This window comes from Litoribacter populi (assembly GCF_007483685.1).
In the GTDB taxonomy this organism is placed as follows: Bacteria; Bacteroidota; Bacteroidia; order Cytophagales; family Cyclobacteriaceae; genus Litoribacter; species Litoribacter populi.
Genome location: NZ_VMKN01000001.1, coordinates 939,825 through 997,495, shown reverse-complemented (window position 1 = coordinate 997,495; position 57,671 = coordinate 939,825). Strand labels below are relative to the sequence as shown.

Here is a 57,671-nt window from a genome sequence, read left to right as displayed (position 1 = left end):
TTTCCCTATCCCCCTTCATAGCTTTAGCCGTAAGTGCTATAATAGGTATATGATCAAATTGCTCCATACCCCTTATGGCATTGGTAGCCTCATAGCCATCCATTTCAGGCATCATAACATCCATTAGGATTAAGTCAATTTTTGGATCTTTTTGAATCATTTCCACAGCTACTTTACCATTTTCGGCAGTAATGCAGGTGATACCTTCAGCTTCCAAGGCATGAGTTAAAGAGAAAATATTGCGGCTATCATCATCTACCACCAAAATCTTTTTACCCTGAAGCACTTCGTCTGTTCTGTGAAGTTTTCTGATAATCTGTTGCTTTTCAGCGGGCAGCTTAGATTCCACCCTATGAAGGAACAAGCTGGTCTCATCGAGTAGTCGCTCATGACTATTCACAGTTTTCAATACTACCGTGTCAGCCAAAACGTTCAACTTCAAAGCTTCCTCTTTGCTGAGATCTTTAGCGGTATAAACAATGATAGGTGTTTTTCGGATTTTCTCGTTGGCTTTGATTCTTTCCATCAATTCTATCCCTGTCATGTCTGGCAAGCCAAGGTCAAGAATAATACAATCAAAATTGTCCGAATTCAACATGTTTTCGGCTTCCTGTCCACTGAAGGCAGAATAAGAATGCACATCACCATTACCGATCAACTCCTGGATAGCATTGTTATGCTGTACATTGTCCTCGATGATCAGGAGTTTTTTAAGTTTTTTCTTGATAAATTCCTCCACTCTACCAAAGGAAGTCGTAAGATCCTTTTGAGAAAGAGGTTTTTGCAAGAAATCAAACGCTCCAAGTTCATAACCTTCCTTTCGCTTGTCATAACCGGAAATTACCTGTACCGGAATATGCCGCAAATGAGGATCAGTCTTTATTTTTCTCAAAACTTCCGTCCCATCCATCACTGGAAGCTTAACATCTAGCAACATTGCATCTGGTTGATAATGTCTTGCCAAACTTAGTCCTACATCCCCTTGATGGGCTATTATTCCCTTATAACCTTTCTCTCGAACAAATTTCAAGAGAACATTTGCAAAGGAAAGGTCATCCTCCACTATGAGGACAATCTTATCTGTCGCTTTTATCTTATGGCGGTCATCTTCAATATCTATTTGCACTCCAGGAGTTGGATCCTCGAGAGGCCTGTCAATATTGGCTTCATCCAATAAATCGTCCAAATGCTCCACGGGAGAAGCATAATCCTCCACTATAAACCCACTGTCCAATGGCAAATAAAGCGTAAAGATACTACCCTTGCCTTCCTCACTTTCAAGGTGAATTTCTCCACCTAGCTTGGTGGCAATTTCACGGCTGATTGATAGCCCTAGTCCAGTACCACCAAACTCACGCTTGGTCGAACCGTCCACTTGCTGGAAGGCCTCAAAAATCACCCCTTGTTTATTCTTCGGAATACCTATACCCGTATCAGTCACTTTAAACACCAAAACTTTAGGGTCTTGGTTCAGCTGTTTACTGGTAAAATTACCATGAGACCTGATGATATCTACATCAAAGGTCACACTTCCTTGGGCGTGTGTAAATTTAAAGGCATTGGATAAGAGATTTCGTAAAATCTGCTCCAATCGTAATTTATCCGTAACTATCGGCTGTTTAATATCATCATCATCGTAGTTCACTTGGAACTCGATGGATTTTTTCACAGACAATTCTTTAAACTGCTTATAGATTTTCTTGATCAAACCATCCAATTCCACCTGTTCGGCTTCCAATTCAATCTTACCCGATTCCACTTTGGAAAGGTCAAGGATCTCATTGATCAAGCTTAAGAGGTCATTTCCAGAGCTGTGGATATTCTTGGCAAACTCTACATCCTTCTCGGACAAGGTTTGTGCTCTGTTATCAGCCAATAATTCAGCAAGAATCAGTATACTGTTAAGCGGGGTACGAAGTTCATGAGACATGTTTGCCAAGAACTCAGACTTATACTTACTGTTCATCTCAAGCTCTTTGGCTTTGGTCTCCAGTTCTTTTTTAGCTCTTTCCAGTCTTTCTTTTTGGTCAGAAAGAAGGGTGGCTTTTTCCTCAAGCTCCTCATTAGTCTGCTGAAGTTCAACCTGCTGGGCCCTCAGCTCAATCTCTGACTCCTCTAACATGGTTGTCTTCGTATGAAGCTCCTCATTGGTCTGACGAAGCTCCTCCTGTTGGGCCTCAAGTTCCTCAGCCTGTCGTTGGGTTTCTTCAAGCAACTCCTTCGTTTGTGTCCTAGACTGGTTGGAATGGAAGGCAATGGCAATGTTTTCACCCATCAATTCCAACAACTTTCTCTCCAGTTCGGTAAACTCATCCGCTGTACCAAGTTCCACCACACCTTTGAGCTCTCCATTATATACAAACGGGAACACAATAATATGATTTGGGTCTTTGCTGCCCAGCCCTGAGGTGATCGGAAGGTAATCTTTCGGCACATTGGAGAATACGATGGTTTTCTCCTCTAATGCGGCTTGACCCACTAATCCTTCGCCAAATTCAATGACATTTGTATTGCCTTTTCTATTATTGAAGGCATAGCTTCCATAAAGATGCAGAGCACCATTTTCGACAAGATAAATGGCTCCGATCTGAGCTTCCAAATAGTCGGAAAGGAAGCTGATAATGCTTTGGGAAAGTTCTCTCAGATCTCTGTCACCTCTGATATTGTTATTCAGCTCACTATTACCAGTAAGCAACCAAGTCCTATTTTCATTTTCTTCAGATAAATTCTTGAGGTTATCCTTCATGGTATTGAGGGAAATGCCCAACTTATCTTGCTCCCCCCTTACCGGAATGTGGATGGTGTAATTTCCTTTTCCAATATTTTCTGCTGAGTCCACATAATCTCTAGTCACATTGACCATTTGATTAAAGGAAACTGCAAGGCTACCAATCTCATCCCTAGAGTCAATATCAAGATTGAGGTCCAAGTCCCCTTTTGCAATCCTATTGGCCGCACTTTGGATTTGATGGAAAGCCCCTGTAAGACTGTTGATGATAAAGTTTACAAAAAAGGCTATAAGTGTCAAAAAGATCAATACTATAGCAAATGAAGTATAAATTGTTGTGTTTACAGCCTCCAGTTGAGTCTGCGCTAGATTTCTTATGGCAACATTGGACCTATCCTCCACGCCTTTCAACATATTTAAATAACCTGTGGCATTCTGCATCCATTCCTGTGAAGATTGGTCAAAATTTTCCAAAGTATAATCCGCAGTTGCACCCTGAAGCATGGATAAGGTGTTTCCTATTTGGGGATTACTTTCCGCCTGGAGGTTATAATAATTTGAAAGCTCTGGAGTGGTGGCCCGCATAAAGTTTGCAAGGCTAACTTGATACTTCCCTACCGCTGCAGAGTAATTACTGTAATCCGGTCCATTGAAACCTCCCGCACGGATGTTTTGATTAAGCTCATTTCTGGCCTGACCAAAATACTCCTTTGCGTACATAAGGTTAATATGACCAATCAAAAGCCTTCTTACCTCGCTATTCTGAGTATTCAAAACTGTTTCATGAGCCACATCTACCAATGCTGTATTAATAAATGCAAACTGTGCCTGCACAGAATCGATACTAACATCTGGAGATTGCACATAAGCACGAAGTCCGGCCATGATTTTATGGAATTCTGCCTCACCTTCACGTTCCTCTTCTGTCAAGGAGACTTCTTGCATAAACTCCTCAAGTGTGGCATCAGTTTTTCGTTGTTCTCTGGCAAGTTGCGGACCTTGGATATTCTTTTCACCTAAAATATATTCCAGAGAATAAAGTCTTTCATTCTGCAACTCATGGATTAGGTTGGACATCTTCTGAGTCCTCAACACATCTTCCTGCACCTGATAGATATTAGCTCTAGATTCAAACTGAGTTTGCAGGTGTATAACAAGAAAATAAAAAAGCGCCAAGATTGGGATCAAGGCAATCAACATCAACTTGGTTTTAATTGACAGATTCTTTATGAAATTCATACTGTGCAAGGTTTTGAGTGCTCAAATATAAATTAATTTTCTCAAAGCACTCAGATAATTATAAAAAAGAGCCAAGATAGCCCCATTATTTTAAGGATTTTGACCCCCTGACCTGTTAAAAAATCATTTTTTATTAAAAAAGTTCAATATAGCAGCAAAATACCCTAACCAGTATTATTTAACCTTAACGACTTAACAATCAACACTTTAATAATCTATTAAATAGAAAAGTTTGGTAATATCTAACCGAAAAATCAAGCAATTTTCATGCCTTAACCCCATGACATTGACTTCGTACCTCGTACCTCGTACTTCCAACTTCGTACTTTATCCTCCTACCGCGCCTTCCTCTCTGCGCCGTTGCGTGAACTCCGTACTTCCAACTTCGTACCTCGTACTTACTTATACTTATCATTCAACCCCTCTCCCCTATTCACCATCGGTTTCATCTTCTCAATTCGGCTCAGCTGAGTCTCCTCCCGCTTGGCTGAGGACACATGCTCACAATATTCCTTTTGCTTGCCATAAGTAAGCGCAAAAAAGCTTTCTTTAAAACCCTCATCTTCATCCAGCGCGGCCTGCAGTATCTCGGGAATTTCAACCTCCGTTGACCTTTCGGCCTTCCAGGTTTTACCCGCCTTGGCATTCGCAATAGCCTCCTCCACATATTCCCTTACCAGCACCGGATCAATCTCTTCCATGGAGGTAAACTTCCAGTGTCTCATGGCCTTGGTTTTCCCCTCCTGTGAGTTGCCCAGCACCCCCAAAGGATCCTCGAGAAACACCCCATCATAAAACCACACCGAAACATAATCTTTGAATCCCCCCACCATGACCACATTTGTTTTTCCAATCACATACACATCCGCCCCCCACTTCTTGGTCTTCTCAAGTTCAGTCTCCTCAATTATGGATTTTAAAAATTCTACTTCATGGATCCACTTTTCGTTGTTCATACTATTGGGGGGTTAAAGGGTGTAGAGACAAATATAATGATTTTGGGTACTAAGATACCATGTACCAAGTACTTCCAGGACTACTGCTTTTTTACATGGTTCTGCGAATGTCTCCGACTTCGTACTATTCCGCACTTGACTTAGTACGGTCTCGGTTGTGCGAATGTCTCTGACTTCGCTCGAGTCACATTTCCGATTTCTTGAATGATGAATAAATGAAGATTTTCAACCCCACCGTCCATCAAAAACCCTTAGCCTCAACGCACTCTAGGCCTTAACTTTACCCCCGAAATGCGAAGATGGATTTGCATAAGGTTGTTTATAGTTTAGCAATGGCAGCGGGATTCCTGCTGCTTTTCTTTTCAAATTGGGCACAAAGGGCTCAAAGGAAAAGAAGGGCACGAAGAGAATAAATAAAATTGGTCACTCAAAGTAAAAAAGAAGTCGCACAAAGTAAATTGAGAATGAGGAATTAGGAATGAAGAATTAACGGCGTCCCTCATTCCTAATTCTTCATTCCTAATTAAATTTACTGGTACAATAATACTTGCAATAAATACATTTTTTTAGCTTATTAGCGGCAGATTATTGTAAATGTTGGTATATGGCAGGTAAGGAAAAAGCAAGATTGGAAGCTCTTTATAAGTTCGGGATTCTTCATACGCCCCCAGAAAAAGAGTTGGACGAAATCACCCAATTAGCTTCCCTGATATGTGAAACGCCCGTTTCGCTTATTTCCTTGTTTGAACAGGAACAGCAATGGTTCAAAAGTAAAGTTGGTACCGATCTCGATTCCACTCCTATAGATAGTTCCTTTTGCCGGCACGCCATTGACAGTGGGGAGGAGGTATTTATCGTAAACAGTCCATTAGACCATATAAATTTTAGAGAAAATCCGCTAGTAACAGGGGATCCCCATATCCGATTTTACGCTGGAGTACCGCTACGGACAGAAGAAGGGCACGGGATAGGCGCACTGTGTGTAATTATAAGACGGAAAGAACGCTTAGTGAACGACAAATTGAGGGTCTAAAAATATTGGCAAAAAAGGCCATGAGATTTATAGAATACAGGCGCACTATTCAACAACAATATCAAGAGCTCAAAGCTAAAAATGAGCAAATCCTTAAGCTGACCGATACTTTTCCAGGCATCATCTTTCAACTTGAGATGAACCCTGATGGCAGCATGAGGTTCCCCTTTATCAGCAAGGGCATTATTATAATTCATCCCGTCAGGAGGAATTGCAAGTTGATGGTAAAATAGCATTTAAGGTAGTTTACCCAGAGGATGTGCCCAAACTTTATGAGGCCCTTACAGGCTCCTTTAAAAACCTTAGCATGCTGAATGTTGAATATAGGATAAAAACATCCCAATTCAGCGACAGAGATACTTGGCACTGGGTTTACGCCAAACCTGAGCGGCTCGATAACGGCACAGTGGTATGGTATGGAACATTTCAGGATATTTCCGAAAGAAAGGCATATATAGAAACCCTTGAAAAGATCATATTCGACATATCCCATGGACTCAGAAAACCGGTAGCAAATCTTATGGGTCTCACCGCAATGATGGATAAAGACAGCATACAGGACGACTCCATCAAAACCATCTGCAATCACGTCACCGCCTCAGCAAAAGAGCTCGATGAATACCTGAGAATCCTTAACAAGACTTACTCTGATAAAAGAGAAGGGTATTCTTCGTTGAAGCTGGAGGATTGAATTAGGAATGGGATCATAAGTACGAAGTACGAAATACGAAGTACGAAGTGCGATACAACATTTCGTACCTTGTACTTTGTTCTTTGTACCCTTTCTAAGTATTTTAAAAAAAACTCTTTCTGCCACATTCAGCACTTTTTTTACCACAAACCACATCTTTTATCAACTAAAAAACGCGTACATATCATTTTATCCAAAAATCCGCATATTTCTGATTATCAGAGGAATTAGATGTTTTGGGAAACTTATTTATTTTTGGGGATAGTGTAATTTTCCCAGCCTATGAATATCTTGAACAACCTATCTATCAGGTATAAACTTTTACTCCTTTCCCTGACCCCAGTGGCGGCTTTACTGTATTTTATCGCTACTGCTTTACAGCAGGATTTTCATGACAGAAACCAGCTGAAGGAAGTCCAGCTCGATGTGGAGAGGACCGCCTCCCTCTCTAAGGTAGTGCATGCACTGCAACAGGAAAGGGCTATCTCCGAAGACTTTGTGCTAGGAGGTAATATTGGATCAGAAACCAAACTTCTGGACTACAAAGAAAAAGCAGATGCGGCACTTCAGGAGTTTTACCGGATCTCAGCCACAGACTCCGCTGTCAAAAAACGCCTGAATGCGCTGCTCCCTGGAATGCGGGAAAAGGTTCAGAGCCGCACAGGCAACCCTGACTCTCTGCAGGCCGATTATGGCAACTTGCTCCTCTACCTTATTGATGATGTAAACAGGGTGTTTAACAATTCCCAAAACCCAGAAGTGAAAAGATTGCTGTCGGCCCATGTAAACCTCATGTATGGAAAGGAGTTTTTTGGCCAACTGAGAAGCGAACTTAACCAGAACATTTTAAGAGGTGGTTTTAACAGAAGTGAATATGCCCAGTTTGCAGCTCTGAAAGGAAAGGCAGAAAACAACCTGGAACAATTTGCCAAAAGCACTACGGAACCACTTGCTGCAGCCTATATGGCAGAAAATAACACTCCTAATACACGGCATACGCGAGCGGTGATCCGACAAGCTTTGGACAATCCTGGACTAGACGAGTTTACCTTCTCCCAAGAGGATTGGTGGGTGACGGCTGGAAGTCTTCTTAATACCCTGAAAACTCTGGAAGACCAATCCGTACAAGTCATTCAGGAAACCTCTGCGGCTAATATTGCCAAAATTAACGCTACCATTACTCAAACCATCCTTATTGGTGGGTCGATACTACTACTGTTGGCCTTGCTACTTTACCACATCATCCGTGGAATGGTGAATACGGTTGGAAAGATCAAGCAGGTGGCCGATAAGGTAGCCCTCGGCGATCTTGACGAGCATGTCACCCAATACAGCAAGGATGAATTCGGTAGCCTCGCACAATCCTTCAATCGCCTGATCCGCATTTCCAGACAATATGCCTCCAATGCTGAAGCCATAGGGATGGGTGATTATTCCAAAGAAATAGAGGTCCGCAGCGAGGAGGACACCCTTGGCCAAGCTCTGAGCCAAATGCGAGACAACTTGCAAAGACTTTCCGATGAAAACAGAGACCGCACCTGGCTACTGACTGGCAATTCAGATCTTAATGACACCATCCGTGGAGAAAAGGAGCTTCAAGAGCTAGCCCAAGAAATTATCCGTTTTATATCCAACTACCTTAATGCTCAAATCGGGGCAGTTTACTTGGCAGAAAATGGTGGCCTAAAACTGTATGGAAATTATGCTTTTCAGAAAAGAGGGGGAAACAAGAATTTCATTGAATTTGGAGAGGGACTAGTGGGACAGGCAGCCCTGGAGCAAAATCCAATCATTTATAATGACATCCCTGCCAACTATATAAAGGTGAGTTCTGCCCTTGGGGATGCCCGTCCTAACAACATTATCGTGTATCCCTTCTTCTACGAGGGCGAACTCAAAGGGGTGTTGGAAATTGCTTCCACCCGCCCTTTCTCCGATCTAGAATTCAAGCTTCTTGACCTTGTAGGCGAAAATATAGGCATTGCCTTTCATAGCAACCAATCTCGGTCCCAGATGAAAGAATTGCTGGAAGAATCTCAGCGACAGGCAGAAGAGCTGGAGGCGCGACAAGAGGAATTGAGGCAGACAAATGAAGAACTGCATGCCAAGACGGGGCTCTTAGAAGAATCTGAACTCGAACTCAAGGCTCAACAAGAAGAGCTTCAGCAGACTAATGAAGAACTAGAAGAAAAAGCCAACCTGCTAGAGGAGCAAAAAGCCCAATTGGAAACAGCAAAAGTGGATGTGGAGAAAAAAGCCCGTCAACTGGAGATCACCAGCAAGTACAAGTCTGAGTTTCTGGCCAACATGTCCCACGAGCTCAGAACTCCGCTCAACAGTGTTTTGATTTTAGCTGAACTTCTGGGGGAAAACAAAAGCAAGAAACTGGGGGAAAAAGAAGTGGAGTTTGCTAAAAACATTCACGCTTCAGGCAATGACTTACTTTCCCTCATCAATGAAATATTAGATCTTTCCAAGGTAGAATCCGGGAAAATTGAGCTAGACTATGAAGAAATCCTAGTAAAGGATATTTTGGGTAGAATCCAATCTGCTTTCAAGGAAGTAGCCCTTAAAAAAGGCCAAGATTTCCATATCCGCTACGAAGACAAAGATATTGAGCTCCCCATCCTTACCGACAAACTCCGGCTTGAGCAGGTGTTGAGAAACCTGCTGTCCAATGCGTTCAAGTTTACTCCGGAAAAAGGAAAGGTGGATCTTCATATTTCCCTTATGCCTTCACGTGGGCAGTTTAAGAGCGAAAGACTAAACCGTACTGAGATGGTGTTGGCCTTTGTAGTAAAAGATACCGGTATTGGAATTCCTGTCAATAAGCAAGGCGTGGTCTTCGAAGCCTTTCAACAGGCTGATGGGTCCACGAAGAGAAAATATGGAGGTACGGGCCTGGGCCTATCCATCAGTAGGGAAATTGCCTCTGCTCTAGGTGGGGAGATCATGCTGGAAAGTGAAGAAGGACATGGGAGTACATTTACGCTATATTTGCCGATAGAGGTTTCTTTGGAAGAAACCATTCCTTACGAACATACAGAGGAGATTGGCAAAGTATTGACCGAAACCCTTGAAGACAACTACGAAACGGCCCCGGTATTGGACAATCTTCCTTTTGCCGATGATCGAGAAAGCATCAAAAGTCATCACAAGGTGATTCTAATTATTGAAGATGACGAAAAGTTTGCCAACATCCTCTTAAGGTTTGTCAGGGAAAAGGGCTACACGGGACATGATGCTGCCTGGACTCGATGGGATAGAAGTTCTCAAGAAACTAAAAAACGACACAACCCTTCGCCATATTCCTGTGCAGATTATCTCAGGACATGACAAGCGACGAGAAGGGTATGACTTAGGGGCATTTGATTACCTCAAAAAGCCCTTGTCAAAAGAGGAACTGGCCAGCAGCTTTGCTAGGATAGAGGACTTTGTCAACAAGAAGCTTAAAAAGCTATTGGTGGTGGAAGACAACAAGCAGCAAAACAAGGCTATTATCGAACTTATCGGAAATGGTGATGTCAAATCCTACCCTGCTTTCAGCGGTCAGGAAGCTCATGATATCCTTCAAAAAGAGGAATTTGACTGTATCATTATCGACCTTGGACTTCCGGATATGAGTGGTATTGAGTTGATGGAACGCATTAAAAACTCCGAGCACCTCAAGAGAATTCCGATGATCGTATACACCGGAAAAGACATCAACCGGGAGGAGTCCACTAAACTCAACAAGCTGGCCCATACGGTGGTGCTCAAAACGGTGGATTCGCCTGAAAGACTATTTGATGAAACCAATCTTTTCCTCCATAGGGTGGAATCTAAACTCCCTGCCGAAAAGCAGGAAATCATCCGGAAACTCCACAGATCCGATGAGGTGCTCATCAACAAAAAAATCCTTGTGGTAGATGATGATATGAGGAACATTTTCTCCATAACCAATGCTCTAGAGGAAGAAGGCATACAATGCGTAATAGCAGAAAATGGAAAGGAAGCGATCAAGGTGCTAAAGGATCATCAAGACATTGAAATCATCCTTATGGACATTATGATGCCGGAAATGGACGGGTTTGAGGCGACCAGAGAAATTAGAAAAATTCCAAAATTCTGTGATATCCCAATCATCGCCCTTACGGCCAAAGCTATGAAGGGAGACCGTGAAAAATGCCTGATTGCGGGAATGTCCGACTATGTAAGCAAACCGGTGAATATCCAAAAGCTAATATCTTTATTAAAAGTCTGGAGTTATCAATAAATTGCCGATGATGGTAGAAACTTTAGAAAACGAAAAAGAAAGCTTAGCCCAGATGATGGCTATCCTCTATAGACACTATGGCTTTGATTTTCGCAATTATGCACCTTCTTCAGCAGGAAGACGGGTAAAGTATTTCATGAAAACCCACCAATTGGAAGATGGGGTTTCCGGACTTACCAAGTTGCTGCTTTCAGATGAAGAGGTCTTTGCTCAGTTTGTGCAGGAGTTCACTGTAAATGTCACAGAAATGTTTCGTGACCCCAAGTTTTTCCTTAGCCTAAGGGAAAACGTACTGCCCAGATTGGCCAGCTATCCTTTACTTAAGTTTTGGGTAGCAGGTTGCTCAACTGGGGAGGAAGTGTACTCTCTAGCGATAATGTTGAAAGAAGAAGGGCTGTTGGACCGGTCGCTCATCTATGCCACTGATCTTAATCCTAAAGTTATCCATAACGCCAAAAAAGGTATTTTCAGTTTGGAACTAATGAGAGATTACACAGCTAATTACATGGCTGCTGGAGGAAAAAATGCCTTTTCGGACTATTACATAGCCAAATATGGCTCCGCGCTGTTTGACAAAAGCTTACAAAAACATATGGTGTTTTCCACGCACAACCTGGCCACTGATGGCTCATTTAATGAGTTTCAGATGATCATGTGCCGAAATGTATTGATTTATTTTAACCAAACACTGCAAAACAAGGTAATAAAGCTTTTCTATGAAAGCCTGGGCAACTTCGGCTACTTGGCATTAGGAAGCAGGGAGTCATTGCTGTTCTCCGATCACAGGTTGGACTTCAGGGAAACAGACAGAAAACAGAAGATTTTTAAACGCATAAAATAAGCATCATGCCCAAAGACAAGGTCAATATCCTAATTGTCGATGACAAGTCCAGCAACATTTTTGCGATGGAAGCCCTCCTTTCCCGCCCGGAAAGACGGTTTTTTCATGCCACTGATGGGAAGGAAGCCCTAAAGTTGGTCATCAACGAGGAAATATGCCTGATCATATTGGATGTAAAAATGCCCGGCATGGATGGCTTTGAGGTGGCCAAAATCATCAAGTCCAGCAAGCGTACTAAAGATATCCCCATCATTTTTGCTTCAGCCGAGAAGACGGAGCGGGAATTTATGGTCAAAGGTTTTGAGGAAGGGGCGATCGACTACCTACAGAAACCGCCGGACAAGGAACTCACTGAAGCCAAGGTCTCGGTGTTACTCAGGCTATACCTTCAAAAAAAGGAATTGCAGCAAAAGAACCTCATTCTGGAAAAATACGCCTTACTGATCAACAACTCCGCTGACATGATCGGCATTATCAACGCCGCTACGCTAAAGTTTGAGGAAATCAACAAGGCGGTGCTGCCTGCATTGGGGTACCATCCGGATGAGATCAAAAACACTTCCCTGCTGCACTATCTGCTCGAGGATGAGCATTATTTGATTAAGAAACAGATCCGCGAGGGGATGGACAACTTTACCTTTGAAGCCCAGATGTATTGCAAGAACCGCAGCATCAAATGGTTTCACTGGAACATAGTTCAGAAAAGGGGGCTATGGTTTGCCAATGCGCGGGATATCACGGCAAAAAAAGAGGTAGAGGAAATCAAAAACTACCTAGCAGCTGTAGTGAAGCAATCCAAGGACGCCATCTACCTCCATAATCCAGATGGGCATATTATCTCTTGGAATAAAGGAGCCGAGGTCAATTACGGATTTACCGAGAGCGAGGCACTCAACATGAAAATTTGGAATATCGTCCCTAAATTCCTCATGGCCGAGACCCAGGAAATGATTACCAGCATACTAAAAGGTGACCAAATTCGCTCTGTGGAAACGAAACGTATCAACAAATATGGCAAGATCATCGATGTAGTATTATCCGCCTCGGTGATTACCGATGCCAACAATGTCCTCAAATCTATCGCTATCACGGAAAGGGATATCACCCAACAGAAAAAGGCAGAAGAGGAAATCCAACAGTTGAACGAAGACCTGCAGCGTAACGTAAATCAACTGGAGGCCACCAATCAGGAGTTGGAATCTTTCTCTCATTCTGTATCGCATGACCTTCGGGCGCCCCTGCGGGCCATCCACGGCTACACCAATATCATTAGGGAGGAATTTGACGGACAGATGAATGAGGAACTGAACAGGCTTTTCCAAATCATCCAGCACAATTCCAAACGCATGGGCATCCTGATCGACGGGTTGTTGGATTTCTCCAAACTCGGCAGGAAAGAGGTTAAAAAATGCAAATTGCACACCCGGGATATGGTGGTTCAAATCTTCAAGGAAATGGCTCCTCAACTAAAGCCCTCCGTCAAGTTTACCATCCACGAACTACCCGATGTGCAAGGTGACTACACCCTAATCTATCAATGTTTGGTCAACCTGATTTCAAATGCCATAAAATACAGTTCCAAGAAAGATGCTCCAAAGATCGAGGTAGGATTTGAAGAAAACGATATAGAATATATTTACTATATTAGTGACAACGGGGCAGGATTTGACATGAAATATGCTCACAAGCTGTTTGGTGTTTTTCAGCGACTCCACAGGGATGATGAGTTTGAAGGTACCGGGGTTGGACTCGGTATTGTACAAAGAATAATCGCCAAGCATGGCGGCAGGGTTTTGGCCAAAGGCCAGTTTGACAAAGGCGCTACTTTTTACTTTACTTTACCAAAACAGCAATCTGAATGGATGATGAAGCAATAGATATATTACTGATTGAAGACAATAAAGATGATGCTGATCTGATTAAAAGGGCTTTAAAAAAAAGCCAGCCGGGGATCCAAATTCTACATTTCGATGATGGGGAACAGGCTTTGGATATACTGTTTAAGAAAAACGGTTTTTCTAAATCTCATGATAAGCTCCACCTCAAGCTTATCATTGTAGATCTCAAGATGCCCAAAATTGACGGTTTTGAAGTGCTCAAGGCTGTCAAAAACAATACAACCACCCAGACCATACCGGTGGCCGTACTTACCTCCTCCAACCAAATGCAGGACATCCAAGCTTGCTATGAAATGGGAGTCAACAGTTATATTGTCAAACCAGTGGATTTTGAGGAATTTACCAAAACCATACAGGAGATGGCCAGTTACTGGCTTGACCTGAATAAATACATTACCAATTATTAATTAGATATATGAAAATACTTTTGCTAGAACATGACATTCACGATGTTGGCCTGCTCGAATATGAACTCAAAAAGGAGGGGCCGAAGTTTGAGATGAAGGTAGTAGAAAACAAACATGATTACGTAGAAGCCCTAAAAGGGTACCAACCTGATGTTATACTTGCCGACTATGCGCTTCCTACCTTTGATGGGTTATCTGCATTTAAGGAGAAGAAAAACCACGCACCGGACATTCCATTCATAGTGGTTTCAGGCGTGATTGGTGAAGAAAAAGCAGTTGACCTTATTAAAAATGGTGTCACAGACTATGTGTTAAAGGAAAGCATGTATCAGCTAATGCCTAAGATAATGAGGGCACTACAGGAAGCTGAGGATAAAAAGGAAAAGAAAATTGCACTTGCTAAGTTAAAAACCAACGAAGCGAATTACAGACAAGTGTTTCATCTGAGTCCCTTGCCCATGATGATTTTCGAACCCGATACCACGAAGTTTTTGGATGTCAACGAAGCAGCCCTAAGGCAGTACGGTTACACTAAAGAGGAAATTCTGAATCTAACGGCTAAAGATATACGACCAATCGAAGATATTCCAGCATTTGTGGAACTGATCAAATACCTAGGAGACAAACCCCTATTAGGCAGAAATGCCTTCAGAAATAAGCGAAAAAACGGGGAGGTCTTTAAGGTCCACGTTCAAAGCAGTATGATCGATTTTAATGGTAATCCGGCCCGCCTAAGCATTGTAAATGACATAACTGATCGACTGAACTATATTGACGCTATAGAGCAGCAAAATCAAAAGCTTCATGAAATTTCACATGTACAGTCTACCATCGTGAAACAAACCCTTGCTAGGTTAAAAGATTTGGAAGATTGCGCTATAAAAGCAAACAAGGACCCCAAACTGAATAAGACCTTGGAGTATATACAGATTACCACTTTAGACTTGGAGGAAACACTCTCTGAAGTATCTTTGGATACTAGATATTTTGGACTCAATCAATAAAGAAGAAAACCTACTGTATACACACAGTAGGTTTTTCATTCACTACACACAACCACTACTTTTAATTTTACGACCCTAATTCTCTTAGGGTTTTTCTTAATGTCCTCGTATTAAAAGGCTTGGTCAAGAAGTGGGTAAAACCGGACTTCAATGCCAACTCCTTAGTTTTGTCATCTCTATGGGAGGAAAACATCACGATAGGCACCTTATCACCTAGGCTCAGTTTTAAATTTTTGCAGGTCTCAAATCCGTTCATTTCTCCCAATTCCACATCTAGGAAAACGGCATCAATTTGATGCTTTTTCACCAACTCAATAGCCTCCGCCCCGGAATTGGCAAGAAAGGTCTCCACCCCTTCTTTAGAAAGCATGTGGGTAGACAAGGTTTGAATAAGCTCATCATCATCCACCAGTAGAATATTTTTATTTTCGAAATTATGATGAATTTCATCTTTCTCAGCTATATCAGCATTTTGAGAAACCTCAGCATCAATAGTAAACCAAATAATGGTACCGGACTGTCCTTCCATGGAGGGTTTAATCACAGGGCTTTTTACATAGATATCACCGCCATGGTTGTTGACCAAAGTCTTACAAATCGCCAAGCCCAGCCCCGTTCCAAATTCAGAATCGCCCTCGGCTTGGGTATATTCCTCAAACATCTTTTTCTGAAACTCTTCAGGAATACCCTTTCCGGAATCTTCGACTTCAAACTGATATGTATTGTGACTTACACGATTGGCCCGTAAAGTCACTTTACCTTTTTCCGTGAATTTTATAGCATTGTTGAGCAGGTTACTCAACACCTGGCTTAACCTCATCCCATCAGCCATAACCGGCAACTCGACATCAGAGGCTTCAATTTCTATTTTAAGTCCTTTTTCCTTAGCCAATGGCGTAAAGAGAGACTTAGCATCTTCCAAAAGCTCAGAAAGGTAAGTCGGCTTATATACTAAGTTGAATTCTTCAGACTTAAATTCTGAAAAATCCAGCACCTCATTGACAAGGTTCATCAAGAGACGTTCTGATTTTAATATATTTTGGATTATTTCTTCCTGCTCACTATTTAATTGTGTGTCTAATAAAACCCTAGTATTTCCAAAAATCGCATGTAGGGGCGTTCTTATCTCATGACTTACCTTTGAAATTAATTTAAGGGATTTGCCCCTTTCATTTCTATAGATAAGCTGATGATTATTAATTATAAGATTAACAGTCTCTATAAGCTGAGTTTTAATACCATTTACGGTTGCACTATAGTCTTCTCCAAACTCGATTGAAGGGTTGATGATAAATAGGTGCCCAAGCATATCTCCAGATTCTGAAAAGAGCCCTTCCTGTATGCATTTCTCAAAATCATCTTCCAAAAGATAATCCGAAAAGCTTGCCACTTTATACCCTGCTGATGTCTGAAGGGCAGCTGTATGCTGAGGAACCACAATCTGTTCCTTAACCAAACTTTTACAATGTACAGATAGTATAATACACTCTGCTTCCAACTGCACTCCGGCCATTTGGAGTAAATTATCTATAAGTAGAAAATAAGGACTTTGAGAAAGTTTAATATACATTCGTGTATTTGCGATTAGATATAATAACCAACATGATTCGATGCAAATTTTGCAATAAATTTTATAATTAGCTAAATCCATTAAAAGAAGCATTTTACAGAATCCCAAATACTTATTTGTATGTTTAATATTTTTTAAATGTGAGATTTACTCCATTTTTTCATGTTTTACCATGTCACATTGTCTATCTCAATTACATCTATTAACTTTAAAAGCCATCAATTGCACTATAATACATCATCATCAATAAATTGGAGTAAATAATCACTAATTCCTATTTTCTAAAAAAGCTCATCTTAAGAGATTTTATTAATAAAACAAATATTACATACAGTTTTTCGCAATTTAAACAACTTAAAATGTTTGTTTTACCGAAATTTTATCAAAACCAAAAGTCCACTTAAATTGCTTTCAATGTTAGCTGTAAACCAGTTTCTGATCAATCACTTTCCTACAGAATAAAAATGCTAAAAAAATCAGATATATGGGCTATTTATGAAAATACGCTCACCCCATCCATAATTATCGACGGGGAAAAGGTAAACATGAGAGTAACCCGATGCAACCCGAGTTTTTGTCAATTGGCGGGCAAACCTCTGCCATTTTTTGAGGGGCTGAAAATAAAGGAAGCATTTAGGCTCTTTATTTCCACCAATAATATGGAATTGCTCGACAACCTGATGAATTCCCTTATTTTGGTAAAAACCAAAAAGAAACCCCATGACATGAAGGTGCAGCGGGTCTACATCCCTACACAAAAGACGGGCAGTCTTAGGGAGAGAAAGTGGAGAATTATCAACACCCCTATAATCGGTCAAGATAAAAAACTAAAATCAATACTCCTTTCGATCACAGACGTGACAGAGCAGATCCATCTTCAGGAAAAGGATAAAGCCATCTATTTCAATCTCAGCTATCAGCAGCAGATATACAAGGGCATTTTTGACAACCACCCTAATATGCTCTTTAAGTTGGACAATGAAGGTTTTATCACTTCGACGAATGGCAACTTCCAATTTTCCATAGAGCATAAAGAGGAAGAGCTAACAAAGATGCTATTTACGGATATCATTCAGCCGGAGGATGAACTTATGGTAAAGGGCATGCTACAGAAATGCCTTCACCGGGAGATTGTCACTTTTAAGGTGAGCCTTAAAACCCGGAGAGGTAGAAGTATCAACTGCGAAGCGACCCTGATGCCATTGGCTGTACAGGAAAAGGTGGTGGGTATATATGGAGTCTTGGTAGATAAAACACAGGAGAAACTTCAACAACAGCAAAGCCTGCAGAAAACCATCTATACTGAGACTATAGACAATGTAACTAAGGTACTGTTGGAAGGCAACCATGGGCAGGAAACCATACAAAATGCTTTTCGCCTAACGGGCAATGCTATTTTAGTCGACCTTATATCCTTTTACAAAATCAACCAGGAGGACAAGCAGCTTTCAAGCCGCGTACTCTATAAATGGAAAAAATCGGAAACCGTATCAGAAACTTTCCAATCGTTTGCCCCGGAGGATTTCCAGTACTGCCTAGGAAGCTTACAGAAAAACCGGATTTTTAAAACTAAAGTAAGCGAACTAAAAAAGAGCACTCTCCGAACCAAACTAGAGCTACGGGGAACCAAATCCATCATATTCTTTCCTGTATTCTGCAACAAAAGTTTTTGGGGGGTCATCACTTTTGAAGATCTTCATGATGAAAGGTCCTGGCAGTTGGAGGATGTCACTTTTCTGAAGACCATAGTAATAAACTTAAGTATATCCATTGAAAGGCTTGTAAACATAAAAGCCCTCACTGATTCCAGGCAACAACTAGACTCTATTATCAAAAACATCCCAGGGATCGCCTATAGATGTTTGCATGACGCCGATTGGACTATGCTGTACATCAATGAAGATGTAGAAAAGCACACAGGCTATAAAGCCGAAGAGTTTACCTCCGGAGACCGGACCTTTGCCTCCATTATCCACCCGGATGACCTCCCAACGACATATGAAGCAAGCCAACAAGCCGACTTGGTTTTTTGCCAGCTGGAATATCGTGTCATCTGCGCTGACGGAAGTATCAAATGGTTTGAGGACAGGAACACCAAGATCTATGATGATCAAGGCCAATTAAAGTATTATGATGGCGTGATGTGGGACATAACCCAAATGAAAGAGGTATCCCAACAGGTTGCCTTTGCGCATAGAAAATTTGAGTCGCTAATTCAAAAAGGGGGAGAATTATATGCCATTACAACCGATAACGCATACTTTACCTTTACCAGTAGCACTTATAAGAGTATACTTGGCTACGAAAACAAAGAGCTCATTGGCAAATGCGCCCTTAACTTTATCCACCCCGATGACTTGCCCGAGATAATATTGGAATTTGCCAAAATCGAGCATCTGAAGCAGATCAAACTACCTCCCTATCGCTTCAGAAACGCGACTGGTAATTACCGCTATATCGAGAGTCACGCCACAGACCTTAGACAAGACCCAGCAGTTAAGGGCATATTGGTAACCTCCAGAGACATCACCGAGCGCATCGAGGAGATGGAAAGACTTCAGCTAATGGATCAAATCATCCGCAACACCCAAGATGCTGTGATAATTGTGGAAACTCTAGGGCGGAGTATTTTTGAGGGGGAAATAATTTACGCAAATGAATCCAGCCATTCTATATCGGGTATTGAGAATGGAGATCTTGTAGGTAAAAGAATTGCAGAACTCATTTACACCATCAAAGACCAGGAAGACTATAAAAGGAAAGCAGCAGAGTTTGACCCCGAGGCACATACCCGTGTAGAACTGGAAAAGGTCAACCAAAAAGGAGAATCCTACTGGGTAAATATGGAAACCTTCCCGATGAGAAACCTTCAGAACAAGATCTCCCATTATATCATTATCCAACGGGAGATAACGGTCGAAAAAAACCTCGCGATCCGGAAGAACCTACTCAATAGCCTAAAGAATACTTTCTCCTTGTCCATGGAAATCAAGGATGGGCTCATAGAGGTATTAGACACTTTAAATAACCATATTAAAGCCGCATTAAGTGAAGCCTGGGTGATTTCCAAAGACAACAGTAAAATAACGCGTGTGGCTACTGTAGGTGGCAATGAAGCCGGAAGGAAATTCGTCGAGGCAAGCGAGCAGGTCAATGAGTTTGACTTTGGGGTAGGTATACCTGGGATCACCTGGCAGACAGCCCAGCCCCAAAACAAAAGTTCTCTTCAAAAGACCGAAAGTTTTGTAAGAAAAGAACCAGCCAAACAGCATGGTATGGATCAGATTTACAGTTTCCCGATGGTAAGCCAAAACAAAGTGTATGGGGTGTTGACATTTTTATCCTCAAACCCATATGAAAGCAATGTCCACCACTTCATGGATACCCTAACCGAACTTGGCCAGAAGCTAGGAATGGAACTGGAAAAGAAGCGGATGATGGAGGAGCTAAATAGCTTTTTTGATCTTAGTAGCGACCTTATGTGTATTTTGCACAAGGATAGGCTGTACAAAGTCAACGAATCATTCGCTGGAATCTTAGGCTATCAAGTTCAAGATATCCAAGGCCGTTCATTATTTGATTTTATATACCCAGAGGACATTGATCGAACGAAAAGTGTTTTACACTTGAAAATTGAGGGGGAGAATTTTCCTAATTTTGAAAACCGTTATCTCACCAAATCAGGAGATATTAAATGGATAAGCTGGAGTACTGCCTGCGACCCCGAGGAACCGGTGCTGTATGCTGTAGGGAAAGACATCACAGAAAAAAAGGCTTGGCAAGACAATCTTTTGACCATAAACAAAAGGTTGAATCAAGCCCAAGCCATTGGAAAGGTGGGCTATTGGTATTATGATTTTACTCACAATAAGTTGGAGTGGACCGACGAAGTTTATACCATTTATGGTAAGTCCAAAGAGTATTACCAGCCTGATTTTCAAAAATCTATAGATTGCGTCCATCCAGAGGACCGATACATGCTGTTGATCCATGACGAGCATGCTTTGGAAAAGGATTACTATGCGTACCACCACCGCCTGGTCATGGAGGATGGAACCACAAAATATGTAGATCAAAAAATCAACATTATAAAGAATGAACTTGGGGAAATAACCGCTTGGGAAGGTGTGATCCAAGATGTGACCGAGATCAAGCGCTGGCAGATGGCCTTGAACCTGAGTAATGAAAAATACAAGCTTGCTATGCAGGCCACCAATGAGATGCTTTGGGACTGGCAGATTGACGATAATGTCGTTACTAGGGGCAACAGTTATCTGTCCCTATTAGGAAACAGGTTCCGAAAATCCAGGCTTCAGGACTGGTTAGATGTCATCCACCCAGATGACCGGGATAATGTTCAAGATTCAATCGAGTCAGCACTCCGGGACAGGTTCCAAGTGCAGTGGAAAGCCGAATACCGCATACATAAAAAGGATGGTGAAACAGCCTACATTGTGGACCGGGGAAGTATCATGAGAAACCAAGATGGCGTAGCCGAACGGATAATCGGCGCGGCTCTGGATGTAAGTGAATCCAGACGCATGATCCACCGAATCAAGAAGCAAAATCATGCCCTGCGGGAAATCGCTTGGACCCAATCTCACGTGGTAAGAGCACCTTTGGCTAGACTTAAAGGATTGATCAACATGCTGGAAAGCGAAAGCCCCGAAGAAGCTTTTGAGGTTTTTAAGGAAATGCTCCCCCACATCAAAAACTCTACAGATGAACTTGATCAGGTGATATCTCAAGTAGTAAGAAGGACAGAGGAATTGGATTAATAGCTGGAAGACCGAAGACCGAAGTCGGGAAGATCTACTTCCCTATTGTGGCAATTAAACAATGCCAGGCCTAAAAAACCACATTAAAGTAAAATTCACTACAAACAGTTGGTAGTCAGCAGGAAAAATTAATCTCAGCAAACTGACATTCAAAATAATATTATTCAAAAACCCATAATTGCATTACACAAAAACTGGCAAATAATGCTGATTCGGAAGTTTACCGCTATTCATTATATTTACACTTAGCGATCAACTAACATGCGTATTATGCTAGACATTAAGCTACAGGAAACCGACAAAGAGGTAATGGATGAGGCTTCAAACACCTTGACCTACTTCTTTGAAAACGGCGGAATCAAAGCCCAAGGCACCTTTCTAATGGGAAAGCCAGAGGGAGAGTGGAAGTACTACCGGGAAACCGGCCAACTCTGGAAAATCGGCCACTACAAGGCCGGTCTCAAACACGGCCCCTGGGTCCGTTTTGACAAAAATGGTGACGAGGAGTTTAAACTAAAATACAAAAACGGTAAAATCGCGGTCAGGTAGACCGCTATTTTTTTTTACCGATAAGACGCAAAGGTTTTTTAAGTAAAAGGTAAGAGGTAAGAAGTTAAAAGTCTTGCGCTTCTTTGCCTCTTACTTTTCACTTCTTACTTAACCCCTACTCCAATCTCCTCCTTTTATAAAACGAAACTATAAAAGCATCCTTAAACCCTGCTCTCCAAAGCATAAACTTCTCCTCCTTGGCTTTATCATAGGAAAAAGTCGATCCATAGGTGTATTTGAATACACCATTGTGCACATAATAATCCACATCCAAGCCTTGGAAGATAGGGTCGTCCAATTCAATCTTCTTCCTGGATGTTAAAATCTGAACCTTAAAATGGGTATCCGGATCCTGGGCATCTATAACCTTGTCGGTTTTCATAACCTGGTCAATCCCAAACGAGATCCGTTGACCATCATGGTACTCGGCAACAAATGTCCCGGTGTAACCTTTTTGAAGTAACCCCTTCCTGAGACTCAATGCCTCCTCAAACGACTTGGCTTCCAAATAGTATTTATGCAACCCGTCTTGATACTCCTCTTGAACCTCTGATAAGCCATCAAAATAACCGTGTGTTTTTGATAACCTGGCTTTGCTTGCCAAAACTTGTACCTTAAAGGTGACCCCTGCTTCACTTACGTTGCTCATTTGCTCGTATTTATTTTCTCCTACCTGATACACCAATTCCGCCTCAGCAAAACCTTGTTTTCTTAAATTTTCCAACATCAAACTGGCTGTCATTACCGAATGGAACGACCCCTTTAAATAGGAATAAACCCCATTGTCATTAATGACTTCCAGACCTTCTGGATAGCCTAACGAATCTAAATTTAGCAATTCTGTACTTGTAAATAACCTGATTTTGAACCCTGACTCAACCCCTCTTTCCTTCACCGAAAAGTCTTCAACTTCATCCACTTGTCCTACTCTAATTACCTCAGGCTCCCTAACCAAACTCATAAGAATTTCGTTCTGCTCATCCACATCCTTCATTTTGATAGCCTCCAAAAATTCCGGATTAGTCACCCCAAGTGAAAAACCAGAAGCATCCCGCCTTGACCTCACCGCACTTACCTCAGTCCCCACTTTTTTATCGATTCCCTCAAAAGGTGTCGCCAAAAGTTCTGCTTGACTATTATCTATTTCATTATTTCCTTCTATTTCCTTATTTCCACCTATTTCCCTATTTCGATCATTTCCTATTTCCCTATTTCGATCATTTCCTATTTCCCTATTTCCTTCTATTTCATTATTTCCCTCTATTTCCCTATTTCCTCCAATTTGAAACAACATAAAATCCAGATCATCCAGATAATCCCCTTCCTCCCCTTCTGAAATGGTAAAATGAGTCGTCTCTGCCTCGAAATAATATCCCAGCTTCTCCAACTGAACCGAATCCGGCATCACTTGGTAGTCCCCAGCCGGAAGCTCCATGTTAGTAAAATACCCGTCCCGCTCAGTCAGCGTAGTGTGCATGAGTTTTCCCTTGGCATCATAATAATTCATCTTGATCCTGCCTATGCCCTTGCCCTCTGTCTCCATATACACCATCCCGGCAGCCTCACCCATTACCTGAATAGGCACCTCTACTTTCTTGAATTGATTGGGATCTACTCTTACCTGTAGTATTGCATGTTTCAATCGCCAAGCAATGTTGTCAAAGCTGCTTTTATCAAGCTCGATCACATAATCCTCATAGGCGATCAGGTTGGTAATGCGGATAGCCTCCCCATCCTTGTCATACTGCACCTGTCCGCCTCTTACTTTCAATTTAAGTCCCGATACCAAAGGCTCTCCTTTGTCCCTCTTACCGTTGTTGTTCAAGTCCAGGAATGGAAGCACTGTTACAGCGCCTTTGCCTACATTCACTTTGTTGTTAAAGTCCAAATGGGAGGTGTGGTTGTCATACATCATGCTACCCCTAGCGGTAGTGGTGAGTAAGGTTTGACGGTTGGCCTGTCTTACCTGGGTACTGACATTGGCAAAGGAGAAATCATAGCGGAAGCCCAAGCCAACAGAGGAGTTATGGAAAAGGAAATTGTTCTGGTAGAACATGTTCAGGAAGGCCTTTCTCCCCACCCTTTTTTCCAGCCTTAAGTTGATATTGGAAATGCTTTTTGCGGTATAGTTGTACTGGACCTGGGGCTGGAATGAGACTGCATATGGCAGGCGATAGGACTGGGACACCATAGAGTGCATATTATACCCATGTGTTCTGAAGATCCCAAAGGTGGTCAGGTTGGTAGGAACACCAAAAACTCTGCTGGAGAGCAAGAGTTGTGCATTGGTAAACCCACCGTTGGGGAAGACCATCTGGGTGAGCGTCATCCGTGAAAAGAGCGAGAAATTGTTTTTCCGAATTGGCATGGTCAGAGCCAGCTTCCTTTCTTCCAAGTAATTGAAAATAATGGCCTGCTGACCTTCTTCAAGCTTGGTATAAGAAGCATCAAGGGTCATGCTACGGGGCAACCTATAATTCAGGAGTGCCCTTGCCCTCACCCCGGGCATGTAGTCACCGTTTAGAAGTATATTGTTGCTAACCTTAATGGAGGACTGCACAAAAGGCATATAGGGTTGCTGCGTGATGGATGACAAATGCTCTATTCCTCCGCCTACGGTTACCCGGTTGGTTAATCCATAATTAGCCGTCCACCTGGTAAAAATACTGCCCAGGCCGTTATCCACGATTCCGGCACTGATCATGTATTCCATTTCATTTTTGGGGAGAAAATTAAACGGAACATTGACCACCTCCTCGGAGAAATTCTCTTCACCGAATGGCCCGTAGTGCCTAAGCTGAATAGTGGTATTGCCATAGATCAACGGCACTTCAAAGGTGAAAAAACCTGCTGCATCAGCCTGCACAAAGTCTATCAGGGTATTGTTGACATACAATTCCACTGTCCATTCCGGCCCGGTATGATCCGCGATCCGGTAAGTACTAAAAGCCTTCCTTCTTAAGGTCGACGAATTGGTCAGCTGAAACCCCACCACCGGAGCCAAAATGGTGGAAGTAGAGGCTGCATTTATCCTTCCCATGGTAAATTGCCTGATAACATCGTGATCGTTGTTGACAAACCTCCATTGGTAAAACTGGTTGCGGTGGGCAATCGGCCTACCGTCGAAGGCATTCAGGTTTGCAAAAACTTCCCCACCAAGAAGTTCTCCCCCCAGGGCCACATTATATCGGGTCTGGGTCATGGCGCTTGACGCCGGCCGCTCCGGGTTGATGGGGCTGATCAAGTTGGTGCTCATCACTGCCCAATCGGCCATATGGAGCTTGGCCATGGATTTTTTGCGGCCCATGATGGTGTCCGCATCCACTTTTCCTTGCAGCTTGTTGAGGTTTTTGCGCACCATCTCCTGCCGCATCTGACGAAAGACCGGCAAGTCCAACTGGGTGGTCAAGGTCACCGATAGGCTCCTGAAATTGAAGGCGCAATGCAGCCCGAAAACTTCCCCGAAGAAATCATTCCTCAGGTATAAAAAATCATCTTCATATATAAAGGCCGAAGGGGGCAGGTCTATTTCCCTGTCCCTATAGCGGATTTTATGTTCATATGGATCAATGGTGTAGGTGTCGTTTTGATTGAGGAGAAAACCCTCCAATCTCTCCTCCCCTTCAAACTTGATATGCAAAAAGTCAAACATATCGGTAACGGAGAGGTAGGCTGTTTCCCCACGGATAGCGGCCGGGATTTCCATGCCTCCAAACTTGGCCAGCTTGACCATGAGGAGCACCTCGTCAAAATCATCATCTGCGGGATCTTTGGGGGTAGAAAAAGCAGGATGGCCAAAAAATATAACGATGAACACACATATAAATATCGTCTCCTTTCTCAAGGAGCCAGCCATCCCACCTATGCTATATTTCAATAAATTTACCATGATCCCCTTTCCCAACTTCCATGGCTATTCTTCTAATACGGTGATAGATAATGAACCTGAATAATTCCCAGGGATGCTTTCCAATCGCCCGTTCAAAGTCAGGCTCACAGGAATGGCAATGTAGTTTCTATCAGGCGGGGCAACCTGAGAAATATAAGTCGAGCCGGCATAGGGATAGTGCATCCTTAAGATGGCTTCACCTCCATTGCTACCTTTAAGGATCACTTCCGGACCCAGTTGTATATGGATTACCGCACCCAAAGGAGCCTCAACCGCAAAAACCGGAGGCATAGCTTCCGATCCTTGATTCAACAATATGACCTCACCTTCAGCTACTCTTTCCTCCTCTTCAGAGATATGGATGCTGCCACCACCATAACCCACCACGAAGGATCCGAAACTGGCAGGTTGCTCAGCAAACACCTGCACCTGTGCATGAGACTCTGTCGCCAGCCCTATCAGCAACAACCCCAATACCCACCAAAAACCCCGAAAAGGAGCTTGAGGAGTAAAACTATAGGCTATTCTTGAAGATAAAGTCATGGGAAAGAGTTAAATGGCAATAGTTATTGGTTTGTAAATGGTGCTCCGGTCTTCCGGTCTCCGGTCATCCCGTCTCCCGTCTTTCGGTCTTCCGTCTCCGGTCTTCCGTCTCCGGTCTTAAAGCTGCAGACTAGCCTGCGCAAATGTTTCTTTTTTGCCTTCCTGGGCATGGTACACTACCTTCAGTTCACCTGAAGAATAATCTACCTCATCCTTTAATTTGATAGAGAAATGTCTGTGAGGGATAGGAGCATAAACGGCTACACCTTTGACGGTGCCGACCTGGGTTTCCTTTCCTGATTGATCGGTGTGAAGGACCTTGAAGTCTCCGTAGGAGGATTTGTTGCCTTCGCGGAGGATGGTGAAGTTGAATTGTGTTGAGCGCTGTTGCCTGTCCAAGGCTAGGTGGGAAAGGGCTGATTTTACGTCAGGGTTTCCGACTTCAATGATGACAGGAATGCTGATGCCAAACACCATGTCCAGTTTGGTGGAAATGCCTGTCACCTCTTCATTTGATTTTTGTTTTTCTAATGGCTTTTCTTTGGGAACAGCCCGAAAATATAGGTGACTCCTGTATTCTCCAGTTTCCAGCTGGTTGGCTCGGAAGACTTGGACTTTTACTTTTTGCGATTCCCTTGGAGCCAAGGTTACTGTTCTAGGAAAAACCCGAAGGTTATTTTCTGCAAAAAATTGGCCTTCCTCCGGCTCATAAATTTTTTCAAATTTACCGTTTTCAGCCATTCTGTAGTTAATGAAACTGATTTGGTATTGCGCAGAATCATTTCCAGTATTAGCCAATGTAAGATCTATTGATTCGCTAATTGTTTCAAAAACCACCCTTTTGGGATAAATCATTAAATCTCCTTGTGCTTTAACACCAAATATTAAAGATATATATACAATTAATGAAGCTATCTTGACTTTCATTCTTTACGGTTAAATAATTCTTTGTAAAAAAATGATCAGCGGGATTAACCTGCTGATCATTTTGGAATTAATTATAGCTTACCTCAACGGTGAAGGTTCCAGTATAAACACCTGCCGCTTGACCAGCCGCTACATTTAACTTTGCACCCACACCGAAAGTTTCTGTAGTTAAACCTGCACCAATAACTCCTGCGGAATTGTGTTCAAACTCTGTCAAATCCATGGTATCGGTTCCTCCATCGAGGGTTAAAGAAACCTCTTCATTCCCAGGAAGGACAACTGTATACGCAAGACCATCTGTACCTGTAATGGTAAAAGTGGCCGATTGTATTGTAGCACTTTCGTGAGATTGCACACCTGTTACTTCAACAATATCATCATTTGTACCGACACTGATTGAACCAGCTGCATTTGCAATTATCTCTCCGAACCAAAGTTCGGTAACATTAGCTATTTCTATTGGAGAAATAATGGTAGCTGTAGCATTAGCGTTATCTGAAGCAGTCTGTGCATTAGCCGTTGCAGAGAAGCCTACCATTACCAGGGCAACTGCTGCGATTTTGTAAAACATTTTCATGATTTTCTTATTTAAGTTTATAATCAATTAGTAGTATTTCTATGGTAGGTTCTCTGGACGTCTCCATATTCCTTTCTTTTCATACTTCTGCAAGTATAATCACAGAATTACCTACAAAACAAAACAATTGCAATAAATTATTTATCGTATAATTATACCAATAAACACTATCTTAAATATGATTTTAAATATTTAAAATAAAACTTTATGAAAAACACCTGCTCCTTAAAAAGTCATGATTTTGCTTTTCGACAAAACAAAAAAGCATAAAAGCCAACTATTCGAGGTTTTTACAAGATTTCCAGATCACAGCCCCTCCGATTCCTGAAAAACCCCAAAAACCCCTGATATTTGCAGGTAAAACTTCCATAACACCATTTCAACAGCCAAAAAAACTTAAATTATTTTAACAACTTCGAATTATACAATCACCTCTTTTTCAATACTATAAAAACAGCCGTTTTTTGAATATATTTATTATTTATAGTAATAAATTACATTATCAAATAAACAAATAAGCTGTTTGACCCTAGTATTTAATAAACCTCACTAAAAAACATCCACCTTAACTATTGGACATAAAAAAACCTCAGCCGCAGCCGAGGTTTAAATTTATTATTTATCGGTCTTGTTTTTCACCGCTAAGAGCGTTAAGTGACGCAAAGGGATTTTAAGTATAAATAAAAAATCACCATTTCATTGCGCCTCTTTGCCTCTCCCGTTCGCAAAAGCTTCACGGGACAAGTTTGCGGTTATATTTTCCTTTCCACTTCTTACTAACTCTGTAACCTCAGTGCCTCAGTGGTTATTTTCTTTATTACTTTCCATTTCGCTCAAGCTTTACTCCGCCTCAGCCTCGATCTTCTCTTGTTTGAAGGTAGTGACAATCGTGGACGAATTACCAATATCGAGTCCAACTGCTCTGTCCTTAGCTCCACCGCTGATAACGGCACTGTGATGGCAGTAACCTAAAGAAGCCAGCTTTTCTGGATTAGGGGGAACGTGGACATTCAGAATTCCATCAAACTCTTCTTTAAATAAATTCACCAAAACTTCATAGTTAGCTCCGCCGCCACCCAGATAAGCTTCCTGGGATTTAGCAAAGTCCTGATCAGAGAAAGCTTTTCTCAATGCAGGGGAAATGATGGATTGATAATATTGCTTAAGTACTTTTCTCCGGATCTCTGTAAGGTCAATCCGCTTTCTGTTAAGGAATATAAACCCTTGGCTAAAGGCTAGGTCAATTTGATGCTCATTTTTAAGGTCTAAGTAATGCTCTTTGATAAGCTCTTGAGTCATTAAATTAACAGCGTACCGCACTCCATATGTAGAGACACTTGATCGCTGCACAACCCCGCCCACAGTACTGAGAATTGCTTCAAACGTACCGTACCCTAAACTCAACATGAAAAAGTTTCCTGTAGCCTGAGGTTCTGAATTTCTAACCCCAATAGCACATCCCACCACTTCAGGCATCACCTCAAGTCGCTCTACTTCTAAAGCAACTTTCTTTCTTCCTCCACCTCTGTAGGTATTGGTATCAAACTCAATAACATGTTCCTTGAGAATAAGCGATTCAGCTTTGTCTTTGTATACCTGATAGGTGGAAAATGGAAACCCAACGGTTAAAGAAATAGGGCTACCCAATTTCTGTCCAGCAATTAGGAGTGCCGATTTCAAAATTACTCTGTAATCATCCTCATCCGGAGCACTGTTAATATTCCGCTGTGGAGAGAAACCTTCTGAAAGGGCCAGGTCGCCGACAAGATAGCTTTGGTCTTCATGGATAATATTCATTCCAGAAACCAAATCCCTAGCTACATTTTTTAATTCTACGTTATTAGCCTCTAAAACGCTGGGGTATTTAATTACATCCATAGCAAACTTTATTTTAAATATACATAAATAATTTTCATACCATAAACATTATTATAACATAAAAATTACTTACAATTTTTATAACAATATAATGCAAATTTATTTAAAAAAATATTATACCATTATTATTATTTTTCCAAAAACAGAATAAACACCCTCATTTTAAATTTCAAACTAATTGATAAATTTAAAAAACAGAAGTAAGAAGTCTTTGCGCTCCTTTGCCTCTTGGTGGTTGTTTTTTTACTTACCTTTTCTCACTTCCTCTGATTTCCGAATAACCCCCTGAATCACTTTATCCAATTCCTTAGCTGAATCGGATATAAACTCGAGGACATTCCTAATTTCCTCTTTATTGTCTAGGCCGTCTTCCAGGTCATAGTCCAGCATATCTACCAACCCAAGTATTCTTGCTAAAGGCGCCCTAACATGATGGGATTGCACTTGGGCAATTTCCTTGAGTTTGGCGTTTTGCTTATTCACTTCTTCCATCAATTGAGTAGCTTGGGTGACGTCAGCTGTGACGCCCACCATTCTCAAAGCTTTACCTTCCTCATCCCGCAACACATAGCCCCGATCCTCAACATGTGCCACCTGACCATCGGCTCTTATTAATCGATAATTAAGCTTCCAATGAAGACAGTTTTTGTCTCCCAATATTGTGGTTAGCTTGTTTTTCACCACTTGGATATCATCCTTATGGATAAATTTAAGCCAAAGCCACCCTTTGATCTCAGGAAGCACCTCTTTTCCAAGAAGACTTTGAAAACCCTTACTCCTAGTTACTTTGTCTTTCGTCAAATCCCAGTCCCAGATCATCTCAATGGTAGCCATCATGGCAAACCTAAAGCGCTCATTACTGATCTTGAGCTTTTGATTATTGATTACCAGATCAGTCACATCCCGCATATGCAGAATAGTGCCTTGAACCATACTTTCACGGGAAAGGTTGATGGCTGTGCCTTCCACCCACTTCCAAAAACCCAAATTGTCCTTTACCCGGAAAGGTGGAAACTTTACCTGTTTGGAGGGATTGATGAATAGCAATTTTTTCATCACCCGAAAACGGTCCTCAGGATGTACGAGCAACAAAGCTTCCTTACCCAAAACTCTTTCCACTTTCCAACCAAGTAACCTTTTCAATGAACCACTCATGAAGGAGATCAAACCTGCGTCATCTATGATAGAAATCAATTCCGCCCCATGTTCTACAATCGTTTTGTAGAATTGATGTGAATTGACCTCTTCCATTTGAGACAAACCTGAAGGTTGATCAATAAAAGTCGCCAAATCTTCCTTCACGGTCAGTCCAAAGCGTTCCATTTCTAGTTTCAGGTTGTTCTCAATCTCATTGCTTACCAAAGTCGCAAAGCACCTCAAAAACTCCTTCTCTTCTAGTGTCCACATCCGCTCTCTCAAGCAATCATCAAACCCTATGAAACCATGGAAGTTGTTATCCACGTAGATGGGAAGTATGAAAATTGACTTTATCTTTTGGCTTTCCAGAATCACTTTTAGATGTCCTTCATCCAATTGTGAAATATTTTTGCAAAATAGATCCTTGTCAACCAATGGGGTAATAAGTTCTTCAATCTCCTCAAACAGCAGGTTTTGGGTTACCATGTTCTCTGATTCATCCCAATAGCTATCTTTGGACCACTCGTATTGCTGGCTGGTTGCTGGCTTTCCCGTCTCGGGATGAAGACCGTTGACAAAATAGTACGCGCGTTCCACATCCAACTCCTCTCCCACCAGTTTGAGTGCCTTACCCAATGATTGCTCAAATTCAGGATAATGCCTGAAAACCCCTATCAAGGCATGCATTAACTTAAAATCCAACTGACTCTCAACTGGTACAATAATATTTTCCTCTATTGCTGGAAGCTCCTTGGACACTTGTAGAATAAACTTCAACTCGCCGTTTTTATCCAAAATAGGAATGTTTTCAATTTCCCAGGCATAGTCCTCCAAAAGTCCATCAGTCGTCTCCAGCTGAAAATGGAACTTCTCGATTTTTTTAGGAATTCTGTAGGTCTTCACATATTCTAGCGAAGTTTTAAGAATACTCGCAGATATGTTGAGTTGATCTTCATGCTGGCAATAAAATGATTCTATGTAGTCCTTTCGAACTAGATCATCTCTGTTCGCTCCTACAACCTGTAGGAGCGAATCATTCACATCTTCAATTAGATACTTGCCCCTAGAGGTGGGGCGCAAAAGAAGGGAAGGATAAGGACTAACCTTAAAATACTTGAGGTATACGTTCTTCATAAAATCAGCGGTTAATCACTTTTAATCTTTCCTGGGACTGGGAGGTTTGAATATGGAAAATCAATAGTCCTTTGGGTAAAATGGCCAGCATTTTGTTAAGTTCAAAATTTAATTGTTGTAAGCAATCCGTCTGAATTTCCCAGTTTCTATCAAACTGATCAAAAATCCTAACGTTGACCTGCTCGCCTCTCTGGAATTCATTCATATAGGCCAACCTTGCCGTGTTATCTACTATTGGATTAGGGTACACCCTCCAGCTATTACTAGAAAACCCTTGAGTTCCAGGGGTTGAAACCATCACTAATTCACTGTAACTGACATCCTCCCTTGGGGAAGAAGCTTTAATTCTATAATAAAGTCTGGCAGGCACAAGGGGAAGAATTCTATCTTGGAATACAAACTCTCCATTTATCTCATCAGCATATGTAAGCGTTCCGATGCCCTCAAAATTTTCAATCCCATTGATTGACCTTTCGATAACAAAGTGGGGATCTTCCTCCTTCAGCATACTCCATGTAAGCTGGACTTGATTAGTATCTTCAATAAGGGAACCTTGAAAATGGAGCCAAGACATGTTGTCAGCGCTGGCTAAAACGGTTGGATTGGCACTCCAAATGAACCAAACCATTATGAAGGTAATTAATCGCGGTGCTTTCATAAGCAATAATATTTGTGCTAAAATTAAAGTTCTATTCCATAGAAAAATCACTTTTCACAACCTACCCCTCAAAAAAAATATCAATTTTTTTACCCTGTATAATAAATGCTTTTGGTAGAAAAAATAATGTCATTCTACCCAAAAACCATATTTTCTATTTTTATCCAAAAAATGAGGCAATGGGATTTTATAATTGAATTTTTCTAAGAATCCAGTATGGTTTCGAATTAACCAAAATGGAATTATCACCTAAAATCACGCTTATGAGCCTTTCGTAATGCCAGTTTGCTATAATCAAACTTTCCGTCTAAATTTAGAATCTAGCTTTAAAAAAGCATTAACCTTTATATTCTATTTCAACCAAAACAAAGGAGGTAAATTGAAAAGAAGAGATTTTATCCATCTATCCGGTCTAGGATTAGGTGCGATGATGCTTCCGGGACTGGCTTTCGGCAAGGAAGTCAGCCCAGAGGAATTGATGAACCCGGGATTGCATGCCGCCGCCAAAAAGGAGCTCGCGGATGTGGCCCTACAGGCAGCCCGCGCTAAAGGGGCTACCTATACCGATGTAAGAATCGGCAGATATTTGAGACAATTTCTATTCACCCGAGAAAAGAACGTCCAAAACATTACTAACGCTGAATCCTTTGGTGTTGGCATCCGTGTAATCGCTGATGGCACCTGGGGCTTTGCAGCTACCGATGACGTCACCAAGGAAGGTATTGCCAAGGCAGCTGAAACTGCCGTAGCCATCGCCAAAGCCAATGCCCGTCTGCAGAAAGAACCAGTTGAACTTGCTCCGGTGCAAGGAGTAGGTGAGGTCAATTGGAAAACTGAAATAGAGAAAAACGCATTCGAAATACCTGTAAAGGACAAAATCGACCTTTTGCTCAAAGCCAACAATGCAGCTATGGACAACGGGGCGGCATTTGTGACCTCCAACCTTTTCATGGTCAACGAACAGAAGTATTTCGCCTCCACTGACGGTTCCTATATCGATCAGGACATTCACCGTATCTGGCCAACCTTCTCCGTGACGGCAGTTGACCGTGAAGCTGGAGTATTCAAAACCAGAGATTCCCTAAGTGCTCCAATGGGCATGGGATACGAGTACCTGGATGGACTTGCTTCCGAAAAAACCGAAGGCCCAGCTGGTTCAAACTTGGTAAGTTACCGCAATTCCTACGACATAGTCGAGGATGCCACAGCTGCAGCCAAACATGCCACTGAAAAACTGAAAGCTAAATCCGTCAACCCTGGCAAGTATGACCTTGTCCTCGATCCTGACCACCTTGGCTTGACCATTCACGAATCCGTGGGCCACCCGCTGGAACTTGACCGTGTATTGGGATATGAAGCCAATTACGCCGGCACCAGCTTTGCCACTTTGGACAAATGGAAATCAGGTGACTTCAAATATGGTTCGGACATCGTCAACATCGTAGCTGACAGGACCCAAGATCATTCTTTAGGAAAAGTTGCATTTGACGATGAAGGGGTGGAAGCTAAAGAATGGGATCTGATCAAGGACGGTGTTTTGGTTAACTACCAGGCCATACGTGACCAGGCACACATCATCGACGAGCCAGAATCCCATGGTTGCTGCTATGCGGACAACTGGAATTCAGTGCAGTTCCAAAGAATGCCAAACGTATCTTTACGCCCAGGGGAGGATAAACTCAGCTCCAATGACATGATCAAGGATGTTGAAAACGGTATCTATATCGTAGGCCGTGGCTCCTATTCCATTGATCAGCAGCGCTACAACTTCCAGTTTGGCGGACAGCTGTTCTATGAAATCAAAAACGGAGAAATCACCGGCATGCTTAATGACGTGGCCTACCAGTCCAATACCCAGGAGTTCTGGAATTCCTGCGTACAGATTTGTGACAAGGACGACTACAGGTTGTTTGGGACTTTCTTTGACGGAAAAGGCCAGCCTTCCCAGGTCAGCGCCGTTTCCCACGGCAGCTCCACCACCCGTTTTAACGGCGTGAATGTCATCAACACAGGTAGAAACATTTAATCCGACGCGACATGGCAGTTTTAACAAGAGAAGAAGCAAAACAGATTATAGATAAGGTTTTGTCATTCGCCACGGCGGACGAAACCGATGTAAGGATTTCCGGCGGCAAAACCGGCAATATCCGTTACGCCAGAAGTACGGTCAACACCAGCGGCGAGTCCAATGAGTTGAATTTGGCCATTACTTCCGTATATGGCAAGCGATCAGGATCCACCACCATCAACGAACTAGATGATGAGTCCCTGAAAAAAGCAGTGGAACGCGCAGAGGAAATAGCCAAACTGGCCCCCGAAAACCCTGAATACATGCCAATGCTTGGCCCTCAGGAATATGCGGATTCCAGAACCTTTTCTGAAAGCACTGATAAAATAGACCCTGAGTTCAGAGCTAAGGCCGCAGCGGATAGCATTGAACCTACTTCAGCCAACCAACTTACAGCGGCTGGCTACTTGGAGGACTATTCTGGTTTTTCGGCTTTTGGTAACAGCAAAGGTAATTTCGGATACAATCAAAGCACCTCGGTGGACTTTTCGGTAACCGTAAGGACTGAGGACGGCACCGGTTCAGGATACGCAATCCGTGATTTCAACGACGTGTCCTTATTGGACAGCGGCAGTGTAACCAACATCGCCGTGCAGAAAGCACAGGCTTCAAGAAATGCACAGGCCATCGAACCCGGTAAATACACCGTAATCCTTGAGCCTACCGCAGCAAGTGACCTTTTGAGGTTGATTTCCAGAAGCATGGACGCCAGAAGCGCCGATGAAGGAAGAAGCTTTTTGAGTAAAAAAGGCGGAGGAACCAGATTGGGTGAAAAGCTCTTCGACGAAAGGGTAAACATCTATTCCGATCCAACGCATCCGGACATTCCTTCAACGCCTTGGACAGGTGAGGGAATGCCGAGAGAGCGCACCCAGTGGGTAGAAAACGGTGTGGTAAAAAACATGTATTATAGCCGCTATTGGGCGGAAAAACAAGGTGTGGAACCAGTGGCACCGCCATCCGGAATCATCATTGAGGGAGGCGACAAGTCTCTGGAAGACATGATCCGAAGCACTGACAGAGGTATCTTGGTGACCAGATTCTGGTACATCAGAGCCGTGGATCCGCAGACCTTGCTTTACACAGGCCTTACCCGTGACGGAACTTTCTACATTGAAAACGGTGAAATCAAATTCCCGGTGAAAAACTTCCGCTTCAACGAAAGCCCGATCATCATGCTTAACAACATTGAAGAACTTGGTCAGCAACAAAGGGTCAGCGGCAGCATGATCCCGGCGATGAAGATCAGGGACTTTACGTTTACGAGTTTGTCGGACGCGGTTTAAAACAAAGGGACGCAGAGTTCCGCGGAGTTTTAAGAGAGTTCCGCAGAGTTTTAATTGGAATTAAGGGCGCAAGGGGATACAGGGAGTAGTTACCTGCGAACTTTTGCGTCCTTTTTGGTAGTTGATTAAATAACCACGGAGGCTGAGAGAGCACAGAGATGTTTGGATGTCGGATGACCGATGTCGGATGACCGATGTCGGGTGACCGATGTCGGGTGACCGATGTCGGGTGACCGATGTCGGGTGACCGATGTCGGATGAGGGATGTCGGGTGACCGATGTCGGATGAGGGATGAGATATTCCGTTGCGCCCGCTGCGTATTTCGTTGCACCACTGCGAGAAACCTTATTCTAACCGCGAAGAAGCCTCTGTGAAACTCTGTGTCCCCCTTAATTCATATGAGTAAATTCTTTTTCACACGAATCAAATACAACTCAGGTAACTGGGATACCGACCAACGGATGCCGTCCAATTTGCTGCATTCACTGGTGGAGTATACCACTATCCCCATTGATGAAAAAGAAAAAATAGTAGAGCTCAGCAGCCCGGAGATCTTCAAAAGCCCTTTTTGCTACATCAGCGGGCACAAACTTGTTGAATTTTCCGAGCAAGAAAGGAACAATTTTCGCACCTATGTCCAAAACGGAGGCTTTGTCTTTGCCGATGATTGCAACCATGACATAGATGGACTTTTTGCTAAATCATTTGAGGCTGAAATGGCCAAAACATTTGGCAATGATGCCCTTCAGAAGATCCCCAATGACCATGCAATCTATTCCAGCTTTTTCAAGTTTGAGGACGGACCACCCACCACTTCCTTTGAACTCAACGGCTGGGGAGATGACCTGGTCCACGATTACCTCAAGGCCATCCTGGTCAACGGAAGAATAGGCGTGCTCTACAGCAACAAAGACTACGGCTGCGAATGGGATTATGATTTCCGCAACAAACGCTTCCTGAGGGAAGACAACACCAAATTCGGTGTCAACATTGTCGTTTACGCTTTAACCCTATAAAATTGGAAACCACAAAAGAATTAGATCATTATAAAGCATTAGTAGCTAAAATCCCCAATCTCAAACAAGAAATTGCCAAGACCATCGTCGGACAGGAAGAGGCCGTGGAAGAAATCCTGGTGGCCCTGCTTGCCGGAGGACATTGCCTACTGGAAGGCGTTCCTGGTCTTGCAAAAACGTTGATGGTAAAGACCGTCTCTGAGGCATTGGAGATGAAGTTTAAGCGTATTCAGTTTACACCAGACCTTATGCCTGGCGATATTCTTGGAACGGAAATGCTGGAGGAGGACCACCAGACGGGTAAGAAATTCTTTCAATTCAACAAAGGACCTATCTTCGCCAACGTAGTTTTGGCTGATGAGATCAACCGTACCCCGCCTAAAACTCAGGCGGCTTTACTGGAGGCAATGCAGGAAAAAATGGTAACCTATGCGGGTAATGACCATGCCTTGCCAGATCCATTTCTAATTATCGCCACCCAAAACCCTATTGAACAATCGGGTACCTATCCTTTGCCTGAGGCTCAGCTAGACAGGTTTTTACTTTATATCAAACTGGGCTATCCTTCGGAAAAGGAGGAATTGGCCGTATTGGAAAGGACCACCGGAACGTATAAATCCGAAAAAACGACAGTCTTTTCTGCAAATGAGATCAAATCGCTCCAAGAACTTACTCGACAGGTCCACATCAGCTCTGAACTAATGCAGTACATCAACACCCTTGTCCGCGCCACCAGGCCGGATCAAACAGAAGTTGAGTTTGTTAAAAAATACACCGAATGGGGTGCAGGTACACGGGCTGGCCAGGCTTTGGTGCTTTGTTCCAAAGCAAGGGCAATCATCAAAGGGCGCTATGCGGTAGTTCCGGAAGACATCCAAACCCTGATCTACCCTATACTTCGACATAGGTTGACTTTACATTTTCGTGCAGAAGCGGAAAAAATCGACACGGATGAAGTCATTTCCCAAATCCTAAAAGCCATACCATTTAAATGAGTAACAGCCCCGCGGAACTCATCAAATTGAACAACTTGCAATTGGCGGCACGAATAGTCAGCCAAGAATTGCAGGGCGGGATACATGCGGGCAAACGTGTGGGTTCGGGGACGGAATTTGAGCAATATCGCCATTATGAGCCTGGTGATGACCCCAAGCGTATTGATTGGAAGCTCTTCGCGCGATCCTCCAAATACCTCATCAAAGAATCCACCGTCGAAAGCAACCTCAACATCAAATTTATCCTCGACCTCTCGGGTTCGATGAACTATGAAGAGGCTGGGGTTAAAAGGTTGGAGTATGCCAAAATCCTGCTGGCATCTTTGGCCTTCCTGGCCATGCAGCAACATGACAAAATCTCCTTTTACACCTTAAAAAACGGCCAACTCACCCAGGAAGTCCCTCCAAAAGGAAAAACCTTTCAACGCATGCTTTACTCCTTGGAGAATGTAAAAGCTGAAGGCAGCTGGCCAGAAAAGCATTCAACTTTCCCAGACCTACAGTCCAGGGAGAGAGAACTGGTGGTCTTAGTTTCCGACCTCTTACAAACCAACCGTGAATGGACGGACCTGATTGAAAGTATGAGCCGACCCAGAAGAGAGATTGTGCTTTTTCAGTTGTTGGGAGAACAGGAAATCAATTTTGACCTTAAAGGTTTTTACCGCTTTGAGGACTTGGAAACTGGCGAAAGCTTGGAAATAGATGCCCAATACACCAAAGAAAAGTATAAGACAGCAATGGATGAATATCTTCAGAATTTGGAAAAAGCATTATTTCTGCCCCAGGTCCATCTGTTGAGAACCACTCTTTCCCAACCTATTGCCGAAATCCTGAGAATGTACCTTCAAAAAAGAAAGCTTTACTGATGGAGTTGCTGCAGCCTATATTACTTTGGGGAGCTCTTGCGGCTATTATCCCTGTGCTCATCCACCTGTGGTACAGCAGAAAAGGTAAGCCCCTTCCTTGGGCCGCCATGCGCTGGCTTTCACCAAAGGAGCAACAACCACAAAAAGGATTCAAACCCGATCATCTTTTCCTACTGTTTCTAAGGATTCTGATGCTTTTGGTGGTGGTGTTTATCCTGAGTAAACCATTTTTTCCGGGATTGGAAAAAGACAACGAATTACCCAGTGTCCATTTAGTGGAGCCCGATGCAGCTTTAGTGGAAGAGTTCAGGTTTGAACTGGAGCAGGCGATGGAAAAAGGGGATCAGCTTTACTGGATGAGTGAGTCATCCACTCCGATCACTAGCTTGGAGGAGGCGGAGGATCTGGCAACCAATAGATCGGCATTGCCTGAATTTTTATCGGAACAGGTAGAAGGGAATCAAGACATCAACCTTTATATCAGACCCGAGGCCGAGTATTTGAACCTACCAGTATTGGTCAGCCCGAGTGAAGTCAATTTATTCGTAAGCGAGCAACCAAGCGAACCTCAAACAGAGCCGTTTATAGCCGCAAGCGATGAGCTATTCCTAATTCTAAATTCTCAAGGAGAACTGGAACAAACCACCCTTCAACCTACTACGGGCGAAACCGCATTTGAAGGGCCTATCACTTACAAAATAGAACTTCAGGATAGTATGGAGGTCAAACATATTGAAGCCTCCCTTCAAGCCATAGAGGCCGTCTACGGGCTGGAGTTCCAGGCGATTTCAGCCTCGGAGGATAGCACCGCTTTGCTTCTATTTGCCGATACCGTTCCTAAAGGTGTGGACAAAGCCAAGCTGGTTTTGGTCAGTGACCGGATCGGCCAAAGTTTGCAGCCAAACACTTATTTTCTACCAGCCCCATTGTCAAGGGAAGAAAATAACTTGGTCCGCACAGGAAGATTACCAGAATTCATTCTGGATAAATTGTTGCAAACCCTAGACATGAGTCAGCAACAAATAGCAGTAAGCAAGAGTCAACTGGAAAAAATGTTCCGCATCTCTGCCCCACAAAAAACTCAAAAAGAAGCCAATGCCATCACCTGGTTAATTGTTCTGCTTTGTATGGTAATTATAGTTGAGCGCACAATTGCTTTGAGGAAAGGTATATGAAAAAATATCAGTTCAGGGGCTTAGGTCTACATATCCCCAACGTTACCCTAACGTTACCCCAACGTTGCTACTAGACTGGTACAGAGGAAGGATAGCTAAACTGCAGCTTTTAATCTATTTTTCCCCAGCTTTGGTACTGCTTTTTTTGGAGAGGTGGATTGTTGTGACGTGGTTGTCCATCCCGAAAATGCTGCGTTGTTCGGGACTGTTGTCTCGGCCCTGCGGACCTCAGTTGTCATTGTTGTCATTGTTCTATTCACGGGTGAACGGGGATGGATGAATGTGGTCACAAAAATGAAGGTTACCGTCGTGGTCCTCCGCCTAGGTAGGCGGACAACTCATAGATCACAGCCTTTTATCAAAGTAAAATGGCAACACATCAATTAACTTAACATGCTTATAATCCTCATGTAAAGTATTGATCACAAAATTACACTCGTGGGGGATCACAGCAGAAGGCACTCGGAGCAAAAGGGAGGATTTCTTTTGGAACCATTTGGAACCCAGTTTCTGACACTGGTTGCAAAACTCGGATTGATTCCAGATTTTGGGCAACTGTGATAGGTTTATCTGCACTACGGGGCTTTGGTCAGGAAGATAAATGACCATGGTCCGGAAGTTTTTCATTGGACTGTTCACCCTTTTATGGATTAGGTTTTCCAGGCAGGCCAAAGACCTAGAGGAAGCCGTGTAAATCACCTCCTCCCCTACTTTGTTCCATCTACCCGCAAAACCGGGCGCAAATAGTTTGTCTGAAAATTCCTGATAAGTGATTCTGAAAAGCTCCATCAATTAAGCCACATAACCATGGGCGATCCTATGCAGCGCCTGAGTGACCAACTCCACCCCAGTAAAGGTATTCAAAAAGTCAATCGGCTTCTTATTATCAAAACCATAAGCAGGTGTATTGATATATTCTAAAAAAGCCTCTTTGCTTTCAAAAATGCCCTGACCAAAATCAAAAAGCCCATCGAGCTTAAGCAATAGCTCCCCTTCCAAAGAGCCAAACTTCTTGGCCTGCTTGCGGTAATTATCAATGGTACGAGGATCCAAACCCATCAATGCCGCCAGCACCTGCTTTTGAAGGCCGGATTTTTGGAGGAGATCATCAAAGCGCCTAATGTGGACGCCTCGGTCAACCTCATACATTATCTGAAAATCATTAACGATGGCCATATAATTTTTCCTTTCTCTAATATACGTATTTTTTCTTGACCTGACCGTAATTTTCCTCACATTTTTCAAATCTACATCAATTTTTAAATTAGCTCTAGACCTTTGATAAAATAGCCTATAGAGTTCTCAGATTGAATGATTATATTTTCAACTTGTTGTATTAAGCAGAAAGCAAGGAAGCACTACTGTTCATCATGAACCATCTTCAGAAATCCATTTCAAATGTCAGCGCTCAATTGAGGATAAATGCCTTGATAAAAGGAATTGCTTTGGCGATTGCGGCTTGCCTGATTATGATGGTTGTAAATGTTCCCTTTTGGCTTATGACAACCCTTGGCCTCTTGATGTTTATAGCAGCATCATTTTTACTTGGGGCGTTCGGGGAAAAAACCTCAGACTCATTCCGCCACCTTCACCGGTCCTCGGACAATCTGGAGTATAGCCTTGAGCTCTTGAAAAAACCAAACCCTACCCTTGCCGAGCAATTACAACTAGAAAGGCTAAATCAACAGGCTTCCACCTTGCGTCCACCAACTGTTTGGCAGCAAAACATACTTCCATTTTTGGCAGCTACTTTTCTTGCCCTTGCTGTTTTCTGGATAGCCCCTTATTTTTCCACAACTGGCAGTAACTTTAACGAACCTAGAAGCACCAGGACAACACCCGTTTTAGCCGATGATGCAGAAAAACCTGTTTCACTGGAAAAAACGCAAGTTAACATTCAGCCTCCAGCTTATACGGGTATCAAGCCACGTAAAAGCAAGGACCTCAACATTTCAACCATAGCAGGAAGCCAGATTCAGTGGGAAATGACATTCAACCTACAAGACAACCTTGAGGTATCCCTTGTCAACCAGGCGGGAGATAAAATCTCTTTCACCCAAAAAGGTAACGGTTTTCACTTAAGTGATAAAGTTCTCACCTCTGGAATTTATTCCATCAGGGCTTTCAGAGAGGATGAAGAGATTTTTCGCACGCCTTTTTATAAAATAGAAGCCATACAGGACCGAGCCCCAGTAATTGAACCCAAGGAAAAGGAACTGTATACCTATCATTCCATCAGGGATGAGCAACAGATTGATTTGTCTGCTAAGGTCAGCGATGACTTTTTGGTGACAGAAGTGTATATGGTCGCCACTTTAGCCAGGGGTTCTGGAGAAAATGTCAAATTCAGGGAAACACGCATTCCGTTTGAAGAAAGCAATTTCAAAAGCGCTAATTTAAAAAGAACCCTTGATTTGGAGCAGCTTACCTTTCAGCCTGGGGATGAGCTCTATTATTATTGGGCAGCCAAGGACAACCGGCAGCCAGAGGCAAATACGGCACGTTCCGAGACTTATTTCATCAAATACAGGGACACCACTGCCATGAGTGAAGCAGAGCTTACTACTATGGCCGTGCAGGTATTGCCGGAATACTTCAGGAGTCAGCGGCAGATAATCATTGATACCGAAAAGCTAATTTCTGAAAGGGGCAAAAAAGCTGAAAAAGCATTCAACTCCACTTCCAATGAAATCGGTTATGACCAAAAACTTCTGCGCATGCGGTATGGACAATATCTCGGGGAAGAGTTTGAGAGCAGCGCAGGCGGGGGCGATCCCATGGCCGATGGGGATGGGGACCTTTTGGAAGGCTTCATGCACAAACATGATCAAGAAGGTGAACATGAGCCCGATCATGGCCATTCGCATGACCACGGGCACAGCCATGAGCATGAGGAAACAAGCAGTCAAAGCAAAGACGATGGAGGGTTAGGGAATTTGCTGGAAAATTTCATCCACGCACATGAGGATGATGAGATGAATACCTTCTATGAGGAATCAACTCGTAATATTCTAAAGTCTGCCCTAGAAAACATGTGGCAGTCCGAGCTGCATTTGAGGCTCTTCGAACCGGAAAAAGCGCTTCCTTTTCAAAACAAAGCGCTCGAACTTCTTAAGTCTGTTCAGCAGAAATCAAGGGTGTATGTGAAAAGGACTGGGTTCGATCCACCACCGATCCGTGAAGCCGAAAAGAGGCTTTCTGGTGACCTAGAAAAAATCCATCCTCAGGAACTCAGACTTTTGGATTTTGATGAAGAGAGAATGACCGGTTTGGCGGCAAAGGTTTTGGGTATTTTGGAGAAAAGCAATCCTTCTAACAATGACCTTCAAACCATTCAGGAATTTGGAAACCTATGGGCAGCACGCATGCAGTCCTCCGGATTGGACGATTGGAATCAACTCATCAGTCTGCAAAAGCTGGAATCTGGAGAAAGTCTAGCACCGGAAGAAAAATCCAGGCTGCAACAAAAACTGATTGCTTTTGTAAAAAGTCAGCCCAAGACTAACCAATCCCGTGGAAATCAACAGTTGGAGAAAAACTTTTGGAAAAACCTGCCATGATCAATTTTGAGTTTCCTTTTGATGATATCTGGGGCGTGATACTGCTCTTTCTATTGGCAGCCATATTGGCGTTGCAAGTGATGTTTGTCCTTAGCACCAAAAACCTTTCCCCTACCCGAAAGGCAATCCGGATGGGGCTTAACATTCTTTTTTTAATAAGTGTGGCCATGCTCATTTTGGCTCCCTATGCAGAAAAAGAATCCGTGGCTATAAAAATCCTGGTTTATGACGGAAGCAATTCCCGAGAGGCAGCCCAATACTGGAAAGATAGTTTGGGATTGCCAGAAATGATTACCATCGATGATTATGAGGGAAAAAGAAATGAGGTCTTCCTATTAGGACATAATTTTCAACCGGAGGATTTAGCCAAACTGCATGGATCCAGTGTAGAGTGGTTTAGCGATTTTAAAGTCAGGGAATTCACCAACCTTCATTGGGAGGGTATCTTGCGACAAGGGGAAATGCAGACGGTTAGGGGGAATCTGGAATTCACTGAGGCAACGGAGATCAGCATACATTTTGGCGACGAGAAACTTGATAGCCTACTTCTATCACCAAGCGAACATAATTTCAAATTACAGTTCCAAGCAAAAGCTAGCGGGAGAAACGAACTTTCGTTAAGGGTTAATGGAGAGGAAAAAGGGTTGATCAGGTTCTTTGCCGTACCCAATGCAGCTTTGCATTATAACCTACTATTCAGTTACCCCGATATGGAAATCCGCCGATTGGCCGAATGGTTGGGAAGACAGGGGCAGGATTTGAGCAGCAGCATCCAAACTTCCACAGAAGCACAGCAGACTGCCCGAACAGGCGCCGAGACGGCGCAGTTTTATATCACAGAACCTACCATGGCCAACACCCCTGCAATCAAGCAAGCCGCGGAGAAAGGGGCAAGCCTGCTATTTACCAATTTTGACAACCCTGAAACCCAAATCCTACAGATCAACCGGGCATTTGGCACTAGATTTCAACTCAACCGGCTTAGTCAAGAAGGCAACAGGCAAATAGAATCCAACCTAACCGCCCTACCCTACCGAATGACTGAAAAGTCCAACCAGTGGGAGTTTTTTGATGGGGCATTTGCTTACCAGGAACTTGGGGGAATAAAGATTGGGGTCAGCCTTTTGGAAAACACCTTTCCAATTGCCTTCCAAGGTGACACTGTCCGCTATGGTGAGATCTGGGACCAGATCTTCAATCCCATGCGGCCTGCTGAGGGAGATTACTTCTCCATTCAGCAGCCTGTTTTCAGCAATCTGGCCATGGATTTTGAAATCAACTCTCCGAATTCTTTGGAGGAGGTGATTTTTGAACAAGACACCGTATTTTTGGGAAGCTCGGCAATCAATTCTTTTGTAAAAAAAGGAAAATGGATCCCTTCCGGGGAGGGCTGGATCGGTTTTGCTGATTCCTTGGAGGTCTATGTGTATGGAGAGGAATTCGGGCAAGCGTATCAAAATCATCTCATTTCTCACTTTATCAAACACCAACATTCATCCCGCACGACAGAATCCATTACCGAAAAGTCTGCCCCTTCTCCTTGGTGGTTGTTTGGATTGATTGTAATTTCCGCTTCTTTGCTGTGGGTGGAACCGAGAGTAAATAATTAAAGTAATTGAAACCTGCCTAAAAAACTACTCCCGTTGATTAATAGCATACACCATATCCTTCTCCTCGCCTTTCAGCCTCAATAGCTTGGCGATCCGATCTGGGGTAGGCTTGCCTAAGGAAACATATACCAAGGTCACGGCATAAGCTAGCGTAAATCCCGCACTTTGGAACAATAAAAGCCCTACAGCGCAGGCAAAACCGACAAAAAACAGCTTCCAAAACCGCTGAATAGTCAGGGTCTCATAGCGGGCCATTTTATCTTCAAGTGGCAGATCACTTTTACGGTTTCTTTTCATGCCCTGATGGAAATTAAGCCATTGCAGCACCAATAGCGCGAACACCACACTTAGCAGGACACTGCCTACCATTTCCGGAAGCACCGGAAGATCCAGCCTCATGTTTGGGCTGTTGGTATACAAATAAGCAAAGGCAAACGCGGGTAAAGGCAAACCGGTAAGAATAAGCACATTGCGCTCCAATACTCTGAACCTGGCTTTTATATTAATTAACTTTTCCATTATATGAATTTAACCGCAGAGACGCAGAGTGCCAAGAGTTATATTCTCTCAGCGATCTCTGATCCTCTGCGGTTTTTTATTTTAACCACGCAAAGACACTAAGAAAAATTTTAATCTCAGAGACCTCTGTGACTCTGTGGTTTATCTTTTTTTACTCAATCTCAATCTTAACATCCCCACTCATCGGCCTGGAGACACAGCAAAGGATATAACCTTCACTCTTTTCACTTTCAGACAAACCTGCATCCTCATCCATTTTGACCTCACCGGAAACCAACTTGCCCATACACGCGGTACACAGTCCACTCTGACAGCTGTAAGGCATTTCCAGATCTTCATCCAGTCCTGCTTCAAGGATGGTTTTATCAGGAGAAACATCAAAGCTAAACTCTTCACCTTCCAAAATAACGGATACCGTTCTGGTCAATTCAGCCACTTCCCCTACTGCTTGAGCGGTTGGGTCACCCGCATCTTCAGAGGCTGAGGTAAAGAAGCTTTCCTGAATGATATCCTCCTTGCTTTCACCTATGGCCAAAAGGGTTTCCTTGGCCGTAGCCATCAAACCCTCGGGACCGCAAAGGTAGAACTTTTTGCTTTCCGCTTTAGGGTAAGCTCTTGTTGAAAGCACTTCTTTTATCTTTTCAGCGTCTATGCGGCCACGTAGGCCATTCCAGTCTTCATCTGGCTGCGTCAAGTTATGCACCACATCCAATTGCTCATATTTCCCCTGCAGTTCTTCCAGTTGCTTTTTGAAGATTATCTGCTCTTCAGACCGGCTACAGTATAGCAAAGTTATTTTAGTTTGGGGCTCATTCACCAAAAGTGACTTGATGATCCCCATGACAGGTGTAATACCACTTCCTGCAGCAATCATCACAAAATGTCTCTTGTTTTTTGAATGCACATCGGTGGTGAAATTCCCCATGGGCTTGAGGATGTTAACCGATTTGCCGGGAAACATTTTCTCGTTCAAATAATTAGAAACAAGCCCATCTTTCACTCGCTTAACGGTGATACCAGGGTGAGGATCCATAAACGGGGAGGTGCAAAGACTATAACTCCTTCTTTCTTCCTTACCGTCAATATCCAGTATAACGGTCAAAAACTGCCCAGCCTTGTAGTCCAGATACGGCTCCGGCTGTTCAAAAAATAGGGTCACCGTATCCGGTGTTTCCCTTACCACTTCTCTTATTTTCAACGAAAGGTACTTGCTCCCCTTCGGTTTTTCTTCTTTTTTCTTCTTAAATAAATTGAACATTCCTGTGTGCTTACCTTTATACGTTGATCCAGTAGGTCAATTTCAGTACCAAAGACCTGTTTTTCACCTGCATGTATTCGGGAAAATAATTGTCCGTGTACACGATAAACAGATCCGACACCGGTCTGAATCTCCACTGAAACCTGGTATTGATGTTAATATTATCAATCTGGTTATTATACTGAACAAAGGTACTCAAAAACAGTTCATCGGTGAAAGAAACTTCAAATCTTGGCCCCACCAGCCAAAGATCGGCATTGTTGTAAGGGGCAGGCATGTTGATCTTATTGTACTCTGCGAATAGGGAAATATTTCCGTAGGGCTGTATTCTATAATTCAAATTTGTCCTCCAATAAAACCTATCTCCATTAAAATATTCCCCGTGATAAACCTGTGTGCTGTAATTAAAAAACTTCCGGGTATCTGATGTATAGGTCACGCCTGCACGGGTAAATCTGTAATCTGTACCAGCTTCCAACCTTTCCCCTCCCGTACGGGTAGGGTCAAATGGGGCAAAAAGGTATACATACTCATTGAAAACTCTAAAGTTCAAGCTTGAGGTATTTTTCCATTCCAACCTATAAGTAAAAGTTCTCCACTCATCAGTCATAAAGGAGAAGTCTCTATCGGTATAAGTATCGTAACTTAATCTAAAACTGTGCTGAAGCACCTTTTTACCCTTTGGAAAAAACCTGTATTGAACACTTGGTTCGAACCTCCAGTACCCTCTTCTTGGCACGAAACCCACCTCTGCGTTGTAATTTTCACCTACATATTCATGGTTCCACATGATATGCCAGTTCTTAGTATTGTATCCTAGATAAGAAGCATGTGCATATTCATCACCGCTTTTGTGCGGACTGAAGGTCTGATGATAGAAAAACTTACCGTTCCATTTGTTATCTCTTGAGGCCAGATTGTAATCTACCCCAACCATCCGGTTGAAATCGGGAATGGAGCTACCAACCTCTCCTGGTGTGGTGGTCTGCCTATTTACCACAATTCCTGCTATACTTGAGCGGCTAAACACTTTCTGCTGGAAGGTTGCAACGGTATAATTCTGCCCCGGGAATCCAATTTCATCTTCGTTGGCTGTCTGCATATTAAGTAGACCCACGCGAAGGTTATCCCCCACATTTCCATTCAATCTGGCGCCATAAAGGATCCGATTGTTTGATGAGCGCCCCATACTGTCGGTGGCAATACCTATCCTTCTGGAGAAGAAAGGCCTAATTTGCCTGAATCCGAAGTCAGAAAAAAGATCGGAGTTTTCTAGAAAAAACTGCCTTCTTTCCGGAAAAAAAAGCTCAAAACGGTTAAGGTTGGTCTGTTGCTGATCCACTTCTACGGTCGAAAAATCAGGGTTCACGGTAAGATCAAGGTTCAAGGACGGGGTCAGTGCAACCTTTGCATCTAGACCTACGGCCCCACCCTGTTCGGATGGGGTTCCGCCCTGAAAGTCTTTGGATGTATTTCCAGCCGCATACGGTATCAAGGCGATATTGGGACCAGTTTTTCTTAAGGGATGTTCCCAGTTCATGTAACCTGTAAAGGCCAAATTGGTAATCCGCTGATTAATGGGAACCGGAACCCAAGAAGAGGTTTCAAAGTTTTTAAGATCATTCCGGATAAAATTAACCTTCCAGTAATCCGTGCCTTCAGTAAACCTTAAGGTTTTGAAAGGAATGGCAATCTCTACTGTCCAATACCCTTCATAACGCTGCACCGCAGAATACCAACGGTTGTCCCACACTTCCGACACATTGGTCCCATTATTTACAAGACCTTCAAGTTGTATGTTCCAGGGGTTTACAGAAAAGAAAAACCCATTGTTACCATCATCGTAAGGGCCAAGAATCACCCCAAAAGCATCGTTGTCGGCAAATATAAAATCTCTTTTCAGGGAAGAAACGATATTAGCGCCGGGGGTTTTGTCATACATGACAGCTGACACATATAAAAAGTCGTCATCATAGATCATTTTTACCTCAGTCATCTCCGTAGCCGGATCTCCTTCTTCCGGAAACTGCTGTACAAAACCGCTTATGGGTTCCACCTCGCCCCAGATTTCCTCATCCAACTGTCCATCGATCCTGATCTGCTGATCAGTCTTGATCACATTCATCTCAAAAGGTCTCCTCTTATCCTTATCACCCTTTCCTGCAAGCACAGGGGATAGCATGGAGAACAACACCAAAAAGATTCCTAACCTCATTACCATGCGGCAAAAGTAAGGATTAAAATCACCTAAAAACCTCCAAGAATTATTTTCGGCAAAACAAAGTTTGAACCCCCTTAATTTGATCCATGAATGGAGGGTGGAGTACTAGAGCTAGTGGTGTCGAGTCCGATTTAAAGAACAAGCCTTCGTGCGACTTCTTTTTGAACTTGGTGTGACTCCTATGTTGAAAATCAAGGAATAAGCTATTTTTTTGCATACTTTTCCTGTATTTATCTTTTTCCTCTTAAATGCGGTTCTCAGTTCTGGACGGGTTCCTGTCAAGGCCGGCGCCCCAGCGCCGTTCATTTCAGCCTTTACAGGAATTCGGGAAGAACTATCTTTGTATTTAGGGGGAAAAGATAAATCCCGTATTCCTCATATACATATAATTTGACCTTTTGTAACCTCTTCAATTAATCTCCTATCAGCAGTCCGTTTCGGCCGCAATGTATTTTTCATTTTAAAGAGGAAGGGGACGTAACCTTTGTGTAACGGTCCTCCCTTACGGGTGCCGCAGGCACACACTACCGTTTATTCCCCGTCCAATTTTCCAAGATTACTCGGTCATTATTGGTTTTTTAAAATTCCTTAACCCGTTACACCGGTCACATACTCTGTCTTATGGCGGAGCATGTGGCGGATTCTGTTGAGCAGGCTTTTGGCGATCCTGATGATTGCCTTGTTTTTATTCATCCTTTTGCTCAGTTCGTTAAACTTTGCCATCAGGGCAGGATCCTTTCTTACGGCTACCCAAGAGGCCTCAATGAGCAAGATCTTAATTTTCTTCCTGCCTCTTCTGGTTATCTTGCCGGTGGCAGTTTTTTCACCGGAACTCCTGGTGTTCGGCACAATACCGATATAATGGCAAAGCTCATCCAGTGTTTTGAACCGCTCTATATCGCCCAGCTGGGTCAGCAGGTTCATAGCCGTAACCAGCCCCACACCGGGTATGGTTATTAATCTATCGCAATTATCCCGATACCTGTCACTTTCGGCAAGTTCGCGTATCTGACGGGTTATATTCAGAATATTTTTTTTCAGCGCCATGCCGCTCTCCACCAAGGCGGCTATAGTCTGCCTAATACTCGGATGTAGTTCTTCAAGCCCCAGAACCCATTCCATATAAACCTTTGACCATGACCTAGTCTGCACTGCCGAAAAGCGGGCAGGGATCTCTACCCCAAACTGCATGAGGATAGATTTTACCCTGCTTTTGTTCCGGGTCATATCCTTGACAAGAGTATCCCGGACCCGACACAGCGTACGGTCAGCCTCTAGAATGGTATCTGGGACATGGATGCCCTCAAGCTCACCGCCACGGAGCATTCTGGCCAGCTTCCTGGCATCGACCGAATCGTTTTTCTGAAGCCTTTCTTTTTGGCTCGTCGGCACATCGGCCGCATTGAGGACCATACATTCAATACCAAGTTCGTTGAGCCTCCTACAGGTGCCGAATCCGCTGAAACCCGCTTCATAAACAGCTTTGTATGTCCCTCCCGGAAAGCTCGCATTCATGTAATCGGCCAACTGGTCGGGATTTCTGTCCCTGCTCATGGTCTTGTGTTCATAAAGCTCCCCGAAGATGGAGACCAGCCAGTTTCTTAAGTGGTCATCGATTCCGATATAGAAGCATTGTCCTTCAAAGGATTTCTGGTTAACTTTAGTGCGTGGCATAAGCTATGTTCTTTTAAAGTGATAAGTAGGATTATACCTTTAATTTAAGAATTTTAGCTTATGCTTTACTTTTCAAACATAATACCTTTGTGATCCTTTTCCTTTCAATCCATTCCTTTGTGCCCTTCTTTTCCTTCGTGCCCATTGTGCCCCATTTCAAAGTACGGATTTTTTACTTTGCGAGACTTCTTTCTAAACTTCGTGATACTTTGTGACCAATTGCCTTCCTTCGTGACCAATTGCCTTCCTTGACTACAAATTCAACCAATAAGTCAGCTTCAACACCACCGACCTATTCTTCACTTGCAGGTTAGGGAAATAATCATCCCTATACACAATAAACAAGTCCGAAACAGGCCTAAATCTCCATTGAAAGCGAGTATTGAGATTGATGTTATTGATCTGATTATTGTACTGGATAAAGGTGCTTAGGAAAAGTTCGTCTGTAAAGGACACCTCAAACCTTGGCCCTACCAGCCAAAGGTCGGCACTGTTATAAGGCTCAGGAAGGCTAATACTGTTATATTCTGCGAAGAGGGAAACTGACCCATAGGGCTGAGCCCTGTAGATAATTTCATTTCTTACATACCCACGGGTTCCATTGTAGAAGCCTCCATAATAGGTACTGGCGTAGAAATTTAACCGTTTCCTAACATCCGACACATAGGTCAGCCCGGCCCGGGTATATTGATGGGTAGTTCCTTCAGACAATTGCTCCCCGCCTGTCCGGGTCGGATCGAAAGGAAAAAAGAGGTAAATAAATTCATTATAAAGCCTGAAGTTCAAGTAAGCCGTATTTCTGAATTCCATCCTATAATTGAAGGTAAACCTTTCATCAGTTTTCAAACCAAAATTGCTATCCTTATACAGGTCATAATACACTTTAAACTTATGCACCTGAGCCGCTGTCCCTAGGGGATAAATCCGGAATTCAGCACTTGGTTCCAGCCTCCAATAGCCCACCCTTGGCACATAGCCAACTTCAGCATTGAAGTTTTCCCCAACATACTCATGGTTCCAGGTTACCTCAAACCTTCGAGTATTGTACCTCAAATAACTCGCATGGGAAAAATCGTCCCCACTCAAATGCGGGCTGAATGTTTTATGCACAAAAAATATCCCGTTCCACCTATCATCCGGGGAGGCCAAATTGTAGTCGAGCCCAACTAATCTATTGTAGGCAGGTAGGTCCGTCCCCCCTTCGGGTCTGCTTGTAGTTTCCCTGTTGACAAAAATGCCAGCAATATTGGACCTAGAAAACATCTTTTGCTGAAAAGTAGCCACTGTAAAATTCTGTCCCGGGAAGCCAACTCCATCCTCCCTAGCGGTCTGCATGTTCAATAACCCTAGCCGAAAATTATCACCAACTTTCCCATTTAGTCTGGCCCCACCAATAATCCTGTTCTCGGTGGTTTGACCTATGCTGTCCGTCGCAATCCCAATTCTCCGGGAGAAAAATGGACGGATGGAGGTGAAACCAAAGTCCGCAAACAAATCTGCATTTTCCAGGAAAAACTGCCTCCTTTCTGGAAAAAAAATTTCAAACCTATCCAAGTTGGTTTGCTGCTGATCTACTTCCACAGTTGAAAAATCTGGATTCAAAGTGAGATCTAGATTCAAGGCAGGCGTAATAGCAATTTTAGCATCCAGACCGGCGGTTGCTCCTTGTTCTGAAGGGGTGCCTGCTTCATGGTTTTTCATGGTGTTGCCAGCCACATAAGGAATTATCGAAATATTTGGCCCTCTACTTCTAAGTGGGTTTTCCCAAAGCATATAACCGGCAAAAGCCAAATTTATCAAGTTTTGGTGGATGGGCGCAGGCACCCAGGAGGACGTCTGAAAGTTTTTCCTGTCGTTTCGTATAAAATTTATCCTCCAATAATCTGTTCCCTCATTGAATCTTAATGTTTTGAATGGTATGGCGATTTCAACCTCCCAATAATCATCATACACCTGTACGGCAGAAGTCCATCGATTATCCCACACTTCCTGTAGATTATCCCCATTAGTAACTAAGGCTTCAAGCTGGATATTTAATGGGTTGACTGCGAAAAAGAACCCATTTGCACCATCATCGTAAGGACCGAGAAGTACGCCAAAGGCATCATTTTCGAAAAAATCATAGTCCCGCTGCAAAGATGAAATGATATGGGGACCCTCCGTCTTGTCATGAATCCTGGCACCTATATAGAGAAACCTGTTGTCATACATGATTTTAACCTCAGTGTCCTCTTGGGGCTGGTCACCTTCATCGGGAAATTGCTGTATAAATCCTGTAACCTTTTTCGCTCTACCCCAAGCCCCCTCTTCAAGCCGCCCATCAATTGTGATGTCATCGTCAATCTCAAAAATCTCCACTTCAAACTCATACCCATCCGGGTCGGTCTGCCCCCGGACCTGCCCGCAATAAAATCCCAGAAAAATTACTGTAATGAATACTTTATACATAAAAAATAAATTCTCTCTTATATAAAACAGATCGGGGGAAAGATGTTTAAAGTACCATGTACCAGATACGAAGTACCAGGAGAACTCACCTTTGCGCCCTTCTTTCTCTTTTAGCCCAGGTGGCCGATCATAGCAAATGTCACTATTTTACTTTGTGAGACTTCTTTTTCCCTTTGTGAGACTTCGCTTGGCCGCTACGCCACGGCGCACAGGCGTGGTGGGTGACCCTTTCCCTTTCAATCCATTCCTTTGTGCCCTTCTTTTCCTTTGAGCCCTTTGTGTCCACTTTATTAATTTTGAATGGAGAATTAGGAATGGGGGCACCGTTAATTCCTCATTCCTAATTTTCAATTCATTCCTTCGTGCGACTTCTTTTGAACTTAGAGCGACTTAGTGACCAATTTCCTTCCGCGATTGGGCATTTTTAAACTCAGCGCAACTCTGCTCCCCCTTTTTATTCCTACTTAAAGATTTAACTTTGTACTGTCAATAACCAATCAAGCTAAACCAATGACTTTAAATACTCTGACCGCAGTATCCTCTATCGATGGTAGGTATGGAAGCAAAACTGAAGCCCTTCGTGAATATTTTTCTGAATTTGCACTTATAAAATACCGGGTGCATGTGGAAGTGGAATACTTCATCGCCCTATGTGAGATGCCCCTTCCCCAGCTAAAATCAGTTGATTCCTCTATGTTTCAAAAGCTTCGAGCTATTACTTCCGACTTCAATGAAGCGGACGCCCAAAGCATAAAGGACATTGAAAAAACTACCAACCATGATGTAAAGGCTGTTGAATATTTCCTAAAGGAAAAATTTGACGGGCTTGGCTTGGAGCAGTATAAGGAATTTATTCATTTTGGGCTCACTTCCCAAGACATCAACAATACCTCCACACCTCTCATGATGAAGGAAGGGTTGGAAAAGGTCATCCTCCCAACTTTCGATGAGGTCTTATCTGGAATCAAAAAAATGGCTAATGACTGGAAAGATATTCCCCTATTGGCCAAAACCCATGGGCAGCCTGCCTCTCCTACCAAACTGGGCAAGGAAATGCTTGTTTTCGCCAACAGATTGGAAAGACAACTTGATTTATTGAAGCAGGTCCCATATTCTGCAAAATTTGGCGGAGCAACAGGGAACATGAATGCTCATTATGTGGCTTATTTTGAAAATGACTGGCATGGATTTGCTGATACTTTCGTAACAGAATACCTAGGCCTAGAAAGAAGCTTCCCTACCACCCAAATTGAACATTACGACAACTTAGCCGCACAATTTGATGCCCTGAAACGCATCAATACTATCCTATTGGACTTCTCAAAGGACATCTGGCAGTATGTGGCCATGAACTACTTTAAGCAAAAAATCAAAGCAGGAGAAGTGGGTTCCTCGGCCATGCCACACAAGGTCAACCCAATTGATTTTGAAAATGCAGAAGGAAATTTAGGCATTGCCAACGCTCTTTTGGAGCATTTGGCCGCCAAACTTCCTATAAGCCGTCTTCAACGAGACCTTACTGACAGTACAGTGCTAAGAATCATCGGTGTACCTTTGGCTCATATGCTTATTTCATTTGAATCTTTGAAGAAAGGAATGGGTAAACTTGAGCTCAACCAAGCCGCTATTGATGCTGACTTGGAGGAAAACTGGGCAGTAGTGGCAGAGGCCATCCAGACCATCTTGCGAAGAGAAGCCTATCCAAAACCATACGAGGCGCTCAAGGAGCTAACCAGAACAAACTCCAAAATCACCGAAAGCTCCATCAAAGAATTCATCATTACGCTGAACGTCAGCGATGAAATCAAAAAAGAGCTCCAACAAATCACACCGTTCAATTACACGGGCAAATAAAACTCCATAAGCCTTCCAATTAATTTGGAAGGCTTATAATTTTTCCATTTGATTGGAACTTACAATTAAAACTCTCTGAACCTTCAAAACCTGAATGGTTTCACTTTTCCTTTTTAAAATATTTATCCCAAAACACCACCATACATCCAATAATTATTTTATTTTTACAGGAAATCCACAAATAATCATAAATGAACTACCCAATTAAGACACTGCTGTTTTAACCTTCCTAGTACCTTGGACTTTTTCGCAGGTTTGGTGATATACCTGTTCCCCTATTTTTCTCAATTAACCTTCTAGATTATGAACAAGGCAAATAAATTCAGTTTGTTTTCCAATTTGGCCGCCGACCTACCAGCCGGACTGGTAGTATTTCTAGTGGCCTTGCCATTGTGTTTGGGTATTGCACTTTCATCTGGTGCACCGTTGTTCTCCGGCATAATTGCAGGAATCGTAGGAGGAATTGTGGTAGGCTTCATGTCAGGCTCCAACACCTCTGTTTCCGGTCCGGCAGCAGGGCTTACGGTAATTGTGCTAAATGCTATCACCGAACTACAGGTATTTGAACTGTTTTTAACTGCAGTTTTTATCGCAGGGGCTATGCAAATTGTATTAGGTTTCTTAAAAGCGGGTGTAATCGGATATTATTTCCCCACTTCGGTAATCAAGGGCATGCTTGCCGGAATTGGAATTATCTTGATCATTAAGCAGATTCCTTATGCCTTCGGGGTAAATACAACTAGTGATTTAGCGACTTTTATCCCATTCGTAAATGACTTTCAGGCAGTAGAAGACCTAGGTAAGTTAACCAATGAACTTTCCTACGGAGCTTTGATTATTACAATAGTCTCCTTATTCGTTCTCCTGCTTTGGGAAAGGCCGGCAATTAAGAACAATAAAATACTTACATATATTCCGGGACCTTTGTTAGTGGTTCTTGGAGGAGTAGGTATCAATAAATTTTTTAAATTCTTTGTTCCTAACCTTTACATTGACACACAAAAAGTAAGCTTACCGGCAATTTCTGGTGTGGAAGGCTTTTTTGCAGAGCTTACAACATTTAATCTTTCCGGTTTCTTAATGCCCCAAGTTTGGATAGTGGCATTCACGATTGCCATTATCGCCAGCTTGGAAACCCTGCTGAGTTTGGAGGCTGCTGACAAGATTGATCCTTATAAGAGAATATCACCGCCAAACCGCGAACTCATCGCCCAAGGCACCGGTAACATGATTAACGGCCTGGTTGGAGGCCTGCCTTTAACTGCGGTAATCGTACGAAGTTCAGCAAACATCACCGCGGGGAACAAGACAAAGGCTTCAGCAATCTTTCACGGCATTCTTCTACTAGGAAGTGCTATGATGATCCCCATGTTGCTCAACCTCATTCCACTGGCCAGTTTAGCTGCCATCCTTCTGCTTATTGGCTATAAATTAACCAAGATCTCCCTTTTCAAGATTCAGTTCAAACTTGGCTGGGACCAGTTTCTACCTTTTATTGTCACAATAGTAGGCATAGTTTTCACGGATTTATTGAAGGGAATTGGAATGGGGATGGCTGTGGCTATAGTTTATATTGTCATGAGAAACTTTAAAAACAGCTACTTCTTCAAATCTCAGCCAGAAGAAAATCCAGCCATCGTACACATTATGCTGGCCGAGGAGGTTAGCTTTCTGAACAAAGGTGCCCTTATACAAGCATTAGATAATATTGAGGATGGTAAAGAGGTAATCATCGACGGTACTAACTCCAAATCTATAGATTACGATGTACTGGAAGTTATCGAAAACTTCCGTGTCAACGCCATAAAGCGTAACATCTCTGTGAAAACGGTTAAAATTCCGAGGGTACTTATTGGGAGTTTACATTAAAAAAAGGGTACTAAGTACGAAGTACACAGGCAACAAAAAATCGTTGTTCCAAGTCCAGAGCAACTTGCGCTGGACTCAGTGTTCAACCTATTCTTTGTGTCCTGTTTTCAGCGCTGGGACACCCAAGGCTAAAAACCGAATAAATCAGCCAATTTTCTTTGACTTTCGTTCAGGATTATTGTTTTAGAAACGGTCTGCTGGCTCGAAGGAATGGTTACTCTTACCGTGTAGATGCCTTTTGCTATGTCAATGGCCTTTTCTGGACTCAGTTCCGACTGCTTTTCCTTCAACAGCCTTTCCAGCTCCTTGTACACTTTGTAGGCCACGAATGCTATACATATATGGGCTTCTATTCTTCTTTGGGCCCTATGATATACCGGCCTTATTTTTAGGTCACTTTTGGCTATCCTGAACGCCTTTTCTATTTTCCACAGATTGTTGTAGTTTTCTATTATTTGGTCTTTCCCCAGTCGTGTATTGGTGATATAGCCTTTCAGGCCGTCCCACCTGGAATCCTGTTCAAATCTTGCCCGGTCGATCTCAATTTTGATTTCGCCCT

General features: G+C 43.0%; 39 protein-coding genes (1 of these 39 only partly in view). 20 read left to right on the top strand and 19 right to left on the bottom strand.

The genetic code is table 11. The features are described from left to right. Positions 1-3,967, bottom strand: partial view of a response regulator gene (locus FPL27_RS04160; protein WP_143959888.1) — the 5' portion only. It extends 92 nt beyond the left edge of the window; the window shows 3,967 of its 4,059 coding nt (coding positions 1-3,967); the start codon lies at positions 3,965-3,967; its stop codon lies beyond the left edge, outside the window. Positions 3,968-4,365: 398 nt separating this feature from the next. Further along, positions 4,366-4,923, bottom strand: coding sequence for a YdeI/OmpD-associated family protein (locus FPL27_RS04155; RefSeq protein WP_143959887.1), 558 nt, complete (start codon positions 4,921-4,923; stop codon positions 4,366-4,368). Between the two features lie 604 nt (positions 4,924-5,527). On the opposite strand from FPL27_RS04155, the gene FPL27_RS04150 reads away from it, so the two are divergent. Further along, entirely contained in the window at positions 5,528-5,956 is a 429-nt protein-coding gene (locus tag FPL27_RS04150) for a GAF domain-containing protein (RefSeq protein WP_143959886.1), read from the top strand. On the opposite strand, the gene FPL27_RS04145 is transcribed toward FPL27_RS04150, so the two are convergent. Beyond that, the gene (locus tag FPL27_RS04145) at positions 5,953-6,192 is read right to left on the bottom strand and encodes a hypothetical protein (protein WP_143959885.1); all 240 of its coding nucleotides are present in this window, start codon (positions 6,190-6,192) and stop codon (positions 5,953-5,955) included. The genes FPL27_RS04150 and FPL27_RS04145 overlap by 4 nt on opposite strands. Before the next feature lie 23 nt (positions 6,193-6,215). On the opposite strand from FPL27_RS04145, the gene FPL27_RS04140 reads away from it, so the two are divergent. The 7 genes from FPL27_RS04140 (at position 6,216) to FPL27_RS04110 (ending at position 15,052) form a co-directional block, all read left to right on the top strand. Beyond that, complete coding sequence (locus tag FPL27_RS04140) at positions 6,216-6,647, top strand: hypothetical protein (protein WP_143959884.1); 432 nt, start codon at positions 6,216-6,218, stop codon at positions 6,645-6,647. Positions 6,648-6,929: 282 nt separating this feature from the next. Next, the gene (locus FPL27_RS04135; RefSeq protein ID WP_143959883.1) at positions 6,930-9,983 is read left to right on the top strand and encodes a nitrate- and nitrite sensing domain-containing protein; all 3,054 of its coding nucleotides are present in this window, start codon (positions 6,930-6,932) and stop codon (positions 9,981-9,983) included. Further along, a complete protein-coding gene (locus FPL27_RS04130) occupies positions 9,886-10,902 on the top strand; it encodes a response regulator (protein WP_143959882.1) in 1,017 nt (338 codons plus the stop codon). The genes FPL27_RS04135 and FPL27_RS04130 overlap by 98 nt, the downstream gene beginning before the upstream one ends. Before the next feature lie 7 nt (positions 10,903-10,909). Beyond that, on the top strand, positions 10,910-11,743 hold the full coding sequence (locus tag FPL27_RS04125) for a CheR family methyltransferase (RefSeq protein WP_143959881.1): 834 nt from the start codon (positions 10,910-10,912) through the stop codon (positions 11,741-11,743). Between the two features lie 5 nt (positions 11,744-11,748). Continuing rightward, positions 11,749-13,620: a PAS domain S-box protein gene (locus tag FPL27_RS04120; protein WP_143959880.1), complete on the top strand. Its 1,872-nt coding sequence runs from the start codon at positions 11,749-11,751 to the stop codon at positions 13,618-13,620. After that, positions 13,602-14,048 (top strand): response regulator, encoded by a 447-nt coding sequence (locus FPL27_RS04115; protein WP_143959879.1) that lies wholly within the window; start codon positions 13,602-13,604, stop codon positions 14,046-14,048. The genes FPL27_RS04120 and FPL27_RS04115 overlap by 19 nt, the downstream gene beginning before the upstream one ends. A gap of 8 nt (positions 14,049-14,056) precedes the next feature. Beyond that, a complete protein-coding gene (locus FPL27_RS04110) occupies positions 14,057-15,052 on the top strand; it encodes a PAS domain S-box protein (protein WP_143959878.1) in 996 nt (331 codons plus the stop codon). A 67-nt stretch (positions 15,053-15,119) separates the two neighbouring features. On the opposite strand, the gene FPL27_RS04105 is transcribed toward FPL27_RS04110, so the two are convergent. Next, positions 15,120-16,622, bottom strand: coding sequence for an ATP-binding protein (locus FPL27_RS04105; RefSeq protein ID WP_185974296.1), 1,503 nt, complete (start codon positions 16,620-16,622; stop codon positions 15,120-15,122). Between the two features lie 464 nt (positions 16,623-17,086). Here FPL27_RS04105 and FPL27_RS04100 point away from each other — a divergent pair, with 464 nt between their 5' ends. Continuing rightward, entirely contained in the window at positions 17,087-21,400 is a 4,314-nt protein-coding gene (locus FPL27_RS04100) for a PAS domain S-box protein (RefSeq protein ID WP_143959876.1), read from the top strand. Between the two features lie 270 nt (positions 21,401-21,670). After that, positions 21,671-21,949 carry a toxin-antitoxin system YwqK family antitoxin gene (locus tag FPL27_RS04095; protein ID WP_185974295.1) on the top strand — a complete coding sequence of 93 codons (279 nt, stop codon included), beginning with the start codon at positions 21,671-21,673 and terminating at the stop codon, positions 21,947-21,949. A gap of 115 nt (positions 21,950-22,064) precedes the next feature. Here the strand turns inward: FPL27_RS04095 and FPL27_RS04090 are convergent, their stop codons facing one another. The 7 genes from FPL27_RS04090 to FPL27_RS04060 all read right to left on the bottom strand — a co-directional run bounded on the left by FPL27_RS04090 (position 22,065) and on the right by FPL27_RS04060 (position 32,662). Then, positions 22,065-25,826: a hypothetical protein gene (locus tag FPL27_RS04090; RefSeq protein WP_143959874.1), complete on the bottom strand. Its 3,762-nt coding sequence runs from the start codon at positions 25,824-25,826 to the stop codon at positions 22,065-22,067. Positions 25,827-25,862: 36 nt separating this feature from the next. Next, entirely contained in the window at positions 25,863-26,381 is a 519-nt protein-coding gene (locus tag FPL27_RS04085; RefSeq protein WP_143959873.1) for a DUF4402 domain-containing protein, read from the bottom strand. A gap of 117 nt (positions 26,382-26,498) precedes the next feature. Continuing rightward, complete coding sequence (locus FPL27_RS04080) at positions 26,499-27,308, bottom strand: fimbrial biogenesis chaperone (RefSeq protein WP_143959872.1); 810 nt, start codon at positions 27,306-27,308, stop codon at positions 26,499-26,501. A 67-nt stretch (positions 27,309-27,375) separates the two neighbouring features. After that, positions 27,376-27,885: a DUF4402 domain-containing protein gene (locus FPL27_RS04075; protein WP_143959871.1), complete on the bottom strand. Its 510-nt coding sequence runs from the start codon at positions 27,883-27,885 to the stop codon at positions 27,376-27,378. 840 nt (positions 27,886-28,725) lie between these two features. Then, on the bottom strand, positions 28,726-29,763 hold the full coding sequence (locus FPL27_RS04070) for a ParM/StbA family protein (protein ID WP_143959870.1): 1,038 nt from the start codon (positions 29,761-29,763) through the stop codon (positions 28,726-28,728). A 243-nt stretch (positions 29,764-30,006) separates the two neighbouring features. After that, complete coding sequence (locus tag FPL27_RS04065; RefSeq protein WP_143959869.1) at positions 30,007-32,034, bottom strand: GAF domain-containing protein; 2,028 nt, start codon at positions 32,032-32,034, stop codon at positions 30,007-30,009. A 4-nt stretch (positions 32,035-32,038) separates the two neighbouring features. Then, complete coding sequence (locus FPL27_RS04060) at positions 32,039-32,662, bottom strand: hypothetical protein (protein ID WP_143959868.1); 624 nt, start codon at positions 32,660-32,662, stop codon at positions 32,039-32,041. Between the two features lie 409 nt (positions 32,663-33,071). Here FPL27_RS04060 and FPL27_RS04055 point away from each other — a divergent pair, with 409 nt between their 5' ends. From FPL27_RS04055 to FPL27_RS04030, 6 genes are all read left to right on the top strand, one after another. Beyond that, positions 33,072-34,718, top strand: coding sequence for a TldD/PmbA family protein (locus FPL27_RS04055; RefSeq protein ID WP_143959867.1), 1,647 nt, complete (start codon positions 33,072-33,074; stop codon positions 34,716-34,718). 11 nt (positions 34,719-34,729) lie between these two features. Then, a complete protein-coding gene (locus FPL27_RS04050; RefSeq protein ID WP_143959866.1) occupies positions 34,730-36,046 on the top strand; it encodes a TldD/PmbA family protein in 1,317 nt (438 codons plus the stop codon). 399 nt (positions 36,047-36,445) lie between these two features. Beyond that, entirely contained in the window at positions 36,446-37,063 is a 618-nt protein-coding gene (locus FPL27_RS04045; RefSeq protein ID WP_143959865.1) for a DUF4159 domain-containing protein, read from the top strand. A gap of 2 nt (positions 37,064-37,065) precedes the next feature. Continuing rightward, positions 37,066-38,058 (top strand): AAA family ATPase, encoded by a 993-nt coding sequence (locus tag FPL27_RS04040; protein WP_143959864.1) that lies wholly within the window; start codon positions 37,066-37,068, stop codon positions 38,056-38,058. After that, positions 38,055-38,924 carry a DUF58 domain-containing protein gene (locus FPL27_RS04035; protein WP_143959863.1) on the top strand — a complete coding sequence of 290 codons (870 nt, stop codon included), beginning with the start codon at positions 38,055-38,057 and terminating at the stop codon, positions 38,922-38,924. Before FPL27_RS04040 ends, FPL27_RS04035 begins: the two co-directional genes overlap by 4 nt. Next, positions 38,924-40,099, top strand: a complete 1,176-nt coding sequence (locus FPL27_RS04030) for a BatA domain-containing protein (RefSeq protein WP_143959862.1) — start codon at positions 38,924-38,926, stop codon at positions 40,097-40,099. Before FPL27_RS04035 ends, FPL27_RS04030 begins: the two co-directional genes overlap by 1 nt. Positions 40,100-40,444: 345 nt before the next feature. On the opposite strand, the gene FPL27_RS04025 is transcribed toward FPL27_RS04030, so the two are convergent. Both FPL27_RS04025 and FPL27_RS04020 read right to left on the bottom strand, forming a co-directional pair. Further along, entirely contained in the window at positions 40,445-40,888 is a 444-nt protein-coding gene (locus tag FPL27_RS04025) for an RES family NAD+ phosphorylase (protein WP_143959861.1), read from the bottom strand. 3 nt (positions 40,889-40,891) lie between these two features. Next, the gene (locus FPL27_RS04020) at positions 40,892-41,275 is read right to left on the bottom strand and encodes an antitoxin Xre/MbcA/ParS toxin-binding domain-containing protein (RefSeq protein ID WP_143959860.1); all 384 of its coding nucleotides are present in this window, start codon (positions 41,273-41,275) and stop codon (positions 40,892-40,894) included. A gap of 194 nt (positions 41,276-41,469) precedes the next feature. On the opposite strand from FPL27_RS04020, the gene FPL27_RS04015 reads away from it, so the two are divergent. After that, the gene (locus tag FPL27_RS04015; RefSeq protein ID WP_143959859.1) at positions 41,470-43,659 is read left to right on the top strand and encodes a DUF4175 family protein; all 2,190 of its coding nucleotides are present in this window, start codon (positions 41,470-41,472) and stop codon (positions 43,657-43,659) included. Further along, a complete protein-coding gene (locus FPL27_RS04010) occupies positions 43,656-45,269 on the top strand; it encodes a hypothetical protein (protein ID WP_143959858.1) in 1,614 nt (537 codons plus the stop codon). Before FPL27_RS04015 ends, FPL27_RS04010 begins: the two co-directional genes overlap by 4 nt. Before the next feature lie 24 nt (positions 45,270-45,293). Here FPL27_RS04010 and FPL27_RS04005 read toward each other — a convergent pair whose 3' ends face one another. From FPL27_RS04005 to FPL27_RS03985, 5 genes are all read right to left on the bottom strand, one after another. Then, the gene (locus tag FPL27_RS04005) at positions 45,294-45,788 is read right to left on the bottom strand and encodes a hypothetical protein (protein ID WP_143959857.1); all 495 of its coding nucleotides are present in this window, start codon (positions 45,786-45,788) and stop codon (positions 45,294-45,296) included. Between the two features lie 151 nt (positions 45,789-45,939). Continuing rightward, positions 45,940-47,046 (bottom strand): ferredoxin--NADP reductase, encoded by a 1,107-nt coding sequence (locus tag FPL27_RS04000; protein ID WP_143959856.1) that lies wholly within the window; start codon positions 47,044-47,046, stop codon positions 45,940-45,942. Between the two features lie 16 nt (positions 47,047-47,062). Beyond that, a complete protein-coding gene (locus tag FPL27_RS03995) occupies positions 47,063-49,261 on the bottom strand; it encodes a DUF5916 domain-containing protein (protein WP_235893365.1) in 2,199 nt (732 codons plus the stop codon). Between the two features lie 594 nt (positions 49,262-49,855). Then, positions 49,856-50,941, bottom strand: a complete 1,086-nt coding sequence (locus FPL27_RS03990) for an IS110 family RNA-guided transposase (RefSeq protein WP_143959643.1) — start codon at positions 50,939-50,941, stop codon at positions 49,856-49,858. 252 nt (positions 50,942-51,193) lie between these two features. Continuing rightward, positions 51,194-53,389 carry a carbohydrate binding family 9 domain-containing protein gene (locus FPL27_RS03985; RefSeq protein ID WP_143959855.1) on the bottom strand — a complete coding sequence of 732 codons (2,196 nt, stop codon included), beginning with the start codon at positions 53,387-53,389 and terminating at the stop codon, positions 51,194-51,196. Positions 53,390-53,899: 510 nt separating this feature from the next. Here FPL27_RS03985 and purB point away from each other — a divergent pair. Further along, positions 53,900-55,243, top strand: a complete 1,344-nt coding sequence (gene purB / locus FPL27_RS03980) for an adenylosuccinate lyase (RefSeq protein ID WP_143959854.1) — start codon at positions 53,900-53,902, stop codon at positions 55,241-55,243. 303 nt (positions 55,244-55,546) lie between these two features. Continuing rightward, a complete protein-coding gene (locus FPL27_RS03975) occupies positions 55,547-57,112 on the top strand; it encodes a SulP family inorganic anion transporter (RefSeq protein WP_143959853.1) in 1,566 nt (521 codons plus the stop codon). Between the two features lie 128 nt (positions 57,113-57,240). Here FPL27_RS03975 and FPL27_RS19925 read toward each other — a convergent pair. Then, a partial coding sequence (locus FPL27_RS19925) for an IS1634 family transposase (RefSeq protein WP_221936580.1) occupies positions 57,241-57,671 on the bottom strand: 431 nt, incomplete at its 5' end.

Coding starts and splice junctions, on each gene's coding strand:
- FPL27_RS04025 (WP_143959861.1), bottom strand. CDS start 40,888: ATGGAGCTTTTCAGAATCACTTATCAGGAATTTTCAGACAAACTATTT.
- FPL27_RS04145 (WP_143959885.1), bottom strand. CDS start 6,192: ATGCTATTTTACCATCAACTTGCAATTCCTCCTGACGGGATGAATTAT.
- FPL27_RS03995 (WP_235893365.1), bottom strand. CDS start 49,261: ATGAGGTTAGGAATCTTTTTGGTGTTGTTCTCCATGCTATCCCCTGTG.
- FPL27_RS04000 (WP_143959856.1), bottom strand. CDS start 47,046: ATGTTCAATTTATTTAAGAAGAAAAAAGAAGAAAAACCGAAGGGGAGC.
- FPL27_RS04010 (WP_143959858.1), top strand. CDS start 43,656: ATGATCAATTTTGAGTTTCCTTTTGATGATATCTGGGGCGTGATACTG.
- FPL27_RS04115 (WP_143959879.1), top strand. CDS start 13,602: ATGGATGATGAAGCAATAGATATATTACTGATTGAAGACAATAAAGAT.
- FPL27_RS04005 (WP_143959857.1), bottom strand. CDS start 45,788: ATGGAAAAGTTAATTAATATAAAAGCCAGGTTCAGAGTATTGGAGCGC.
- FPL27_RS03975 (WP_143959853.1), top strand. CDS start 55,547: ATGAACAAGGCAAATAAATTCAGTTTGTTTTCCAATTTGGCCGCCGAC.
- purB (WP_143959854.1), top strand. CDS start 53,900: ATGACTTTAAATACTCTGACCGCAGTATCCTCTATCGATGGTAGGTAT.
- FPL27_RS03990 (WP_143959643.1), bottom strand. CDS start 50,941: ATGCCACGCACTAAAGTTAACCAGAAATCCTTTGAAGGACAATGCTTC.
- FPL27_RS04135 (WP_143959883.1), top strand. CDS start 6,930: ATGAATATCTTGAACAACCTATCTATCAGGTATAAACTTTTACTCCTT.
- FPL27_RS04020 (WP_143959860.1), bottom strand. CDS start 41,275: ATGGCCATCGTTAATGATTTTCAGATAATGTATGAGGTTGACCGAGGC.
- FPL27_RS04075 (WP_143959871.1), bottom strand. CDS start 27,885: ATGAAAATGTTTTACAAAATCGCAGCAGTTGCCCTGGTAATGGTAGGC.
- FPL27_RS04105 (WP_185974296.1), bottom strand. CDS start 16,622: ATGTATATTAAACTTTCTCAAAGTCCTTATTTTCTACTTATAGATAAT.
- FPL27_RS04060 (WP_143959868.1), bottom strand. CDS start 32,662: ATGGTTTGGTTCATTTGGAGTGCCAATCCAACCGTTTTAGCCAGCGCT.
- FPL27_RS04100 (WP_143959876.1), top strand. CDS start 17,087: ATGCTAAAAAAATCAGATATATGGGCTATTTATGAAAATACGCTCACC.
- FPL27_RS04035 (WP_143959863.1), top strand. CDS start 38,055: ATGAGTAACAGCCCCGCGGAACTCATCAAATTGAACAACTTGCAATTG.
- FPL27_RS04050 (WP_143959866.1), top strand. CDS start 34,730: ATGGCAGTTTTAACAAGAGAAGAAGCAAAACAGATTATAGATAAGGTT.
- FPL27_RS04080 (WP_143959872.1), bottom strand. CDS start 27,308: ATGAAAGTCAAGATAGCTTCATTAATTGTATATATATCTTTAATATTT.
- FPL27_RS04065 (WP_143959869.1), bottom strand. CDS start 32,034: ATGAAGAACGTATACCTCAAGTATTTTAAGGTTAGTCCTTATCCTTCC.
- FPL27_RS04045 (WP_143959865.1), top strand. CDS start 36,446: ATGAGTAAATTCTTTTTCACACGAATCAAATACAACTCAGGTAACTGG.
- FPL27_RS04085 (WP_143959873.1), bottom strand. CDS start 26,381: ATGACTTTATCTTCAAGAATAGCCTATAGTTTTACTCCTCAAGCTCCT.
- FPL27_RS04120 (WP_143959880.1), top strand. CDS start 11,749: ATGCCCAAAGACAAGGTCAATATCCTAATTGTCGATGACAAGTCCAGC.
- FPL27_RS04125 (WP_143959881.1), top strand. CDS start 10,910: ATGATGGTAGAAACTTTAGAAAACGAAAAAGAAAGCTTAGCCCAGATG.
- FPL27_RS04110 (WP_143959878.1), top strand. CDS start 14,057: ATGAAAATACTTTTGCTAGAACATGACATTCACGATGTTGGCCTGCTC.
- FPL27_RS03985 (WP_143959855.1), bottom strand. CDS start 53,389: ATGTATAAAGTATTCATTACAGTAATTTTTCTGGGATTTTATTGCGGG.
- FPL27_RS04130 (WP_143959882.1), top strand. CDS start 9,886: ATGATGCTGCCTGGACTCGATGGGATAGAAGTTCTCAAGAAACTAAAA.
- FPL27_RS04070 (WP_143959870.1), bottom strand. CDS start 29,763: ATGGATGTAATTAAATACCCCAGCGTTTTAGAGGCTAATAACGTAGAA.
- FPL27_RS04015 (WP_143959859.1), top strand. CDS start 41,470: ATGAACCATCTTCAGAAATCCATTTCAAATGTCAGCGCTCAATTGAGG.
- FPL27_RS04095 (WP_185974295.1), top strand. CDS start 21,671: ATGCTAGACATTAAGCTACAGGAAACCGACAAAGAGGTAATGGATGAG.
- FPL27_RS04155 (WP_143959887.1), bottom strand. CDS start 4,923: ATGAACAACGAAAAGTGGATCCATGAAGTAGAATTTTTAAAATCCATA.
- FPL27_RS04030 (WP_143959862.1), top strand. CDS start 38,924: ATGGAGTTGCTGCAGCCTATATTACTTTGGGGAGCTCTTGCGGCTATT.
- FPL27_RS04150 (WP_143959886.1), top strand. CDS start 5,528: ATGGCAGGTAAGGAAAAAGCAAGATTGGAAGCTCTTTATAAGTTCGGG.